Genomic DNA, 55,172 nt, shown 5'->3' on the forward strand with positions numbered 1-55,172 from the left:
TGTCGCCGTCGGACGTGACGGCGATCTGTCTGCTGGCCGGCTTCGTCGTGCTGGTCACGCTCGGCCTGCGCCGCCAGCTGTTCGCGGTCAGCCAGGACGAGGAGTTCGCGCGGGTGACCGGACTGCCCGTGCGCGCGCTGAACCTGCTGACCGCCGTCACGGCGGCGGTCACGGTGACGGTCGCGATGCGGGTGGTGGGCCTGCTGCTGGTCAGCGCGCTGATGGTGGTGCCCGTGGCCGCCGCCCAGCAGCTCAGCCGCAGTTTCGCGGCGACCTTCGCGATCGCCGTGGCGATCGGGGTGACGGTGACCATCGGCGGCACGGTCACCTCCTACTACCAGGACGTACCGCCCGGCGCGACGATCGTGCTGCTGACCATCGCGGCCTTCCTGCTGCTGACCGCGCTCGCCGCTCCCCTGGCCCGGCGGCGGGCCCGGGCTGCGGCGGCCGCGCGGCCCGTCGGGGAGCCCGCCGAGTGCGCGATCCCGGCCGCCCGGGAGGCCGTCGGCGAGGTCGGCGTCTGACCGCGCCCGGGCCGGGCTGGCACAATGGCCCGGCAGGCGTCGTGGACGCGAGCCGCAGAAGGAGGACCCGGTGACGACCGCTGGACCGCCCGTGAAGGGCCGCGCCACCCGGCAGCGTGCCGCCGTGGCGGCGGCCCTCGACGAGGTCGACGAGTTCCGCAGCGCGCAGGAGCTCCACGACATGCTCAAGCACAAGGGCGACTCGGTCGGTCTGACCACCGTGTACCGCACCCTGCAGTCCCTCGCCGACGCCGGCGAGGTCGACGTCCTGCGCACCTCCGAGGGCGAGTCCGTCTACCGCCGCTGCTCCTCCGGCGAGCACCACCACCATCTGGTCTGCCGGGTGTGCGGCAAGGCCGTCGAGGTCGAGGGACCCGCCGTGGAGAAGTGGGCGGAGGCGATCGCCGCCGAGCACGGGTACGTGAACGTGGCCCACACCGTGGAGATCTTCGGCACCTGCGCGGAGTGCGCCGCCGCCGGGAACTGACTCAGACGCGGGCCAGGTGGCGGTCGAGGATCGCACGCAGCCGGTCCGTGTCGGCGGGGGCGGCGAGGCCCCGCTTGGGCAGCACCGTGAAGCAGCTGGCGTTCTTGTCGTCGCTGTAGGTGAGGAACGCGTCCTTCGTCTCCCGATAGCGGGGCTGCGCCGCCCACTTCACCGACGTCGTGGTGTTGTCGGTCGCCATCGTCAGCCCGGCGTCCGTCACGGTCGCACGGTAAGTGCCGTTGCGGGCGGCGAGCTTGAGGAACGCGCGGGCCTGAAGTCTCGGGGTGAGAAGCAGCAGAACCAGCGTCAGGGGCATCCAGATCAGCAGAAACCAGTCGGACCTGTCCCGCCCCGCCGCGGAGAGCGCGGCGTTCAACACGAAGGCGAACGCCAGCAGGCCGACGGCCCAGGACCGCACCCATCCCCGCTTCCTGAGCCGGTTGCGCTCCCTCAGCGCCCCCACGAAATCCCCCATGACCGGCTGATACGTCAGCTCGACCACGCCCTGCTCGGCGTCCCGCCCCATGTCCATGACCATGAGGCGGGATGGTACCGGCGATCTTCGGCCGGGAGGCTACTCGGCGGGGTCGTTGCCCCGCATCGCGGCCTCCATGGCCAGCAGTTGCTCGTTCGGGACGGCGCCGCCGAAGCGGCGGTCGCGGGAGGCGAACTCGACGCAGGCCCGCCACAGGTCGCGGCGGTCGAAGTCGGGCCACAGCACGTCCTGGAAGACCATCTCGGCGTAGGCGCTCTGCCAGATCAGGTAGTTGGAGGTGCGCTGCTCGCCGCTGGGCCGCAGGAACAGGTCCACGTCCGGCATGTCCGGGTAGTACAGGTACTTGGCGAGGGTCTTCTCGTTGATCTTCGACGGGTCGAGCCGGCCGGCCTTCACGTCCTCGGCCATGGCCTGCGCGGCGTCGGCGATCTCGGCGCGGCCGCCGTAGTTCATGCAGAAGTACAGGGTCAGCCGGTCGTTGTCCTTGGTCTGCTCCTGGGCGATCTGGAGCTCCTTGGCGACCGACTTCCACAGCTTGGGCATCCGGCCCACCCACCGCACCCGGACGCCGAGTTGGTCGAGCGTGTCACGGCTCTTGCGGATGAAGTCGCGGTTGAAGTTCATCAGGAAGCGGACCTCGTCGGGCGAGCGCTTCCAGTTCTCGGTGGAGAAGGCGTAGAGGGAGATGCTGCCGACGCCCATCTCGATCGCGCCCTGCAGGACGTCCACCACCCGCTCGGCGCCGACCTTGTGGCCCTCCGTGCGGGGCAGTCCGCGCTCCTTCGCCCAGCGGCCGTTGCCGTCCATGACGATGGCCACATGGTTCGGGACCAGCTCGCCCGGGAGCTTCGGCGCGCGGGCGCCGGACGGGTGCGGCTCGGGTGCCTTGTACTCGCGGCGCCGGCTTCCCAGGATCCCGCGTACGACCATCTGCTTCTCGTCTCCTCTTACCGCTTACTTCTCTACGTAACGAAGCGAACGCAGCCCGCGTTCCATGTGCCAGTGCAGATAGGCGGACACCAGCCCGCTCCCCTCCCGCACGTACCGCGGCTCGCACGCGTCCGCGGTCTCCCAGTCTCCCGTAAGCAGCGCGGCGAGGAGTTCCAGGGTCTGCGGGGACGGTACGACGCTGCCGGCCACCCGGCAGTCCACGCACACCGAGCCGCCGGAGGCGACGGAGAAGAAGCGGTTCGGCCCCGGCATCCCGCACTTCGCGCAGTCGCTGAAGCTGGGGGCGTAGCCGTTGACGGCGAGGGAGCGCAGCAGGAAGGCGTCCAGCACGAGGTGCGGGGCGTGCTCGCCGCGGGCCAGGGTCCGCAGGGCACCGACGAGCAGCAGGTACTGCTGCACGGCCGGTTCGCCCTCGTGGTCGGTGAACCGCTCGGCGGTCTCCAGCATGACCGTACCGGCGGTGTAGCGGGCGTAGTCGGTCACGATCCCCCCGCCGTACGGGGCGATGGTCTCGCTCTGTGTGCACAGCGGCAGCCCGCGCCCCACCAGCTCGCTGCCCCGCGCGAAGAACTGCACGTCGACGTGGGAGAACGGTTCCAGACGCGCCCCGAACTTGGACTTGGTCCGCCGCACCCCCCGGGCCACGGCCCGCACCCGCCCGTGCCCGCGCGTGAGCAGCGTGATGATCCGGTCCGCCTCGCCCAGTTTCTGGGTGCGCAGGACGATGCCGTCGTCCCGGAAAAGACTCATCGCGTGCCCCTCATGGAGACCATTCTCCCGTACGGCGGCGGGTCAGCGTGCCCGGTCGGGGCGACTGATGGTGTCCCAGGGGGCCAGGTTCCAGGGGCTGGCGCGGTTCGCCGGGTCCAGGAGGGCGCGCAGGTGTGCGTCGGCGACGGTCTGCGGGGCGGGCGGGGAGGGGTCCCGGGCGGCCTCCAGCCCGTCCCGCCACACCTTGCGCCCCAGCAGGTAGTGGTCGGCGTACTCCTGCCAGGAGGAGTACGCCGACACCACCGACGGCACGATGTTCTTCAGCGCGGTCCAGGCCTCGGCCTCGGCGATCAGCCCGGCGGCGAAACCGCGCCGGGCGATGTCGACGTACAGCGCGGCGTCCCAGGCGAGCGGCGAGACGCCGAGCAGCCGCTGGGCGCGGGCCCGGTAGCCGCTGCGGGACAGCCCGTCGAGCCGGTCGACGAGTTCCTCCCGCGAGGTGATCTCCCACTGGTCGGCCAGCCAGCCGCGGGCGCCGTCGTCGTCGATGCGGGTGAAGGGGTACAGGGTCGTGCGGGAGGCGTCGTGGTCACGGCTCACCGGGGCGCTCAGCGACACCATCCACAGCTGGTGCGCGGTGAGCGGGGTGGGGTACCGCCTGCCGGTGCGCGGCTTCGGCTTCGTCCATCTCCGTATGTTCCACAGACCCATGGCCCCGCACCCTACTCACGTCAAGGGATCTCACCGCCGCTGCGGGCGTCGGCTTGGGCCGTCGCCGCGCCGAGCCGCTCGGCCCGGGTGGCCGCGCGCAGCGCCCCGGGCTCGGCGTCCCACTCCCGTCCTCCGCCGTACGGTCTGAGTTGGACGTACGGTCCTACATGCCCCATGACGATGCCGATTCTTCCGGTGCGGGTGTCCACGACATGAGTTCCGACGGGAGGTTTCATTTCCTCTCCTTAACGACCGTAGCAAAAACAGTTCACAATTCCGGGCGGCGGCATGTCGATTGCGCCTCAAGCGTGCTCCCCTTTCTTTTTGGGTTTCACGCTTTTCCGTAACCCGGCTGCCTGACACCCCTACACTCGGCAGGAGTCTGTGAACTGCGACCACGGCGCAGCGGAAGAGGTTTATGCTATTCGGATTATTTCACTCGGCGACCCGGCGCAGTCGGCGCGGCGCACGGCCCGGTTCCGCCTCGGGCTCCGGTTCCGGCTCCGTCGCCGCCCACAGCTCGTCGAACTGGCTGATGCGGTCCTCGACGTGCTCCCGCTTCATCCTCAGCATCGTCATGTCGGGCCTGACATGGTGATCGGGTCGCGTTTCGTAGCACAGTTCGCCGTCGAAGATGATGAAGTCCATCACCGTGCCGCCCGGATCGAGCTGTGACTGCACGCCGATCCGCGCGTCGATGCCGTGCCTGCGCTGACGCTGGCAGATCTGCCTCAGGGCCTCGGTGACCTCGTCCGGCTCGTCCACGAGAAACAGCCGCCGGACCTCCACGCCGCGGGTTTTGATGGCCTTCTCCTGTGCCACCAGATAGCGCTTCGCGGGTTCACTGGACCAGAAATCCCGGTCGACTGTCGTGCTGGTGGCGTAGAGCGTCTTCTTGACGCACAGGGCGAGGTCGATCAGCCATTCGTGGTTCTCGAAAGAGGAGTCCGCGCGGCCGCTGATGAGATCTTCCATGAGCTCGGCCAGACGCTTCAGCTCCTCCTCCGCGAAGCTCTTGACGATCCCCGGCGCCTCGTCGCCGACCTGCGTGTACGCCTTGACCAGCCGGGTCACCTCCTCGGAGCGCAGCACGGAGCCGTCGACCTTGCTGAACAGCTCCGTCGCCTCGTTGATCTTGGCGAAGCTCTGGTCGACGGCCGCCCGCATCTCCGCGTGGTGGTTGGCCAGGCTCTGCTTCATGTCGTCGATGTGCCGGCGCTGGCTCTTCTCGACCACCTCGAGGCGCTCGCCGAAGTCCACGAGGTACTGGACGATCAGTGTGGCGCTGCCGAGGACGATGGACGCCACCCACTGCCAGATGTTGTTGTCGTCCCCGTTCAGCAGGACGGTCAGCAGGAAGGCGCCGCCCGCCGCCGACGCTGTGATGAGGATCTTCCAGAACAGCTTGGGTATGCCCTGCCGCGGCGCTCCCGCCCCGTTGTCCCCTGTCGTTAACGACGCTCCGCTCATGTGTCTCCCCCGTCGGGTATGTGGTTGGTGCCGTCCTCAGTTCGTGCTCAGTGCCTGGTGGGGCAACGGGATCGCCTGGACGGCCAGTTGGTCCCGGATGCGCTGGACCAGGTTCTGCCACTGGCGGGTGAAGCCCGGTTCCCGCTCCAGTGCTTCCCACAGGTGGACCAGCGAGCGGTCCACCCGCGCGTGCGGCATCCACAGGTGCAGCAGATGGTCGACGGCCGGGCGCAGGGCCTGGACCGCCGCGGGCCCGTCCGCCGCGGCGAGCCGGCTGGTCTCCAGCATGTGCACCACGGTCGTCAAAAGCCAGTCGTGCAGCGCGAGGTCCTCGCACAGCCCGGCGGCCGCGGCCACCGGTGTGTTCTCCGGCAGCCTCAGTTCCACGGTCCGCAGGCCGTCCTCGGCCAGCGTGAACCGGGTCAGTTCCGCCCGCTCCCCCTCCGGGACCCGGCGGGCGACCCAACGCAGGTGCGTGCGCCGGGACTTGAAGGGGACCTTGCGGTCGAGCAGCGGGTGGCGCAGCAGCCGCGCCAGCAGCGCCTCGGCGATCGCCCCGAGGTCCAGCTCCCCGCGGCCCGCGCCCTGCAGCACGCCCTGCGCGGTGGACTGTTCGGGCAGCCTGCCGAACGGCTCGACGACTCCGGGCCGCACCAGGTAGTGCCCCCACGGGCGGCGTGTGTCGGGGCCCGCGGGCGGGGCGCTGAAGTAGGCGGTGGCCTGCAGCAGCCGGCCCTCGGTGAGTGCCGCGCGGGCGGCCACGGTGCCGACGGCACGGACCTTGGTGCCGTTGGCGGTGGGCAGCCGGCAGTCCACTCCGGTCAGCGTCTCGGGGGAAAGGGCGTACAGGTTGGGCCGCTCGGAGACCCGGACGTGTTCGTCGGCGCGCAGTCTGAGCAGCCCGGCGGCGGCCCGGCCGTCCAGTGCCTGGAAGGACGGCAGCAGACAGGTGCGCACCTCGCCGCAGGCCAGGGCCGGGGGCGCGGGCTGTCCGAAGGGCCTCGTCATGTCAGCGCCCACCGGAGGACGGGCCGGCCGCCGGGTCCTCGTAGAAGATGTACGTGGCCCGCTGGGCGACCGCGTCCGGTACCTCGACCTTTTCGGCCTTGGAGCGTTCGGTGACCTGGCGCAGGGCCTCGGCGTCGACCTGGGTCTGGTCGAGGATGAGCCGTACGGCGTCCTCGACGGCCAGGAAGCGGTTGGGCAGCAGGGTGCAGGTGCGGTAGGCGCTGAAGGCCGCGGCCCGCGGGTTGAGCTGGAGCAGGGCCGGCAGCCGGTCCCAGTCGTGCGGGAACTCCGCGCCGTCCCAGGGGCGCGGGACGAGCACCGGCTCGCCGAGGTGGCGTAACAGTCCGAGCCGGGCCAGCTGCCAGACGGCGGCCAGGAACGGGCAGGACCACAGCCGCCGGCCGTCCTGCTCGGACCACAGCTCGACGTCCATGAACACGGAGTGGTTGCGGGCCGCGGTCTCCTCCGGCGGCTGCCAGCTCCTGACCTCGCCCAGGGCGGCGCGCTCGGTGGTGGGGGTGCGCCGGCCGTTGGCGAGCCAGCCGGTCTGGCCCACGGGCGGGCGCGAGCCGTTGCTGCCCGGCGGCGGCGACTCGACCAGTCGGTGGGCTACGGATTCGGCGATGTCGATCCGGTCGGCCACCGCGCAGCCCGACTCACGGGCCAGGTAGTCGATGCCCAGGCCCGCCTTCTCGGCCTCCTTCAGCACCAGCGGGACGAGTTCGGCGGGTGTCGAGAAGCGGGTGAAGTAGTCGTCGATGAGGAAGCAGGTGCTGATGCGGGGCCGCTTGTCGCCGGTGCGGCGGGCGACGGAGGCGCGGACGGCCTCCACCCACAGCCGCACCTCGGCGAAGTGCTCGCGCAGCCGCTCCGGGCCCGCCTCGAAGTCCTCCATGTAGAGATGCCCCAACTCCAGGGAGAGGTGGGACAGTTGCACGGACCGGGTGCGGGGCTGCGCCGTGGTCTCCCGGAAGACGGCCTCGGTCACACCTGCTCCCAGTGCTTGTCGTCGGTGATCCGGGCGGCCAGCCGGCTGAGCGCCTGCCACGTCTCCATGTTGGCGATCTGGCTGTCGAGCACGTCCTCGTCGGTGATGAGCTGCTCGCGCCACTGCAGGACCGGTTCGAGGGGGATGGAGCCGAGGACCTGGCTGTAGCCGATGCCGTGGGCGGAGGCGAGCTGCTTGAGGTCGGCGTCGGCCTTGCGCAGCCACGCCGACTGGGTCGGCGAGACCTGGGACCACAGCGGCGACTCGGGGTCGGGTACGGCGGCCCGTACGAAGCGGATGGCGCCGCGCAGCGCCTCCTCGTCGTGGCCGCGGTCGACCCCCGCGGCGACGATGCCGCGCTCGCCCAGGACCAGGCTCGCGGCGGCGGCCACATGCTGGCGGGTCCAGCGGTGGAACACCAGCCAACGGGCGGTGACGTGGCTCATCTCCGGCCGTGCGGTGGCCTCCAGGACCATGTCGACGGCGTACGAGCGGCCGGCGCTCAGGTCCACGAAGACCAGGTCGAACTCGTAGGACAGTTTCATCAGCAGGTCGGCGCAGAGCCGCACGTGGTCGCCGGTGGTGGCGAACTCGCCGCCGCCGACGTCGCCGGGCATCAGAACGAGGCGTCCGCAGCCGGGCGGCGGGTCGCGCAGCACCTGGTGCTCGGTGACGGCCCAGACGTCTATGCGCTCGGGCTCGACGACCTGGCCGTCGAGGTAGGAGTGCAGGCCGCCGCCCTCGATGGCGAGGCGGGCGTCGGCGACGTCGAAGACGGCCGAGGCGGTGGGCGAGCCGAAGTCGAAGTCCAGGTAGCAGACGTCGTCCCCGGCCAGTGCCCGGTGGTAGGCGAGGTTGGCGCTGGTGACGGAGCGGCCCGTGCCCCCCTTGTCGGAGGCGGCGAAGATCAGCACGCCGTCACCGTCCCTGGGCCGCGGCCTCGCGGGCCCGGGTGAGCGCGTCGAGCTGGCCCAGCACGTCGAGCGCCAACGCGTAGGCGGTGCCGGGGCGTTGGTCGAGCAGGTCGCGGGCGCGGCGCAACTTGACCTCGATGTTCCGCAGTTGCATCCCGTGCCGTCCGTCGTCGGAAGGGGCGGCCTCCATCTGTTCGTTGCCCAGGAGGTGGGCGGCCTCGCTGAGCAACGCCCCGGCCAGTTCGGTCAGTTCGGAGCTGCGCACAGGGGGTTGCCGGTACATCTCGTGGACCTGGACCATCACCTCGGCGACCCGCTCGGTGATGTTCCACGACACCGGTACATGGCGGGTGACGATCTCCGCGCCGGGGTAGGCGGCGTGGACGTTGTCCCACAGGCCGGTGCCCTCGCCCTCCCGGATGCGGCGCCGCCACATGTGGCCGAAGGCGTCCTCGGCGAGGCTGAGCAGCCGGTCGTGCGAGGCGAGGTTGCGCGACAGGGTGCGCAGCTGGATGGTCCGCTTCAGCAGCTGCGCCGAGAAGTCGTGCAGCGACCAGGTCATGGGCGCGCCGAGCTGTTCGCCGCCCTGGAGGGGCAGTTTGACGCCCGCGTTGTGCAGTTCGAAGACCTTGGGGTCGTCGCGCGTCATCCGGCTGGTGATGCGGCCGCGTTCGGCGAGGCGCTCCATGACGGTGACGGTGCGGGCGAGGTCGTCGTCGGTGGCCCGGCGCCGCATCAGGTCGTGGACGAGGATGGCGGCCACGGAGAGGGAGAAGTACTCGGACTCCAGCTCCTGTCCCGTCGTACGCCAGGGGATGTCCTCCAGGGGCCAGCGGTCGGGGTCGAAGCGGGCGATGCCGGACCAGTACTGCTGGGTCAGCTCCCAGCGCAGCCGGAGCGCCTCGGCGAGCTTCTGCTGTTCGGCGTTGAGCAGGCCCAGGGTGAGGGTGCGCTCGGAGAACAGGTCCTGGATGCCGTCGAGGGCGACCACGGTGAAGTACAGGTACGGCACCGCGCGGGCGACGCCCTTGGGCTGCGGCCCGATGGCCTCGTCGGTCTCGACCTCGGGTGCGTCCTTGACGATGCTCCACGCCCAGCCGCACTCGAAGTACTGGTTCTCGTCCTTGAGGCCTTCCTCGACGTCGATGCCGAGGGACAGGCTCTCGACGATCGCGGCGCGCAGGGCGCGGAAGCGGCTCTGGTACATGGTCAGCACCTGGCGCTGCGACAGCCGTCCCTGGCCGAGGAGTTCGGTGAGGTTGCGGCCCTGGTCGGAGTCGGTGTCGAAGGCGTTGACGGTGAAGGAGCGCAGCAGGCCCACCATGGCGGCGGTGAGCCGGTTGCCGGTGGCCGCGCGCAGCTCGGCGATCGTCTCCTGGATGTCGGTGCGTCTGGTCCTGGTCTCGTAGATCTTCAGGAAGCCGAGGGTGGCCAGGCAGAGGGTGATGGACATGGAGAACGAGTCGACGACGTCGAGCCGGCGCTGTTCCTCGGTGAGTTCCTGGGACTTGTCCCCGGAGCCGAAGTAGTAACCCCCCGCGAAGGTGGGTCTCTTGTCCTCGCCGGTGTGCGTGCGCATGAACTCGGAGGCGGCCCTGACCAGGTTGGCCGGAAGGTCGAGCCGGCCGCCGCCCCGTTTCAGCGCCTGGTGGACGTCCGCCTGCGTGGTGTCGGGGTCGTCCAGCCGGAACTCGGGGATCTCCGTGGCCGGGTACAGCAGGCAGAGCAGCCGCTCGGCGTCGGCGACGCTGCTCTTCCCGCCCCACTCGCCCCAGGCCCACTGCCCTTGTTCGAAGGAGTGGCGGCCGATGGCCTGCCAGATGTCCAGCAGATGCTGGCGTGGCTTGATCTGCATCCCATGCCCCTCACACAGGCCGCACTGCCGTCACTTGAGGAATGTCCCTCTTCTGTTGTGAAGATCCGCAGTGTCGAACAACCACTGATCAGACGGCCGGAATTTCCGAGTCCGTATTCTTTCGCCAGCCGTGGGCCAGGATCATTCCCGAATATCCGTCGCGCACACCTGGCTCGGCCTTCAACCGCTGCACCTCGAAGGGCCCGGCGAATGGTTCGAGGCTCTCGCGGACCTCGGTTTCCCCGACGTCGCAGGCCGGGAAGAAATGCTCGCCGACGTGGTAGCCCTTCGAGTGCTCCATGAAGGCGGCGGCGAAGGGGGCGCCGGGGGCGAGGGCGCCCATGAAGCGCTCGACACCCAGGGTGAACTCCCGGGGGTCCGCGGTCATCGACTCGGCGACGAAGAACATGGTCCCGACCGACCAGCGGGCGCCGAAGCGCTCCAGCCCGAAGATGCTGCCCTGCTCGACCTCGGCCACCTTGCGGAAGCGCTCGCGGGGGTCGAAGTCGAGGGCGGCGTACGCCTCGTGCTCGCACAGGGCGCCCCAGAACGGGTCCCAGGCGTCGTCGTAGGAGTCGATCTGACTCTTGAGGTAGCGCACGTTCCCCGGCGAGTGCTCGAAGAGGGTGACCTCGTCGGCCCAGGGCATCATGGAGAACGCGGGATAGAGATTGGCGCCGGCGCCCACGTCGATGCCGTATACCGGGCCGAGGCCCTGCTTCCGGAAATGACCACCGAAATGTTCCCGAAGAATATTCAGGATCTCCGCGTCCTCTGCCTGTAAGTCGCGGTAGTTGTGATCAACGTAGGCGATCGGGTCGAATGAATCCCAGGGCGCGTCGGCATTATGCACCCGGACATCCCCCGACGATCTCAAGGTCATTTGACCACGGTACCAGTCCTGGGAATTACCGTCATGTCCTTCGGCCGGCCGGGGCGCACCGGGGGCGCATGGTGGCGAATGCATTCATGCCCTGATCCGGCCTTGAACGGCCGGATTGTCCCGCTCAAGATGGTCGGAACTCTGCCGAACACTCCGGAAAGACAGACAGACAGGCGTCTCGCCCGTACCACCCGTACGGGTGTCAACGTGACCTTGACTCCCATCCCGCAGGGGGGCGGCATGACGGCTCTTCCAGAGAAACGTTTTCCTTCCACAGCGAGCAGCGCGGATCGGCCCCTGACGCTCAGAGGCGTCGTCGAGGCCGACCTTCCCGAGCTCCACCGCCTCGACAAGGAAGCCTTCCCCGAAGAGCCGTACCACTACTTCGAACTGCGCCAGGCCTACGACGTCCACGCCGACCGCATCCTCGTCCTCGACGACGGCGAGAGCCTGCACGGCTACGTCCTGTTCGTCACCACCTCCGACGGCTACGTGAACTGGATCAAGAGCCTCGCCATCACCCACGACCAGCGCGGGCGCGGACTGGGGCGCCGTCTGATGCTGGAGGTGCTGCGCCGGTTGCGCGCGGAGGGCGTCCACCAGGTGCGGCTGACCGTGGAACCGACGAACGCGGCCGCGATCACGCTGTACCGCTCCCTCGGCTTCGACTTCGAAGGCGGCGTCCACAAGCACTACTTCGGACCCGGGGAGGACCGGCTGATCATGACGCTGGGACTGTGAGACGGGTGTGGTCGCGTGTCAGGGGGAGACCAGCCCCGCCTCGTACGCCATGATCACCAGCTGCACCCGGTCCCGGGCGTCCAGCTTGGCGAGGAGGCGGGTCAGGTAGGTCTTGGCGGTGGCGACGCTGATGCACAGCCGCGCGGCGATCTCCGCGTTGGACAGGCCGCTGCCGACGAGGGTGAGGACCTCGCGTTCGCGGTCGGTGATACCCGTCAACTCCCGCCGGTGGGACCGCTGTTCGGGACGGGCCGCGAAGTCGTGGATCAGGCGGCGGGTCACGCTCGGGGCGATCAGCGCGTCGCCGGCCGCCACCACCCGGACCGCGCCGATGATGTCGTCGAGGGCCATGTCCTTGACGAGGAAGCCGGACGCGCCGGCGCGCAGGGCGGCGTACACGTAGGCGTCGTCGTCGAAGGTCGTCAGGACGACCACGCGTACCTCGCCCTGCGTGCCGGTGATGCGGCGGGTTGCCTCGATGCCGTCCATGCCCGGCATCCGGATGTCCATCACCACGACGTCCGGGGCGAGTTCACCCGCCAGCTCCACCGCCTCCTCGCCGCCGGCCGCCTCGCCGACGACCTCCACGTCCGCCAGGTCGGCCATGACCATGCTCAGCGCGGTCCGGATGAGTTCCTGGTCGTCGACCAGGAGGACCCGGACGCGCGGTGCGGACGCCGGCGCCGTCATCGGACGGCCGCCGGCAGCGGAAGCCGGGCGGCCACGCGGAAGCCGCCCTCGGCGCGCGGCGCGGCCGTGAACTCGCCGTGCAGCAGGGCGACTCGCTCGCGCATGCCGACCAGGCCGAAGCCGGTGTCGGCCGAGCTGCCCCGCCCCAGGCCGTCGTCCGTGATCTCCACGGCGAGTTCCCGCTCGTCGCGGAAGTCGACGGTGACCCGGCACGCGCGGGTGCCGGCGTGCCGTACGACGTTGGTGACGGACTCCTGGATGATCCGGAACGCCGACAGGTCGATGTCGGGCGGCAGCGGACACGGCTCGCCCAGCCGGCGCACCTCCACCCGCACGCCCGCGGCGGTCGTCGTGGCCGCCAGCCGGTCGACGTCGGCCAGGCCCGCCGGGGCGGTGTCCGGGCCCTGTCCGGGGTCGGCGGCCCGCAGGGCGACCAGCATCCGGCGCAGTCCCGTGAGCGTCCGGCGTCCCTCGCTCTCCACCGCCCGCATCGCCGTCAGGGCGGCCTCGGGGTGCGCGGTCGCCACCCGGGCTGCCGCGCCCGCCTGGAGGGCGATGATGCCGATGCTGTGGGCGACCGTGTCGTGCATCTCCCGTGCTATGCGCAGGCGTTCGGCGGTGACCGCCTGGGCGGCCTGCTCGGCGCCGAGGCGCTGGGCGTGCGCGCGGGACTCGTGCGCGGAGTTGCCCAGCAGCCAGGCGATCACGGTGACCAGGGCGACGGCCAGTTCGGCGGAGGTGCCGGCGGGCCAGCCGCGCAGCATCCGTACGGCGAGGTAGAGGATGAGGGTGCCGACCGCCAGGGGCAGGGCTATGAGCCCGGTGCGCCGCGGATGGGCGGCCGCGACGAAGTACAGCGCCACCATGGTGGTGAGGTACTGGGCCATCGGCAGCTCGGCGACGCCCAGAGTGCTCGTCTCGAAGAGACCGGCGAGGATCGTCAGAGTGACGGCGAGCAGCGGCCTGCGGTGCAGCAGCCGGCCGCCCTGGAGGGCCAGCGCGGTCGACAGTGCCAGGAAGGTCAGCCCGTCCCAGCGGTAGAGCTGGGCCGCCGGCCACTGCGCGGGCTCCGTCTCGCCGGGCAGCCGGAAGGTCGTCAGCAGGGTGAACAGCGTGCTCGCGCACCACACGAGCGCGGTCCACGCGGCCGGTGAGACGCGTTTGACCAGGGGCGGCGGAGGCGGGGCTGCGGGCATGACGCGATCGTAGGGCGGGCGCGCGGGCCGGTCATCGGCCCGTGGACGTACAACCAGGGTCGACAGGCGGCCCGTCGCAGTGTCGGCTCCCGTCCGATGCCCGGCACCCGCCGTCCGCGGGACCGTGGTCGCATGATCGAAGTCGAGCAGCTCACCAAGCGCTACGGCCCCACGACCGCCGTACGCGAACTGTCCTTCACCGTCCGCCCCGGCCATGTCACCGGCTTCCTCGGCCCGAACGGCGCGGGCAAGACCACGACGCTGCGGATGCTGCTGGGACTCGTCGAGCCGACCGCCGGCACCGCGACCATCGGCGGTCACGTCTTCCGCCGCCACCCGCGCGGACTGCGCCACGTCGGCGCGCTCCTCGACGCGCACGACGTGCACGGCGGCCGCAGCGCGCGGGCGCATCTGCACGCGCTGGCCCGCGGCAACCGCATCCCGCGGCGGCGGGTGGAGGATGTGCTCGCCGAGGTCGGCCTGACCGGGGCGGCGGCCGGGCGCCGGATCGGCACCTACTCCCTCGGGATGAGGCAGCGGCTCGGCATCGCGGCCGCGTTGCTCGGCGACCCGCCGGTGCTGATGTTCGACGAGCCGCTCAACGGGCTCGATCCGGAGGGCGTGCTGTGGGTGCGGGGGCTGTTCCGCCGGCTCGCCCGCGAGGGGCGGACCGTGTTCGTCTCCAGTCACCTGATGTCCGAGATGGAGCACACCGCCGAGGAGCTCGTCGTCATCGGCCGGGGTGAGCTGATCGCCGCCGAGAGCCTGGCCGAGTTCGCCGCGCGCGGGACGGCGCCCACGGTGACGGTGCGCTCGCCGGACTCGGGCGCCCTGGCCGCCGTACTGGTGAAGGAAGGGGCGCAGGTGGACCGTCGCGACGACGACACCTTGCAGGTGCGGGGGGCCGGCGCGGTCCGGGTGGGTGAGCTGGCGCACGAACACCGTTTGCTGCTGTGGGAGTTGACGACGCAGGCCGCCTCGCTGGAGACGGCCTTCATGGAACTGACGGCCGACAGCGTCGAGTACGCGGCAGGAGAGACGCGATGACGACCGCCCTCACGCACCCGCCCGCGCGTTTCACCGACCTGCTGGCCGCCGAGTGGATCAAACTCCGTTCGCTGCGCTCCACTTACTGGGCCCTCGGCTCCAGCGCGCTGGCGCTGGTGGCCTTCAACGCGAACGCGGCCCGCGCCGACTACGCCAACTACCCGCACTACGACGGCCCCGTCCTGCGCGACTTCGTGTATTGGGCGCTGCGGGACGCCTTCACCCAGGGCGCCGCCCTGATGCTGGTGCTGGCGGCGGCGAGCATCGGCGCGATCGCGGTCGTCGGCGAGTACGCGACGGGCCTGATCCGTACGACGTTCACCGCCGTGCCCGACCGGCGGGCGCTGATGACGGCCAAGGTGGCCGTGGTGACGGCGGTGATGACGGTGTACGGCGCGGTCGTCGCCGGGGCCTCGTACGCGGTGACCCAGGCGATCCTCGACGACCGCGGCCAGGGCGTGCCGATCGGCCACCCGGGTGCCTGGCGGGTGGTCGCCGCGTCGGCGCTGCTGGCGCCGGTGAGCGCGCTGGTGGGGATGGGGCTGGGGGCGGTGGTCCGGCACAGTGCGACGACGATGGTGCTGACCACGTTCGTGCTGCTGCTCCTGCCGTCCTTCGTCACCGAGCGCTACCACTGGACGGCCTGCGTCCGGAACGCCCTTCCCTTCAACGCCTGGGTCCGCCTGGTGGACGTCGGGTACGGCACCCACCCCTTCACGCTCGTCCCGAGATACCCGACGACCGTGGGCGGCGCCTGGGTCGTGTTCGCGGTGTGGGCGGGGGTCTCGGCGGTGCTGACGGTGGTGGTCGTGGACCGCCGGGACGTGTGAGGAACCCGGGGGCGTGCTGAGGTGAACGCCCGACCTGTCAGTGAGCGCAGCGCGCGTAGCGGCGGGCCAGCGCGTGGAACGCCTCCTTCGACTCCCAGTGCCAGTCCGAACGGGGGTCGTCGGGGCGGTCCTTGATGGTCTTGGTGATGCTGTAACTGGCCATGTCGAGGTCCTTGCGCGGGTCGTCGGCGCGGTGCGGGGCGTCCGGGGTGACGAACTCGAAGGCCATCGCCGCGTACAGGCCCATGGCCTCGAATACGCCCAACAGGTCCGTCAGATAGGCGGCCTGGGTGTGTTCGCTGCGCACGAGGTGGCCCTTGATCTCGCCCTTGTCGTAGTCCACGACGTCCCAGCCCATGCCACCCGCCTGCGGCGCGCCGTCGTAGGTGCAGCACCCGAACTCGGTGATGGCGAGGGGCTTGCCCCAGCGGAGATGGCGCCGCAACTCCCGTACGTGGTCGGCGTGGTGGGGGATGGAGGAGTAGTAGTCGATGCCGACGACGTCGAAGAGCCGCCAGTCGACCTGGTCGTCCTGGGCGGCGGCGTAGCTCAGCCGGCCCCGGAACACGGACCGGCCGAGGGCCGCCGCCCGCGCGGTGAAGCGGTCGAGGCGGCGCTGCATCCGTACGGGGTCAACGTTGCCCTTCCGCAGGTTCTCGACCCGCTCCAGGACCGTCGCGCCGGGCACGATGCCCGGCACGAACAGCCAGAACTCGCAGCCCACGCTGAAGTCGACGCTCGCGCCCTGCCGCCGCAGCCGCTCCGCGAACCGGCCGCACTCGGCAAGGTGCTCCAGGATGTCCCACTCGGGGGCGTCGGCGAGCGTGGGCTGCAGCCACACGTGCAGTCCGCGTTCGGCGGCCTCGGCGGCGGTGGCGGTGAGGCGTTCGACGCCGTCGCCGGTGACGTCGACGGTGTCGGCGTGCAGTTCGTCGCGGACGGCGCGGATGTCCCGGCGCATCCGGGCGGCGCTCCATGCCGTGCCGGGCGTCTCACCCTCACCGACGGTGTAGACGACGCCCCGGTGGCGCAGGCCGTGACGTATGCCGGCCGCGGCCGGCCGGCTCGCGGCGGTGACCGAGACGGCCGCCGCAGCCGCCAGGAACCGCGCCCGGCTGATCCCGTTCGTCTTCTCCATGCCCCCACTGTGGCGAGGGCGGCCGCGCGCCGCCGTCCGCCGATGGTCTACGGCCGGGCAACCATGGGACGACCCACGGCGTCGCTCACTGAAGAGATCGTCGACGAGCCCCGAGCGAAGGAGAGCAAGATCCCCACCCGACGCAGCCTCCTCATGGCCGGCACCGCCACCGTCACCGCGCTCCTGACGAGCGCCCCCGCCCACGCCACCACAGGCCGACTGACCGAACTGGAGCGGGAACACGGCGCCCGCCTCGGTGTCTTCGCGCGCAACCTGCGCACCCGGCACACCGTCTCGCACCGCGCCGACGAGCGCTTCCCGATCTGTTCGGTGTTCAAGACCCTGGCCGCCGCGGCCGTCCTGCGCGACCTGGACCGGCACGGCGAGGTGCTCTCCCGGCGCATCCACTACACCCGGGACGACCTCGTGGACGGCGCCCCCGTCACCGGCACGGACGAGCATCTGGCGCACGGCATGACGATCGCCGAGCTGTGCGACGCGGCCGTCCGCTACAGCGACAACTCCGCCGGCAACTTCCTGCTGCGCGAGCTGGGCGGCCCCACCGCGATCACCCGCTTCGCCCGCTCGCTCGGCGACCCGGTCACCCGCCTGGACCGCTGGGAACCGGAGCTCAACTCGGCCGAACCGGGCCGCCGCACGGACACCACCAGCCCGCGCGCGATCGGCCGCACCAACGCCCGGCTGCTGCTGGGCGACGCCCTGAACCGCACCGACCGGGCGCTGCTCACGCACTGGCTGCTGAACAACACGACCGGCGGCGCGCGCATCCGCGCCGGGGTGCCCGGAACCTGGACGGTCGCCGAGAAGACGGGCTCCGGTGCGTACGGCACCACCAACGACGTGGGCGTGGCCCGGACGCCGGACGGCGCCCCGATCGTGCTGTCCGTCCTGTCCACCAGGACGGACCGGGACGCCGCGTGGGACAACACCCTCATCGCCTCGACGGCCGGCGTGGTGGCGGACGCCCTCAGCTAGCGAAGTGGCGTACGTACCGTTTCTGCCACGGCGTCTCCACCGCGCGCCGGTCGTAGTGAAGCCGTACGAAGCCCACGGCCTCCTCGGCCGGTACGCCGTCCAGCACCGCCAGGCAGGCCAGCGCCGTGCCGGTGCGTCCCCGGCCGCCTCCGCAGGCGACCTCGACGCGCTCCCGCGCTGCCCGCTCCCAGGCCTCGGCCAGGGCGGCGCGGGCGGCCTGGCGGTCGGCGGGAAGGCGGAAGTCGGGCCAGCGCAGCCAGGTGGACTCCCAGGGCACGGACGGCGGCCGGCGGCCGAGGAGGTAGAGGGCGTACGAGGGCGCGGGCGCCGCGGGGTCGAGGGGGTGCCGCAGGCCGCGGCCGCGGACCAGCCGGCCCGACGGCAGCCGCAGCACACCGGGGTCGGTGGGTCGCCAGGTGTCCGTCATCGGGTCAGGGTACGGGCCTCGATGCCCCGGAAGTGGTGCTCCATGGCCCGCTGGGCGCCCGCGGCGTCCCGCGCGCGCAGGGCCGTCACGATGTCCCGGTGCCGGCGGACCGTCACCTCGGGCCGGGGGTCGTCCGTCCAGCCGCGGGCCGCGGCCACCCTGCGGAAGACGGTCCAGAAGGCGCCGAGGAGCTGGGGAACGAGCGGGTTCCCGAGCGGAGCGTAGAGCAATTCGTGGAACTGGCGGTCGAGTTCGGGGAAGGGTCGGCCGGACCGGACCGCCTTCTCCATCCGGGCCACGACCGCCTCCAGCGCGTCCAGCTCCGCCTCGTCGGCCGAGCCGGCGATGCGCCGGATCAGCCCCTCCTCCAGCACCTCCCGCACCTGGAGGATCTCGGCGAGGGCGCCGGTGTCGTCGTCGTGCCGGGCGAGGGTGCGGAAGGTGAGCCCGTCGACGAGCGGGGTGAGGGAGGCCTCGCCGACGTAGGTGCCGTAGCCGTGTCTGATCTCGACGATGTCGAGGGCCTGCAGGGCCTTGAGGGCCTCGCGCACGGAGTTGCGGCTGACCCCGAGGTCCTCCATCAGCTCGGCCTCCGTGGGCAGCGGGGCGCCCGGCCGCAGCCTGCGGTCGAGGATGAGCTGGACGACCGCGCGCCGGATGCGGCTGTTGCCGGTCTCCGGGTTCCTGGGCTGCGCGGACATGCGCCGCATCGTACGCGCGCCGGACGTCCCACGTCCCATGTCCGCCGCCGAGGTGCGTCAACTCCCGCCATTTCACACCGCCATTGGTGCGACCTCTGACGGCTGCGCCATTCGTGTGCGCGCCCTTGACCACCCCTTGGGCCGCTCCTAGGGTCACGGCTGACGACCAGGACGTAGGACGTCGTATCTCCTCGCGACCGAGGGAACTCTTCGCGGGAACCCGCTGGAACTCTCCGCTGGAGGAACCGTGCATCGCCGGACCTTCCTGAAGCACACCGGCGCGCTGGGTGCGGCCGCCGCCGTCTCCGCATCGCTGTCGGCCTGCTCCTCCGGGCCCGAGTCCACCAACGACACCGGCGGTACGGGCGGCAAGGACCGCACGCTGACCGCCGTCATCGGCTACGGCAACGACGGCTCCTGGGACCCCACCCAGACCGCGTCCGCCTTCTGCATGGCCGCCAACAACCACATCTACGAAGGCCTCCTCGACACCGACCCCATCTCCCGCGAGCCGTACGCGGCGCTGGCGACCGAGATCCCGAAGGACGCGAACGCCACGTCGTGGAGGTTCACGCTGCGGGCCGGGGCGAAGTTCCACGACGGCAAGCCGGTCACCGCGGACGACGTCGTGTTCGTCTTCGACCGCATCCTCGACCCGAAGACGCAGACCCTCGCCAAGGGCTTCTTCGCGAGCTGGCTGAAGGAGGTCCGCAGGATCGACGGGCGGACCGTCGAGCTGGTGCTCAAGTTCCCCTTCCCCGACGGACTTTCCCGGCTGACTCTGGCGAAGGTCATGCCGAGGCACGTCTTCTCGAAGCCGGGTGCCTGGGACAAGGCGACCGCCGGGCTCGCGATCGGTTCGGGGCCGTACCGGCAGACCGCCCACCATCCGAAGTCCAACACCACCTTCGCCGCCTATCCGGACTACAACGGCCCGCGCAAACCGGCCTTCGCGAGGATGAACTGGCTGACGATCGTCGACGCGGCCCCGCGCGTCGCCCGGATCTCGGGTTCCAGCGCGGGAGCGCAGATCTCCGACAACATCCCCTACGCCAACATCGAGCAGCTCGAGAGCAACGGACTGACGGTCGCGGGCGGCGCCGGGATGAACAACCTGTTCCTGATGTTCAACACCGCGCACAAGCCCTTCGACGACGTGCGGGTGCGCCAGGCCCTGCACTACGCGATCGACACCGGCAAGATGATCGAGGTGGCGCTCAAGGGCCACGGCAAACCCTCGACGTCGTTCCTGAACGAGGGCAACCCCGCCCACCGGCGCGCGAAGACCGTCTACGAGCACGACCCGGAGAAGGCGAAGGCGCTTCTGAAGGCGGCCGGGGTGAGCGGGCTGAGGATCAACATCCTGGCGGTGAACGTCAGTTGGATCCTCGACTGCCTGCCCACGATCAAGGCGTCCTGGGACGCGATCGGCGTACGGACGACCCTGGACCCGCAGGAGACGACCGCCGTATTCACCAAGATGGACCAGAAGCAGGACTACCAGGTCGTCGCCGCCGCCTCGAACCCCAACCAGTTCGGCCTCGACGCCGACCTGATCATGCACTACAACTACGGCCCCACCAACCTCTGGATGAACTACACCCGTTGGGCCGACGACGCCGTCGCCAGGCAGCTCTTCCGGGACATGGACCGGGCCACGCGGGAGCCGGACCCGGCCAGGAAGAAGACGATGGTCCAGGACTACATCGACACCGTCGCCGAACAGGCCGTGCTCTACCCGGTCGTCCACAACGAGCTGATGACGGCCTGGGACCCGAGGAAGCTCACCGGCATAAGGGCACAGCCCTACCCGGGCATCAACCTCCTGCGGGCGAAATGGGCCTGACGGGATGATCGCCGTCCTGCGCATCCTGCTGCGCCGCGTCGCCCTCCTCGTGCCGCTGATGCTCGGCATCGTGCTCTTCGTCTTCCTGGTGATGCGCTTCTCGGACGTCGACCCGGCCAGCGCGTTCTTCCAGGGCGCCAACCCCACCCCGCGGCAACTGCACGACTTCCGCGAGCGCAACGGCCTGCTGGACCCGCTGCCCGTCCGCTACGTCCACTTCGTCGGCGACCTGCTCCACGGCGACCTGGGCACCAGCGCCCTGACCCGCGCCCCGGTCGTCGACCAGGTCACCACCGCGCTGCCCCTGACCCTCCAACTCACCTTCCTGGGCCTCGGCATCGCGGTCGTCCTGTCGCTGCTCGGCGGAGTGACGGCCGCGATCCACCGGGACCGGCTGCCCGACCAGATCATCCGCGTCGTCTCCCTCACCGGCGTCGCGGCCCCCGGCTTCTGGCTGGCGCTGCTGATGATCCAGTACCTGGCGGTCGACCAGGGCTGGTTCCCGACCGGCGGCTACATCAACCCGGCCGACTCGCTCACCGGCTGGCTGAAGACGATGACCCTGCCGGCGCTGGCGCTGTCCCTGCCGGTGGCGGCCCAGCTCACCCGGGTCGTACGGACGTCGGTGGTCGAGGAACTCGACAAGGACTACGTCCGCACGGCGATCGGCAGCGGACTGCCGCCGCGGGTCGTCGTGGGCCGCAACGTCCTGCGCAACGCCCTCATCAACCCGCTGACCGTGCTCGGCCTGCGGGTCGGCTACCTGCTCGGCGGCGCGGTCGTCATCGAGACGATCTTCTCGCTGCCCGGCATGGGCAAGCTGATGATCGACGCCGTGAAGAACGGCGACCCGGCCGTCGTCCAGGGCGTCGTCCTGACCACCGCGACCGGCTTCGTCGTCGTCAACCTCGTCATCGACGTGCTGTACCTGCTGGTCAACCCGCGACTGAGGGAAGCCACCTGATGTTCACGCGCGCACGGCTCACCGAGGTCCTCGCCCGCCCCGGCATCCGCCTGCGCGGCCTGCGCCGGCTGACCCCGCCGTCGAAGGCCGCCGTGTGCTTCCTGACGGTGGTGGTACTGGTGGCGGTGCTCGCCCCGCTGATCGCGCCGGACGACCCCCTCGACCAGCAGGTGCCCGCCGGCGGCACCGGGCACCCCTCCGCCGGGCACTGGATGGGCCAGGACAGCCTCGGCCGGGACATCCTCAGCCGGCTCATGTACGGGGCCCGCTGGTCGCTGGCGATCGGCCTCGGGGCGACGGCCCTCGCGCTGGTCGTCGGCGCGCTGATCGGCGCCGTGGCGGCGACCTCCCGCAAGGCCGTCGACGAGACGCTGATGCGCTGCCTGGACGTGGTGATGGCGTTCCCGGGCATCGCGCTGGCCGCCGTGCTGGTGGCCGTGTTCGGCGGCGGCATCACCGTGCTGATCTGCGCGATCGCGTTCCTGTTCACCCCACCCGTGGCGCGCGTAGTGCGGGCCAACGTCCTCGACCAGTACGGCGAGGACTACGTGACGGCGGAACGGGTCATCGGCGCGCGCACCCCGCACATCGTGCTCAGGCACGTGGCCGTCAACTGTGCCGCTCCGGTCCTGGTGTTCTGCACCGTGCAGGTCGCCGAGGCCATCGTCTTCGAGGCGTCGCTGTCCTTCATCGGGGCGGGGGTGCGGCCGCCCGACCCGTCGTGGGGCAGCGTCATCGCCGACGGCAAGAACATGGTGCTGACCGGGGGGTGGTGGGCCACGGTCTTTCCGGGGCTGCTGATGCTGGTGACCGTGTTGTCGCTGAACATCCTCTCCGAGGGGGTGTCGGACGCGTGGGCCTCGCCGGCCGGGCGGCAAGTGGGGTTGGCATCCGACGAGGACCGCTGGGAGGCGCCGGAGGCGGGGAGCGGGGAGGTGTTGGCGCTGCCGGGGCTGGTGGAGGCGGCGGCGAGGTTGCGGGGGCGGCGCGCGGGAGAGGGTGCCATGGGGGGTGGTTCGGCGGGTGCGGCGTCGTCCGGGCCGGTCGCGCAGTTCCCCGCGCCCCTACGGGGCCCTGCCCCACCGTCGGTCTTGAGCGTGGAGAGCCTTGCCATCGGGTTTGAGGGGCGCCACGGCGGTGTTGACATCGTCGACGGGATCTCCTTCGACGTGCGTCCCGGGGAGGTTCTCGGGCTGGTGGGTGAGTCGGGGTGTGGGAAGTCGCTCACCGCGCTGACGGTCATGGGGCTGCAGCCCCGCGGTGCTCGCGTCGGCGGTCATGTGCGGTTCCAGGGGCGGGAGTTGCTCTCCCTGTCCCCCCGCGTACGCCGCCGTCTCCTCGGGCACGAGATGGCGATGGTCTACCAGGACGCGCTGTCCTCGCTCAACCCCGCGATGACCGTCCGCGCGCAGCTCAAGCAGGTCGTACGGCGTGGTGGTCGCCGTAGCCCCGCGGAGTTGCTGACGATGGTCGGGCTCGACCCGGCCCGGACCCTGCGGAGTTATCCGCACGAGCTGTCCGGCGGGCAGCGGCAGCGTGTGCTGATCGCCATGGCGCTGTCCCGGGATCCGAAGCTGATCGTCGCCGACGAGCCGACGACCGCGCTGGACGTCACCGTCCAGGCGCAGGTGATGGAGCTGCTGCTGCGCCTGCGCGGGGAGTTGGGCTTCGCGCTGGTCCTCGTCTCGCACGACCTGGCGCTGGTGGCCGACGTCACCGACCGGGTGGCGGTGATGTACGGCGGGCAGATCGTGGAGACGGGCGTGACCGCCGATCTGGTGGAGGCGCCGGCCCACCACTACACCCGCGGCCTGCTCGGCAGTGTGCTGTCGCTGGAGTCGGCGGCCGCCCGCATGACGCAGATCAGGGGCGTCGTCCCCTCCCCCGCCGACTTCCCGGCGGGCTGCCGCTTCGCCGACCGCTGTCCGCGGGCGACGGAGGTGTGCCGCGCGACGGCGCCCGCCCTGCTGGGCACCCCCACCCATGCGGCGGCCTGTCACCACCCGGCGGTCGAACTCGTGGCGTCGGAGCCGGAGGCCGTGCAGTGAACGCGATCGTCGAACTGTCCGACGCCCACGTCGTGCACAGGGCGCGCAGCGGCCGCCTGTTCACCCGGGACCGGGTGTACGCCCTGACCGGCGCCGACCTCGTCGTCGCCCCGGGTGAGACGGTGGGCGTAGTGGGCGAGTCCGGCTGCGGCAAGTCGACCCTGGCGAGGGTGCTGGTGGGCATCCAGCGCCCGACCGCCGGCACGGTGTCCTTCCAGGGCCGTGACCTGTGGTCGATGCCCGCCGCCGAGCGCCGCACGGCCGTTGGCGGCGCCACCGGGATGATCTTCCAGGACCCGTCGACGGCCCTGAACCGCCGTCTGCCGGTGCGGCAGATCCTGCGCGACCCGCTCGACGTCCACGGTCGCGGCACCAGAACGCAACGCGAGGAACAGGTACGGGAGTTGATGTCCCTCGTCGGGCTGCCCCGCGCCCTGGCCGACGCGCTGCCCGGGCAGCTGTCCGGCGGGCAGCGGCAACGGGTCGCGATCGCACGGGCGTTGGCGCTGGATCCCGCCCTGGTCGTGGCGGACGAGCCGACGAGCGCCCTGGACGTGTCGGTGCGCGCCCAGATCCTGAACCTGCTGCTGGATCTGAAGGAACGCCTGGGCCTGGCCCTGGTGTTCGTCTCGCACGACATCCAGACGGTACGGCGGATGAGCGACCGGGTGATCACCATGTATCTGGGCCGGATCGTCGAGGAGTCCCCGGCCGCCGAGGTCACCGGCCGGGCCCGGCACCCGTACACCCGGGCCCTGTTCTCGGCGACGCCCGGCCTGCTGAACCCCGTCGAACCCATCCCGCTGACCGGTCCGGTCCCGTCGGCGACGCACCCGCCGAGCGGCTGCCCGTTCCGTACCCGCTGCTGGAAGGCCGACGACGTGTGCGCGTCCCGGATGCCGGACTTCTCGGCCGCGTCGGCGCCGGGGCACCGCTTCCGCTGCCACCATCCTGTGCGGGAGGACGCCTCGACCGCGACCTCGTACGGCAGAACCGTCCCAGGGAGCCCTGAATGACCTTTCCCGCCCCGCTCACCGGTGTCGTCCCGCCCGTCTGCACGCCCCTGACACCGGATCGCGAGGTGGACGTCCCCTCCCTGCTCAGGCTGGTCGACCACCTGGTCGGCGCCGGGGTGGACGGGTTGTTCGTGCTGGGCTCGACGTCGGAGGTGGCGTATTTGCGCGACGCGCAGCGCAGGCTGGTGGTGGAGTCGGTGACCGGGCACGTGGGGGGCCGGCTGCCGGTGCTGGCCGGGGTGGTCGACATGACGACGCCGAGGGTGCTGGACCATGTGGCGGCGGTGACGGCGGCCGGCGCGGACGCGGTGGTGGTGACGGCGCCCTTCTACGCGCGGACGCACCCGGCCGAGATCGCCCGCCACTTCCGCCTGGTCGCGGCCGCGTCCCCGGTCCCGGTGATCGCCTACGACATCCCGGTGGCCGTCCACACCAAGCTTCCCGCGGACGTGGTCCTGGACCTGGCCACCGAGGGCGTCCTGGCGGGTCTGAAGGACTCCAGCGGTGATCTGGCCGCCTTTCGCGAGGTCGTCACCGGTGCCCGCGTCCGCCCCGGCATCACCGGCTTCAGTGTGCTGACCGGCTCCGAACTGCTCGTCGACGCGGCCCTCGCGCTCGGCGCGGACGGCGCCGTCCCCGGCCTCGCCAACGTCGACCCGGACGGCTACGTCCGCCTCCACCGCCTGTGGCGCGCGGGCGACCCGGAAGGGGCGCGGGCCGAACAGGAGCGGCTGTGCGCCCTGTTCGGCCTGGTGTCCGTCGGGGACCCGGCGCGGATGGGCGGCGGCTCGTCGGCGCTGGGGGCCTTCAAGGCGGCGCTGCACCTGCGCGGGGTGATCGACTGCCCGGCGACCGCGGACCCGCAGATCCCGCTGTCGCCGCAGGAGGTGCGGCGGGTCGGAAGGTACCTCGCGGCGGCCGGCCTGCTCTAGAGGTTGTCGGCGTGCAGCCGGCGGAACTCGATCGTCTCGTAGGGGCCGGATACGCCCGTCTCGTACAGGACGCCCACCGTCCCGCGGTCCACCGGCACCAGGTCGGAATAGGCGGCGGGCTGCGGGGAGAGCGTGACCGCCCTGGTGAAGGTCGCCCCGGCGTCCGTACTGCGCCACACCACCATCGCCCGCCGGGCCGTCGGTGACGAGGGTGACGAGGAGGGTGCGGCTCAGGAGGATCACGGCCCCATGGTTCCCGGAGTGACCAGTCCCGACTCGTAGGCCACGATCACCAGTTGGGCCCGGTCCCGGGCCCCCAGCTTGCCCATGATGCGGCTGACGTGCGTCTTCGCGGTCAGCGGACTCAAGCCGAGGGATTCACCCACCTCGGTGTTGTTCAGTCCCCGGGCGACGAGCGTGAGCACCTCCCGCTCCCGCTCCGACAGGCACTCCGGTCCGCCCGCGGCCGGCACGGACGGGCTGCGCAGGAAGCGTTCGATCAGCCGCGCCGTCGGCCCCGGCGACAGCAGGGCCTCCCCCGCCGCCACCGTGCGGATGGCGTCCAGCAGTTCGGCCGGTCGGGTGTCCTTCACCAGGAACCCGGAGGCCCCGGCCCGCAGCGCCTCCACGATGTTCTCGTCGGTGTCGTAGGTGGTGAGGACCAGCACCTTCACCGCGGCGAGGTCCTCGTCGGCCGCGATCAGCCGGGTCGCCTCGATGCCGTCCAGGTCGGGCATGCGGACGTCCATCACCACCAGGTCGGGGCGCTCGCCGCGGGCCAGCTCCACGGCCTCCCGGCCGGTGCCCGCCTGGCCCACGACCGCCATGTCCCGCGCCGACTCGACGAGCATCGCGAACGCGGCCCGTACGAGGGTCTGGTCGTCGGCGAGCAGTACGCGGATGGTCATCCGTTCTCTTCCCCCGTCGTCGTCAGTGGCAGTACGGCCCTCACCTCGAAGCCGCCCGCCTCGCGTGGCCCGGCGTCGAGTGTGCCACCGACGCTGCGGGCTCTCTCCCGCATGCCGACCAGCCCGAAGCCGGGCGCGGTGCCGGGGGTGGGCCCGGTGCCGTCGTCGGTGACGGTCAGCCGCAGGGCGCCGTCCGCCTCGTTCAGCTCGACCCGTACGGCCGGTTCGGGGCCGGCGTGCCGGACGGCGTTCGTCAGCGCCTCCTGCACGATCCGGTAGGCGGCCGCGCCCACGGCGGGCGGGGCCTGCTCCACCCGTACCGTCGGCTCCACCCGGGCGCCCGCGAGCCGGGCGGCCTCCACCAGGTCGGGCAGGCCGTCCAGGCCGGGCAGCGGGCCGCGGCCGTCGGGGCAGTCGGCCTCGCGAAGCACCTCCAGCGTGCCCCGCAGTTCGCCGCGCGCCGTCCGGCACGTCTCCGCGATGTCGTCCAGGGCCTTCGCGACCGTCTCCCGGTCCAGCCGCTCGGGGTCGGCGGCCAGGACATGTGCGGCGACGGAGGTCTGGACGCCGATGAGGGTGATGCTGTGGGCCAGCAGGTCGTGCAGGTCGCGGGCGATGCGCAGGCGTTCCTCGGCGACGCGGCGGCGGGCCTCCTCCTCACGAGTGCGTTCGGCGCGCTCGGCGCGTTCGACGATCGCGGCCACGTACTGGCGGTAGTAGCGGACGTCCATGCCGCAGAAGAGGACCGCGATGACCCAGCCGGAGATCCGCAGGATCTCCACCGCGCCGGCCGGGTTGCTGAAGAGGTTGACCAGCACCGAGGCGCTCAGGACGGTGGCGCCGACGCCGAGGGTGCGGCGTACCGTGCCGGTCGCCGCGACCGTGTAGAGCGCCACCACGGTCGCCGGCGTCGGGGCCATGTGGTTGTTGTCGAGGGCGTGGTAGGCGGCCAGCAGCGTCAGGACCGCCGTGGCGACGAGCAGTGGACGGCGCCGCCGCCACACCAGCGGTACGTGGGCGGCGAGCAGCAGCGTCCAGCCGAGCGCGTCCGGGCGGCGGGCCGGGTCGGTGGTCAGCGCCAGGCACACGGCCACCGCGGCGAGCACAGACGCGAGGATCGCGTCGTTGCGGGTGCCGTGCGGGGCCGTGCGCGGGTCGCGGTTGATCACCGCCATGACGCGCTCGGCCCTGCGCTGCCGTGTCACCGTCGTCCCTTCCACAGCGTTCAGCTTCACACGGTCTCGGGCTGTCGCCGCACCGGCAGCGGTTCCGGTTCCCGTGACAGCCGTCCCGGCCACCACACCCGCCGCTCCAGCAGCACGCTCGCGGTCGTGACCAGGTAGGTGCGCACCAGGAAGGTGTCCAGCAGCACGCCGACCGCGATCACGAAGCCGAGCTCGACCAGCGCCACCAGCGGCAGCGTGGTCAGCACGGCGAAGGTCGCGGCGAGCACGACGCCCGCCGAGGCGATCACCCCACCGGTGGTGCGCAGCGCGGTCAGCGCGGCGGCCCGCGGCTCGGCGCCGGCGATCGACTCCTCGCGCATGCGGTGCATGAGGAAGATGCCGTAGTCGACGCCGAGGGCCACCAGGAAGACGAAGGACAGCAGGCCGAGGCCCGAGTCCGTGCCGTGGAAGCCGAGCACGGGTCCGAACGCCAGGCCGCCGATCCCGAGCGCGGCGCCCCACACCGCCACGACGGCGACGAGCAGCATCAGCGGCGCGACGAGGCTGCGCAGCAGTCCCACGAGGATCACGAACACGGCGGCCAGGACGAGCGGCACGACGACCTCGCGGTCGCGGACCTGGCTGTCGGCCAGGTCGAGCTGCTGGGCGCTGGGTCCGCCGACGTAGGTGCCGTAGGTGTCGTCGAGTCCGGCGCGCAGGGCCTCGATGGTGCGGGTCTCGCCGGCCGACTCGGGTGCCGCGGTGGCGTAGACGGAGATCTCGGTCCAGCCGGAGCCGCTGCGTCCGGCGGTCGCCTGGGCCACCCCGTCCGTGGTCCGGGCCTCGGCCAGGACGGCGTCCGTCCGGCCGGTGGGGGCGATGACGGTGATGGGCTGGCTGCTGCGGCCGGGGTAGGCGCGGGTGAGGGTCTGGGCGGCGGCGATCGACTCGGGCCGCTTGGTGAAGGAGTCCTCCTGCTTGAGGGTGCCCGGGAGGTTGAGGGCGCCCAGCGCCAGCGCGCCGAGCAGTACGGCGCCGCCGGCGAGGACGGCGGCCGGCCGGCGCGCGGCGGAGTCGCCCATCGCCGAGAACAGCGACCGGCGTGCCTTCGGTTCGCTGCCGAAGGCGGGGATCAGCGGCCAGAAGACGCGGCGGCCGAGGACGACCAGGAGGGCGGGCAGCAGGGTCGTCATGGCGACCAGTGCGGCGAGCACCCCCACCGTGCCGACGGGGCCCATGCCGCTGCTGCTGTTGAGGTCGGCGGCGAGCAGGCACAGCAGCCCGGCCGCGACCGTGCCCGAGGAGGCGAGGATCGCCGGTCCGCAGCCGCGCAGCGCGGCCCGCATGGCGTCGTACGGGCGCTCGTGGCGCCGTAGCTCCTCGCGGTAGCGGGAGATGAGCAGCAGCGCGTAGTCGGTGCCCGCGCCCAGCACCAGGACCGTCATGACGCCGCCGCTCTGGCCGGTGACGGTGACGCCGAACGCCTCGTGCAGGCCGTATCCGGCGGCCATCGCCATGCCGGCCGCGACGCCGGCGACGCTGAGCGGCACCAGCCACAGGAAGGGGCTGCGGTAGATGAGGATCAGCAGGGCGGTGACGACGCCGAGGGTGGCGTAGAGCAGGGTGCCGTCGATGCTGCCGAAGACCTTGCCCATGTCGGCGTTGAGGGCGCCGGGGCCGCCGACCTGGACGGTGAGCCCGGCGCCGCCGTCGGCGACCTCGCGCACGCCGTCGACGAAGGCGTCGCGCTTGTCGTCGTCCTGGCCGGGGCCGGTGCTGGAGACGGGGTACATGACGGTCGTGCCGTCGCGGGAGGGGACCGCGTGCGGGCGCCCGGTGATCTCGTACCTGCCGGTGATCTCGGCGATCTGCCGCGCGGCCTTGTTCCGGTCGGCGGCGGTGAGGCCGCCGTCGCGGTGGTAGACGAGCACCAGGTCGGTGGACTCGCCGCCGGGCAGCCGGTCCTGGACGCGGGCCACCTGGGTGGAGTCGGCGCTGTCGGGCAGGTAGTCGACGGAGCGGTTCTGCTGGATGCCGGAGAACTTCCCGGCGAGCGGCCCGGCCAGCACCAGGGCGGCCAGCCACAGCGCGAGCACCGCCCAGGGCACGGCCCGTCGACGCCGTGCGCCTGGCCGTGCGCTTGTCCTTACGGCCCCCATGGACGGGCCTCCCTCCGGTCGGGTGTCTGGGTCGGTTCCAGACTCCCGGCGGACGGGGGCGGGTTCGTCGGGCGTGCGGGCGAGTTCGGGGTTACTGCCGGTGGAGGCTCCGGGCGGGCGTTACTCCCCGGGGAGTATCAGGACGGCGTCCGGGCCGCCGCCAGCAGCCGGGTCACGTCGTCGGCGCAGATGGTGAGGGCGGCGCCGACCGTGCTGAGGACGTCGCGTTCGGCCGGGGTGTAGGGGCCGTCGGCCAGGGCGATGCGGGCGCCCTGCAGCAGGATCGATTCGCGGCCGACGGGGGCGAGGTGCGGGGCGAGCGGGTCGAGGGCCTCGTGGAGCTCGATGGCCAGGCCCGCGCCGCAGGACGGGCCGTAGACCCGGCCGGTGTCGGCGGCCAGGGCGTCGACCAGGGCCTGAAGCTGTTCCTCCGTGCAGTCGTCGAACCCGGCCGCGCGGACCGCGCTCGCGGCGGTCTCCAGGGAGGTGCGCGAGCAGGTGCCGCCCGCGGCAAGCACCGCGAGGGCGACGGTGTGCACGGCGTCGCGGAGCATCGCGGAGAAGCGGGTGGTGGTGGGGTGGTCCAGGGCGTCGGTGCCGAAGTGGCGGTGGCAGGCGGCGCACTCGACGACCGGGCCGGTCTCGCCGCGCGGCAGCACCGGGACGCCGAGGAGGGTGAAGCGGCGGCGGCCGGTGAGGCGCTGGTAGTTGCGGTCGCCTCCGCAGCCCGGGCAGAAGAACTCGCCGTCCCCTACGGGCGTCCACGCGGTGCGGGTGCCCAGGAGGCGCGCAGGCCTGGCGGCTCGGCCGTTTCGTCCCCGTACTGGCAGCACGTCGCACCTCCGTAACGGCACGGCAACATCGCCGTGCTGGCGTGATGTTAGCCACATCGGCCAGGCGTAGTCAGCACCCCGGACGAGACCTTTCCGTGACCTCCACGTAAGGGTGGCCGAAAAGGGACGGGGCCCTGATCGCCGTATCCGATGATCAGGGCCCCGAAACTGCCGGTCAGAGGGGCTATCGAGCCGCGCGGTTGACCGCCGAGACGACCGCCTTCAGGGACGCACGCGTCGTGTTCGCGTCGATGCCGATTCCCCACAGGACCTTGTCGTCGATCGCGCATTCGATGTAGGAGGCGGCCTGCGCGGAGGCGCCCTCGCTCATCGTGTGCTCCTGGTAGTCCAGCAGCCGGGCGTCGATGCCGACCTTCGCCAGCGCGTCGAAGAAGGCCGAGATCGGACCGTTGCCCGAGCCGGTCAGGACGGTGTCCTCGCCGTCGACGGTGGCCTCGACGCGCAGGGTGTCCACGCCGTCGGTGTCGGTGGTCGACTGGCCGTTCTTGACCTGGATGCGGCCCCACGGGTTCGCGGGGTTCGGCAGGTATTCGTCCTGGAAGACCGCCCAGATGTCGGAGCCGGTGACCTCGCCGCCCTCGGCGTCCGTCTTCGCCTGGATGAGCTTCGAGAACTCGATCTGCATACGGCGGGGCAGGTCCAGCTTGTGGTCGTTCTTCAGGACGTACGCGATACCGCCCTTGCCGGACTGCGAGTTGACGCGGATGACGGCCTCGTAGGAACGGCCGACGTCCTTGGGGTCGATCGGCAGGTACGGCACGGCCCACTCGATGTCGTCGACGGTGACGCCCTTGGCGGCCGCGTCGGCCTCCATCGCGTCGAAGCCCTTCTTGATGGCGTCCTGGTGGGAGCCGGAGAAGGACGTGTAGACCAGGTCGCCCACGTACGGGTGGCGCGGGTGGACCTCCATCTGGTTGCAGTACTCCCACGTACGACGGATCTCGTCGATGTCGGAGAAGTCGATCTGCGGGTCGACGCCCTGCGAGAACAGGTTCATGCCCAGGGTGACCAGGTCGACGTTGCCGGTGCGCTCGCCCTGGCCGAACAGGCAGCCCTCGATGCGGTCGGCGCCGGCCATCAGGGCCAGCTCCGCGGCGGCGACGGCGGTGCCGCGGTCGTTGTGCGGGTGGACCGACAGGCAGACGTACTCGCGGCGGGAGAGGTTGCGGCCCATCCACTCGAAGCGGTCGGCGTGCGTGGACGGCGTCGAACGCTCCACGGTGGCGGGCAGGTTCAGGATGATCTCGCGGCCCGGGCCGGGCTGGTAGACGTCCATGACCGCCTCGCAGACCTCCAGCGCGAAGTCCAGCTCGGTGTCGGTGAAGATCTCGGGGCTGTACTGGTAGCCGAACTCGGTCTCCGGGCCCAGCAGCTTCTCCGCGTACTCCATCACCAGGCGGGTGCCGTCGACGGCGATCTGCTTGATGTCGTCCTTGGAGCCGCGGAAGACCACGCGCCGGAAGACCGGCGCGGTGGCGTTGTACAGGTGGACGGTGGCCCGCTTGGCGCCCTTCAGGGACTCCACGGTCCGCTCGATCAGGTCCTCGCGGGCCTGGGTCAGTACGGAGATGGTCACGTCGTCGGGGATCGCCCCGGGCTCTTCGATGATCGACCGCACGAAGTCGAAGTCCGTCTGGCCCGACGCCGGGAAACCGACCTCGATCTCCTTGTAGCCCATCTTGACCAGCTGGTCGAACATCCGGCGCTTGCGCTCGGGCGACATCGGGTCGATCAGCGCCTGGTTGCCGTCGCGCAGGTCGGTCGACAGCCACCGCGGGGCCTGGGTGATCCGCTTCTCGGGCCAGGTGCGGTCCGGGATGTCGACCTGCTCGTAGCGGCCGTACTTGTGGATCGGCATGCTGCTGGGCTGCTGGCGGTTCGCCATGATTGCGGGGCTCCTCTTGGTGTCCGGAAGGACGGCCGACGACGCAACGCGAAGCTCCGCGGGGAGGGAGTCGACCTGGCTTACAGGCCCTCGCCGCGGCAGCTAAGAAGAAGCAGCCCGAAACGCATGATGCGAAGCATGCTAGCCGAGCCGGTCCGAGAAGGCGGTCCCGTATCAATATGCGGGACCGCAGCGCCCCTGAAAGGGCGCGGAGAACTGCGCGAGCAACCACAGCGAGCCCGCACGGCATAACACAGAGCAACCACCCACGGCGGGAGCATCCCCATATTTCACCAATCATAGTCGCACCTAGTGACATACAGCTAACACAGTGCAATGGTGCCGGGCATGACGAAGACCAACGGGGGCTCAGAGCCCGTCTTCTGCACCGTCGTACCGCCCCACGTCCTCGACAAGCTGGCCCAGCACGAGGACCCCGCGCTGGCGAACCCCGCGCGCAAGACACTCGAGCGCGACGCCTACGAGCGCACCCACCGCCGGCTGACCACCGTCCTCGGCGCCCCGACCGTCGCGGCGCCGCCCGGAGCCGCGCCCGACCAGCCGCACCGCACGATCTACGACGCCAGGCACGGCACCGACCTGCCCGGCCGCAAGGTCCGCGGCGAGGGCGAGGACCCCGGCAAGGACGCCACCGCCAACCGCGCCTACGCGGGCCTCGGCGCCACCTTCGAGCTGTACCTGAAGGCGTACGAGCGCCACTCGATCGACGACAACGGGCTGCCGCTCGACGCGTCGGTCCACTTCGACCGGGACTACAACAACGCCTTCTGGAACGGCGAGCAGATGGTGTTCGGCGACGGGGACGGGGAGATCTTCCTCGACTTCACCATCCCGATCGACGTCATCGGCCACGAACTCACCCACGGCGTCACGCAGTACACGGCCAACCTCACCTACTTCGGCCAGCCCGGCGCGCTCAACGAGTCGCTGTCGGATGTCTTCGGCACCCTCATCAAGCAGTACACGCTGGGCCAGACCGCCGCCGAGGCCGACTGGCTGATCGGCGCCGGGCTGCTCGCGCCGCGCGTCACGGGCAAGGCGCTGCGCTCGATGAAGGCCCCGGGCACGGCGTACGACGACGACGTCCTCGGCAAGGACCCGCAGCCCGCGACCATGGACGACTTCGTCCGCACCGGCCGCGACAACGGCGGCGTCCACATCAACTCCGGCATCCCCAACCACGCCTTCTACCTGGCGGCCACGGCGCTCGGCGGCCACGCCTGGGAGAAGGCGGGCCAGATCTGGTACGACGTCCTGACCGGCGGCGAGCTGAAGAAGGACGCGCTGTTCACGGACTTCGCCTCGCTGACCGTGAAGGCGGCCAGGGCCCGCTTCAGCGACGGTGAGGAACTGCAGGCCGTGCTGAAGGCCTGGGAGCAGGTCGGGGTGCGCACGACGTAGTTCCGTACTAGACACGGACCCATGCGTATTCGAGTGAGGCGCACGGGTGGATTCGCGGGCATCGAGCGCAGCGCCGAGGTGGACACCTCGGGGCGGCCCGACGCGAGCGAGTGGCAGGCCCTGGCCGAGAAGGCGATGTCCGCCGGCCGGGGCCGGCCGTCCGTCGGGGTTCCCGACGGTTTCAACTACGAGATCACCGTGGACGGCAGGACGGTGTACGCGGCCGATCCGCGGCTGAGCGAGGAACAGCGGCAGCTGATCTCCAGAGTGCTGAAGGAAGGGGCGTGATCCCGTAACAGGTCCTTCATGCGCGGGCGTTGACTTCCGTTACCGCCGGTAAGGATGATCCGCGCATGACGAACCCGATACCTCAGTTCCCGGCCGGCTTCCTCTGGGGCGTGTCGACCTCGGCCCATCAGATCGAGGGGGCCGTCGACGAGCGCGAGCAGTCCGTGTGGGACGCGTTCACGGCCGAGCCGGGACGGGTGAAGGACGGCTCGACGGCGGCGGTCGCCTGCGACCACTACCACCGTCACCGCGAGGACGTGGCGCTCCTCGCCGACCTGGGCGTGGACGCCTACCGCTTCTCGGTGTCCTGGCCGCGTGTGCGCTCGCCCAAGGGCCTGGACTTCTACGACCGCCTCGTCGACGAACTGTGCGCGGCGGGCGTGCGCCCCGTCCCGACGCTCTTCCACTGGGACCTGCCCCTCGCGCTGGACTGGCTGGAGCGGGAAACGGCCGAGCGCTTCGCCGAGCACGTGTCGGTGGTCGCCGAGCGGCTGGGCGACCGGGTGACGAAGTGGATCACCCTCAACGAGCCCGCCGAGCACACCCTGCTGGGGCACGCCCTGGGCGCGCACGCGCCGGGCCGGGAGCTGATGTTCGACGCGCTTCCGGTGGCCCACCACCAGTTGCTGGCCCACGGCCTGGCGGTACGGGCCCTGCGCGCGGCCGGCGCCGCCGACGTCGGGATCGCCAACTCCCACGGGCCGACCTGGCCCGCGTCCGAGGAGCCGGCCGACGTGGAGGCGGCCGGCTTCTACGACCTGCTGCTCAACCGCCTCTTCGCCGACCCGCTGATCATGGGCGAATACCCGGAGGGGATGGGCGAGTTGATGCCGGGAGACGTCGAGACGGACCTCAAGGTCATCGCCGAGCCGATCGACTTCTACGGCGTCAACTACTACGCGCCGACCCGGGTGGGCGCCCCGCAGGGCGCGGACATCGAGTTCGGCGGGCTGACCATACCGGCCGAACTCCCCTTCTCCGTACGGCAGATCGAGGGCGTCCCGGTGACGGACTTCGGCTGGCCGGTCGTCCCGTCGGGGCTGACGGAACTGCTCACCGGGTTCCGCGAGCGCTACGGCGAGCGGCTGCCGCCGGTCGTCGTCACCGAGAACGGGTGCAGTTACCCGGGCCTCGACGACCGGGACCGGATCGCCTACCTGGACGGGCACGTCCGGGCCCTGCACGACGCGGTCGCGGCGGGCGTGGACGTGCGCGGGTACTTCGTGTGGTCGCTGCTGGACAACTTCGAGTGGGCGGAAGGCTACGAGCGGCGGTTCGGGCTGGTGCACGTCGACTTCGAGACGCAGGTGCGCACTCCGAAGTCCTCGTACGGCTGGTACCGGCAGCTGCTGCGGGCACAGAGATGACGGCCCCGCCGCGGGACCGGGACGGCGACCGGGAGCAGGACCCCCCGGCGGCCCTCACCGAGCCCGTCCTGCGGGTCGGCCGCGCCTGGACGGCGTCCCTCTCCCTGGCCAACGGGGCGATCTGGGTCGGCTGGTTCGGCCCCCTGCAGATCCTGCTGGCCTCGCAGGCGAAGGACTTCGCGCCCGGCACCGGCATGTCGAAGGAGACGATGCTGGCGTGGGTGACCGGGATCGGCGCCGCGGTGTCCCTGGTCGCCAACCCGCTCTTCGGCGCGCTGTCGGACCGGACGACGTCCCGCCGTGGCCGCCGTACGCCGTGGATCGTGGCCGGAGCCGCGGGCGGGGCGCTGTCGTTGCTGCTGCTCGCGGGGGCGGGCGGCCTGTGGACGATGACGCTCGGCTGGTGCCTGGTCCAGCTGACCCTGAACGCGGCCTTCGCGGCGGTCACGGCGGCCGTCCCGGACCAGGTGCCCCGGCTCCAGCGCGGCTCGGTCGGCGGCTGGCTGGGCGCGGCGCAGATCCTCGGCGTGGTCGGCGGCACGGGGCTGGCGACCGTCGCGGGCGGGACCGGCGCCGGGTACGCGGCGTGCGCGGTGTTCACGCTGGCGGGCGTGCTGCCGTACGTGCTCGGCCACCCCGATGTGCGGCTGGGGGCGGCGGACCGGCCGGCCTGGTCCTGGCGGTCGTTCCTCGCCGGGTTCTGGCTGAGCCCGCGCCGGTATCCGGACCTGGGCTGGGCCTGGCTGACCCGCTTCCTGATCAACCTGAGCAACGCGCTGGTGCTGCTGTACCTGCTGTACTACCTGCGCGACCGTCTGCACCACCACGACCCCGAGCAGGGCGTGCTGGTGCTGACCGCGGTGAACGGCCTCACCCTGCTCGCCACCGTCGTCGTCGGCGGGGTGTGGTCGGACCGGGTCGGGCGGCGCAAGCCCTTCGTGATCTGGTCCGGTGTGCTGATGGCGGTCGCGACGGGCGCGCTGGCCGGCTGGCAGACCTGGCCGGGCGCGGTCGTCGCCGCTGCCGTCCTCGGGGTCGGCTTCGGCGTCTTCACCTCGGTCGACTTCGCGCTGATGACGGACGTCCTGCCCGCGGCCCTGGACCGCGGCAAGGACCTGGGCGTGATCAACGTGGCCAACGCCCTGCCCCAGGTGGCGGCCCCCGCCCTCGCCGCGCCGATCGTCACCTACCTCGGCGGATACCGGGTGCTGTATGTCGTGGCCGCGGTCATCGGGCTGGCGGGGGCGGTGCTGGTGGGCCGGATCAAGGGCGTCGACTGACCTACAGGGCGCCGGCGTCCCGGGCCGCGTACACCGACGGGTACCGGGGCCGGTATCCCAGCTCGCGGCGGATGCGGTCGGTGGACATGATCACCAGCCAGGGGTCGGGGTCGGTGCGCTCGTGCAGTTCGGCGGGCACCTCGGCCCCGTTGAGCTGGTGCAGCTCGACCGCCGTGACCGGGGCGTCGTCGGCGATGTTGTAGATCCGGCCGGCGATGCCGGGGGCGTGCAGGACGCGCAGCAGGCCCTGGGCGACGTCGGCGTGGTGGCCCATGTGCAGGCGCTGGGTCGCCGCCCACTGCCCGGCCCAGCGCAGCGACTGGGCGAGGTGCGGGTCGCCCTCGCCGTAGACGAACGGCAGCCGGGCGATCCGCACGTCCAGGCCGTCCATCGCCAGCAGTGCCCGTTCGGCCTCCGCCTTCGACGCGGGGTAGGCGCCCCACATCGCGCCGCCGGGGCGGCTCTCGTCCTCCTCCGTCACCGGACGGCCCCGCCCGGTGCCGTACACCAGGCCGGTGCTGACCTGCACGAAGCGCCCGACGCCGGAGGCGCGTGCGGCCCGGCCCAGCTCCACCGCCGCGTCCCGGTTGACGGCCCGTGCCTCCTCGTCGGGGACCCCGCGGAAGGCGGCGGCGACGTTCACCACGGCGTCCGCCCCGGCCACCGCCTTGCCGAGCGCCTCCGCGTCCCGCAGATCCCCGACCACGACCTCGGCGCCCAGTTCCGCGAACGGCTCCCCGCGCGCCGCGTCCCGTACCAGGACCCGTACGGTCTCCCCCGGGCGCCGCTGCGCCAGCAGCCTCGGCACGAAACGCCGTCCGACCTGCCCTGTCGTACCCGTCACCAATGTCAGCACGTTGTGCTCCTCTCGTCCCCACCCACCTTTCAGCGGGACGCCCGCCACCGGGAGAGACCTTCCGATCAGGGGATCGACAGTCCCTGGATAAGCAGGGCGGCCTCCCGCACGCTGGAGAGGTGAACCGAGCCGAACTCGCCGACTTCCTGCGCCGCGGCCGCGCCCGCCTGGAGCCCTCCGACGTGGGCCTCGCGCCCGGCGCCCGCCGCCGCACCCCGGGCCTGCGCCGTGAGGAGGTGGCCCAACTGGCCGGCATGTCGGTCGACTACTACACGCGCCTGGAGCAGTCCCGGGGTCCGCGCCCTTCCCGTCAGATGCTGTCGGCGATGGCGCGGGCGCTCAGGCTGACGGCCGCCGAGCACGACCATCTGTTCCATCTGGCCGGGGAGGAGCCGCCGCGACGCGAGACGGCGTCGGCGCACGTCCGGCCGGGGCTGCTGCTGATCCTGGACCGGCTGTACGACACCCCGGCGCAGCTGGTGAACGACTGCGGCGAGGTGCTGGCGCAGAACGCGATGGCGAAGGCGCTGGTCGGCGATGTCATGTCCCGGCCGCGGCGGGAGCGGAACCTGGTCCGGCGCTTCTTCCTGGACCCGGCGGCCCGCTCGCTCTTCCTCGACGAGGACCACGCGCCGCACGCCCGCTCGCACGTGGCCAACCTCCGCGCGGTGACCGCGGCCCGCCCCGACGACCCGGAACCGGCCGCCCTGGTCGCCGAACTGCGTTCCTCCAGCGAGGAGTTCGCACGGCTGTGGGACGAACACGAGGTGTCCCTGCGCAACCGCGCCACCAAGCGGTTCCAGCACCCCCTGGTGGGCCTGCTGGAGCTCGACTGCGAGGTCATGCTCAGCCACGAGCACCACCACCTGCTGATCGTCCACACGGCCCGCCCGGGCACGGAGTCCTACGAGCGGCTGCAGTTGCTGCGGGTGGTCGGACTGCAGGACCTGACCCCGTCAGAAGCCGAGGCGCCGTAGCTGCTTGGGATCCCGCTGCCAGTCCTTCGCGACCTTCACATGGAGGTCCAGGAACACCGGCGTCCCCAGCAGCGCCTCGATCTGCTTGCGGCTCTTGATGCCGACGTCCTTCAGGCGCTTGCCCTTGGGGCCGATGATGATGCCCTTCTGGCTGGGGCGCTCGATGTAGAGGTTGGCGTGGATGTCGAGCAGGGGCTTGTCGGCCGGGCGGTCCTCACGGGGGAGCATCTCCTCGACGACGACCGCGATGGAGTGCGGCAGTTCGTCGCGGACGCCCTCCAGGGCGGCCTCGCGGATCAGCTCGGCGATCATGACCTGCTCGGGCTCGTCGGTGAGGTCGCCCTCGGGGTAGAGCGCCGGGCCCTCGGGCAGGAGCGGGACGAGGAGGTCGGCGAGCAGGTTCACCTGCTTGTCCCCGACCGCGGACACCGGCACGATCTGCGCCCACTCGAAGCCGAGCTCCTTGCCGAGCTGGTCGATGGCGATCAGCTGCTCGGCGAGGGTCTTGGAGTCGACGAGGTCGGTCTTGGTGACGATCGCGATCTTGGGCGTCTTGCGGATCCCCGCAAGCTCCTTTGCGATGAAACGGTCACCGGGGCCGATCTTCTCGTTCGCGGGGAGGCAGAAGCCGATCACGTCGACCTCGGCCCACGTCGTGCGCACGACGTCGTTGAGCCGCTCCCCGAGCAGCGTGCGCGGCTTGTGCAGCCCGGGGGTGTCGACCAGGATGAGCTGGGCGTCCTCCCGGTGCACGATCCCGCGCACGGTGTGCCGCGTGGTCTGCGGCTGGTTCGCGGTGATCGCCACCTTCTGCCCGACCAGAGCGTTCGTGAGGGTGGACTTGCCCGCGTTGGGGCGGCCCACGAAGCAGGCGAAGCCGGCGCGGTGGACGGTCTCGCCCGACTCTTCGGATGACTGGGTACGAACACTCATGGCGTTCATTGTCCCTGATCCACGGAGCGCCGCCGCACCGTGAGATTCCGGTAACCCGAACGCAACGAAACGTCACGGAAACATCCCCGTACGCGTCCGGAAACGCGGGCCGGTGACCCTCTGACGAGCCCCCACCCCGTTGGAGACGACCGTGACGACCTTCGCCGCCGCGCACGCGGACACCGGTGACACCGCCTGGCTGCTCGCCGCCACCGCCCTCGTCCTGCTGATGACCCCGGGTCTGGCCCTCTTCTACGGCGGCATGGTCCGCACGAAGAGCGTCCTCAACATGCTGATGATGAGCTTCGTGTCGATCGCGCTCGTCACGGTGGTCTGGCTGTTCTGCGGCTACTCCCTCTCCTTCGGCGACGACGCCGGCGGCGGGCTGATCGGCGGGCTGAAGCACGCCGGGATGGCCGGCCTCGGCCCGGACAGCGTGCAGGGCACCGTCCCGACCCTGCTGTTCGCCACCTTCCAGCTGACCTTCGCGATCATCACGGCGGCGCTGGTCAGCGGTGCCATCGCGGACCGGGCGAAGTTCTCGGCCTGGCTGGTCTTCGTGCCGGTCTGGACCCTGCTCGTATACGTTCCCGTCTCCCACTGGGTGTGGGGCCCGGGCGGCTGGATCGCGCATCACCTCGGCGCCCTCGACTTCGCGGGCGGTCTGCCCGTCGAGATCACCTCCGGCGCCTCCGGTCTGGCCCTGTGCCTGGTCCTCGGCCCGCGGCTCGGGTTCAAGAAGGACGCGATGCGGCCGCACAACCTGCCCATGGTGATGCTGGGCGCGGGTCTGCTGTGGTTCGGCTGGTTCGGCTTCAACGCGGGCTCTGCCCTCGGCGCGAACGGCCTCGCGGCCGCCGCCTTCCTCAACACCCTCGCCGCCGGCTGCACCGGCCTGCTGGGCTGGCTGTTCGTCGAGCAGAAGCGCGACGGCCATCCGACCACGCTGGGCGCGGCGTCCGGCGCGGTCGCCGGCCTGGTCGCGATCACCCCTTCCTGCGGGTCGGTCTCCCTGCTGGGCGCCCTGGTGGTGGGCCTCGCCGCCGGTGCCCTCTGCTCGTACGCGGTGAGCTGGAAGTTCAAGCTGAACTACGACGACTCGCTCGACGTCGTCGGCGTCCACCTGGTCGGCGGGATCGTCGGCACGCTCCTCATCGGCGTCTTCGCCGAGAAGGCGATGACCGGCGGCACGCAGGGGCTCCTCTACGGCGGCGGGCTCGCCCAGCTCGGCAGGCAGGCGGTGGCCGTGGTCGTCGTCGCCGCGTACACCTTCGGTGTCACCTACGCGATCGGCAAGCTGCTCGACAAGGTCATGGGCTTCCGGGCGTCCGAGGAGCAGGAGCACACCGGCCTGGACCTTACGGTGCACGCCGAGACGGCATACGATCACGGCGTCCTGGGGCACGGCGCCCCGGTCAGCTCCTCCGTCGTCCCCTCCGCGCAGAAGGTCCAGAGCCAGGCATGAAGCTCATCACCGCGATCGTCAAGCCCTACCGCCTCGACGAGGTGAAGACCGCCCTGCAGGAGCTCGGTGTACACGGCCTGACCGTGACCGAGGCCAGCGGGTACGGACGGCAGCGCGGCCACACCGAGGTGTACCGCGGCGCCGAGTACCAGGTCGACCTCGTACCCAAGGTCCGCATCGAGGTCGTCGTCGAGGACGCCGTCTCGGACGCCGTGATCGACGCGATCGTCAAGGCCGCGCAGACGGGGAAGATCGGGGACGGAAAGGTGTGGGCACTGCCCGTCGAGACGGTCGTACGGGTGCGGACGGGCGAGCGCGGCCCCGACGCGCTCTGAGCACCAGCACCGTTCCCACGGCCGCCACCGCCGCGAGCACCAGCGCCGCGACCCACGGCAGGGCGAGGAAGGACGCGCTCGCCGACTCCCGGGTGTCCTTCGCGCTCGCCGTCAACTCCACCTTGCCCCAGTCGAGTTGGGGTGCGCCGCGCCAGGGTTCGGTGAGCCGGACGCGCTGGCCGGGCAGCAGCTCGGAGGGGACGCGGGACAGGTCGCGGACGAGGAGTGTGCGGCCGAACAGGCCCTTCGCGCGCAGTTCCACCTTGGGGTCCAGGGTGACGTTGCCGGTGTTGCGGAGGGTGTAGGAGACGGTCGCCGTGCTGTCGCCGAGGCCCGGGACGAGGGGCTGGTGGTGGACGAGGTGGACGTTCTCCACGGCGATCGCGGGAACGGCCGGACCGCCGACGCGGAGGTAGACGCGGGCGGCCACGGCGCGCCGCACGCCGAGCACGAGTGAACCCGCGCCCTTGTCGATCCGCTCGTCGAGCGCCACCAACGCGCCCGCGTGGTCGCCCGGTTCGGCGCCCTCGGGCACGCTCAGGGTGAAGGGGACGGTGACCCGGCCGTGCGCCGGTACGGTCACCCGGGACCTCGCGGGCCGCGCCCAGGCACCCACTCCCCGCTGCCGCTCCTGCGCCGTCCGCACCGCGAACCCGCCGTCGCGCGGGGTGTTGTAGGCGTCGGCCGCGTAGAGCCGGAAGGTCAGGGGTCCGCCGGTCTTGTTGGCGACGACGACCTTGTCCGCGATCGTCGCCCCGGGGTCGGCGGAGAGGTAGAAGTACGGGCGCGCGGCGATCTCGGAGGAGACGGGGTACACGGACCAGCTGCCGTTGTCGGCGGCGTGCGCGGGCGCGGTCAGGCCGGTCAGGCCGGTCAGGCCGGTCAGGAAGAGCGTCAGGAGCAGGGCGTACAGCTTGCGCATGGGCGCGGACCCCCACGTGGACGAGGTGATGGACGGGCGGGTGCGGACGCCCGTACGGTCAGCTGAGCGTGAGGGTGAGGACGCCGGAGTAGGAACCGGGAGGCGTGAACGCCGGTACGTCCAGGGAGAGCTGGGCGTCCGCGGTGAACTCGCCGCCGGTGAGCGTGCCGTTGGCGGTGGAGGCGAGTGTCGCCCCCGAGGCGCCGACGGTGCCCGCCGAACCGGCCTTGCAGGTGCTGGGGCTGCCCGCCTTGGTGGCGCAGGCGGGGGTCCAGCTCAGCTTCCCGGCATCGATCTTGGCGCCGGGTCCGGTGAAGTCGGTGACCTTGCCGGTGAGTGACCAGCCGGCCGGTCCGCCGCGGAAGTCCTTGACGGTGACCGTCTGCAGCGCGCCGGTCGAGGCCCCGCCCTTGCCGAAGTCGACCGCCGAGAGCGCGACGGAGTCCCCGGCCTGGGACATGGAGAGGGTCCCGGCCTTCACGGTGGTCGTCAGCTTCTGGCTGCCGGCCGGGACGGGGGTGTTGTCGGTGACGGTGTAGACGGCGGGCCCGGCGCCCAGGGCGTCGCTCCATGCGCTGCCCTCGTACGCCACGATCCCGGTCGTCGTCTTGTCGTTGACGGTGAGGGCGCCGCTGATCTTCCCGTCGCTGCCGGCGGTGACGGTGGCCTTGTCCGCGGTCTGGCTGCTCCCGGAGCGTCCGGCGAGGGTCACCGCGGCGCCGGCGGTGAAGCCGCTGCCGCTGACGGTGACGCTGTCACCGGGCGCGCCGGAGGCCTTGTCGAGCTGGATGGCCCGGTTGTTGACCGGGGTGGAGTCCGTGGCCGTGATCGTCGCGGACGTCGGCGCGGGCGGGTTGGTCACCGTGCACGGGGTGTCCAGCTCCAGGATGTAGCTGGTGTGGATGTTGTAGTCGCCGGGCGAGAGGGTGATGGAACCGGCGCTGGTGACCTTGAAGGTGCCGGTCATGGAGAACGACGGGAAGGCGCCGTTGCCCGGTACCGGATCGTTCTTCTTCGGACCCGCGACCGTGACGGCGCCCGTCTGCGCGCCCCCGAGGGTGACCTTGCCGGTGGGCGTCATGATGTCGGCCGGCAGGGCGATGGCGGTGGGGTTGCTGGCGGCGGGCTTGACGACCGTGTAGGTCACGGTGACCGTGTCGCCGACCTTCGGGCTGGGGTTGTCCACCGCGATGGCGGCCGTGGTGGTGCCGTCGATCGGCGGGATGCCCGCGACCGCGGGCGGGATGCAGTGCGTGGCGAAGTCCACGTTCGTGGCGGCGCCGGCCGGACAGGCCAGCGCGCCGCCCGCGGTGACCGCGAGCGCGGTCGCCCCGAGCAGAGACGCCCAGCGGCGTCTTCGGGTGATCGGACCCATGGGAGTGCCCCCTTCTCTGTGCGCTCACTGGGGGCATTGATGTGTGGATCGCGTGAGAAGTCAATGGAGACGCCGAAATGAACTGATGAACCGTCAATTCCTGTGTGGCTCCCAGGAACTGACGGCCCATCGGTTGTGTGCGACGGCGACCGTCAGTCGAAGACGAAGGGCCCCGGGGACTGCGGACCGGTCGCGGTGCAGGTGATGGTGATGCCGAAGACGGTCATCTGCAACGAGCCGCCGTAGGCGTCCAGACTGTCACCGGAGGCGACGGTGCCCGAGAGGGGCCCGACGGTGACCGGGTCGCCGGCCGCCATGGCCGGGTTCTGTGTGCCGGTGAACGTGTCGGTGCCGCCGGTGGCGCTGTTCGCCATGGTGAGGGTGGAGGTGATCGAGTTCTCCGACAGGGCGATCGGAGCGGTGATCGCGGACGACGTGAGGGTGAGGGTGGCCGAGGTGCCGTCCTGGGTGGCCGTGAGCGTGGCCGCCCCGCCGCCGAAGGCGCCGCAGTCGGCGGTGATGGTCGCCGTGTCGGGGGTGACGGCGAGGGCGCTGGGCGCGAACGCGAGCGACGCGGCCGCGAGGGCCCCCGCCGCCATGGCCGCACCTGTTGTCAGTCGTTTGACTCTCATGGGGATCCGGCTCCCTTACTGCCATGTGGGGATGGATGGGGAGAGGTCCGCGGCCGTCAGGGGCGGCGTGGTGCGGTACGCCGCGTGGGGGGTGGATCTGACGGTCCGTCGGAACTACCGGTTCCATTGATGCCGGTGGGGCGAGCAGACGACAAGGACGAATTCCGGACGGTTCTGAAACGGCCGGTATTCAACCCGCGACGAGGCTGGTCCGGACCGTTCCGTCGGGCCCGGCCAGCAGTACCGGCGTCCCGGCCCCGCCCAGCTCCGCCACCGCCGCCCGGTCCGCGTCCTGCACCGACTCGGCCTCGGTCACCACGGCCGCCGCCTCCAGCGACTTCGCCCCCGAGGCCACCGCCATCGCTACCGCGGTGCGCAGGGCACTCAGTTTCAGTGACGGAAGGTCGACGGTCCCGGCGACGTACGTACGGCCGGTCTCGTCCCGTACGGCCGCCCCCTCGGGCACGCCGTTGCGGGCCCGCGCGGAACGGGCCAGGGTGACGATCTTGCGGTCCTCGGGGTCGAGCGCGCTGCTGTCGGTCATGAGCCGAGCATACGTAGCGCGTGCGCCGGGGGTGCGCTCAGGGACGGTCCAGCCGCAGCCGCTCGGCCCGCGGCAGACCGGCCACCACCAGGTCGTACGAGTCCTCGACGAGCTCGCGCACCAGCCGGTCCGGGAGATCGCCGTCGACCGTGACGGTGTTCCAGTGCCGCTTGTTCATGTGGTACCCGGGGATGATCAGGCCGGGATGGTCGGCGCGCAGCCGGACCGCGTCCTCGGGGTCGCACTTGAGGTTGACGGTCAGGGGGCTCGCGCCGAGGTTGCTGAGCGCGAACATCTTGCCCAGCACCTTGAAGACCGAGGTCTCCGGATTGAAGGGGAAGTCCTCCACCACCGCGTTGAAGGACAGGCAGAGGTCGCGCAGCTCCTCGGGGGTCATTCGTCCTTCTCCTCCTCGGGCCCTTCCGCCGGCGCCACCGGCTCCACCAGCACGGTCACGATCTTGTTCCGGCGGCCGGCCGCCGCCTCGGCCGTCAGGCGCAGTTCGCGGCCGTCCGGGAGTCCGACCGCGCTGGAGGCGCCCGCGATGGGCACCCGGCCCAGGGCCTTCGCCAGCAGGCCGCCGACGGTCTCCACGTCCTCGTCGTCGTACTCGTCGAGGCCGTACAGCTCGCCGAGGTCGGTGATGTCGAGCCGGGCGGTGACCCGGTAGCGGTCGTCGCCGAGGTCCTCGACCGGGGGCAGTTCGCGGTCGTACTCGTCGGTGATCTCGCCGACGATCTCCTCCAGGATGTCCTCGATGGTGACGATGCCGGCCGTGCCGCCGTACTCGTCGATGACGACGGCGACGTGGTTGCGCTCCTGCTGCATCTCGCGCAGCAGGTCACCGGCGTTCTTGGTGTCCGGGACGAAGGCGGCCGGGCGCATCGCCGTCGAGACCAGTTCGGACTCGGCGTCGCGGCTGATGTGCGTCTTGCGGACCAGGTCCTTCAGGTACACGATGCCGACGATGTCGTCCTCGCTCTCGCCGGTGACCGGGATGCGGGAGAAGCCGGACCGCAGGGCGAGGGTCAGGGCCTGGCGGATCGTCTTGTAGCGCTCAATGACGATCAGGTCGGTGCGCGGGACCATGACCTCCCGCACGAGCGTGTCGCCGAGCTCGAAGACCGAGTGCACCATGCGGCGCTCCTCGTCCTCGATCAGCGACTCCTTCTCCGCGAGGTCGACCAGCGCGCGCAGTTCGGCCTCGGAGGCGAAGGGGCCGCGGCGGAAGCCCTTGCCGGGGGTCAGCGCGTTGCCGATGAGGATCAGCAGGTTCGGGATCGGACCCATGATCCTGGCCAGCGGCAGCAGTACGTACGCCGCCGCCGTCGCCGTGTTCAGCGGATGCTGGCGGCCGATGGTGCGCGGCGAGACACCGACGGCGACGTACGACACCAGGACCATGACGCCGATCGCGGCGAGCAGGGCGCGCGTGGTGCCGTTCACGGACTGCAGACAGGCGTACGTCACCAGGGCCGCGGCCGCCATCTCGCAGGCGACGCGGACCAGGAGGGCGACGTTCAGATAGCGGGTGGGGTCGGCCGCCACCTGCGCGAGCTTGGCGCTGCCGCGGCGGCCGGAGCGGACCGCCTCCTCGGCGCGGAAGCTGGAGACGCGGGCGAGGCCCGCCTCCGCACAGGCGGCGAGCCACGCGACGACGACCAGGGCGACGGCGCCCGCGACGATCTGCCCACTCATGAGACGGTCGGGGCCGGGGACGGGCCGGTCAGGCCCTTCTCCGCGCGCCAGCCGTCCACGATGGCCGCCTGCAGGCCGAACATCTCGGCCTTCTCGTCCGGTTCCTCGTGGTCGTAGCCGAGCAGGTGCAGCACGCCGTGGACGGTGAGCAACTGGAGCTCCTCGTCCATGGAGTGCTGCGTCGGCGCTTCCTCGCCCTGCTTCTTGGCGACCTCGGGGCACAGCACGATGTCGCCGAGGAGGCCCTGCGGGGGCTCGTCGTCGTCCTTCGACGGCGGACGCAGTTCGTCCATCGGGAAGGACATGACGTCCGTCGGCCCCGGCAGGTCCATCCACTGGATGTGCAACTGCTCCATGGCGTCGGCGTCCACCACGATCACCGAGAGCTCGGAGAGCGGGTGGATGCGCATCCGCGCGAGTGCGTAGCGGGCGATGTCGAGGATCGCCTGCTCGTCGACCTCGGTTCCGGACTCGTTGTTGACGTCGATCGACATGGCGCTGTGGTCTTCTACTTCCCCTTGTGCCCGGACTGCCTGCCCCGGCCGCCCTTGTGGGAGCCGTTCTCGGTGCCGTGCTTGCTGTCGTACTTCTCGTACGCGTCGACGATACGGCCGACGAGCTTGTGCCGTACGACGTCGTGGGACGTCAGCCGGGAGAAGTGGACGTCGTCGAGGCCCTCGAGGATGTCCTGGACCTGGCGCAGACCGGACTTGGTGCCGTTGGGCAGGTCGACCTGCGTCACGTCACCGGTGATCACGATCTTCGAGTCGAAGCCGAGGCGGGTGAGGAACATCTTCATCTGCTCGGGCGAGGTGTTCTGGGCCTCGTCGAGGATGATGAAGGCGTCGTTGAGCGTGCGGCCGCGCATGTACGCCAGCGGCGCGACCTCTATCGTCCCGGCCGCCATCAGCCGCGGGATCGAGTCCGGGTCGAGCATGTCGTGCAGCGCGTCGTACAGCGGGCGCAGGTACGGGTCGATCTTCTCGTAGAGCGTGCCGGGCAGGAAGCCCAGGCGCTCGCCGGCCTCGACCGCGGGTCGGGTCAGGATGATGCGGTTGACCTGCTTGGACTGCAGGGCCTGCACCGCCTTCGCCATGGCGAGGTAGGTCTTGCCGGTACCGGCGGGGCCGATGCCGAAGACGATCGTGTGCTTGTCGATCGCGTCGACGTACCGCTTCTGGTTGAGGGTCTTGGGGCGGATGGTGCGGCCGCGGGAGGACAGGATGTTCTGCGTCAGTACCTCGGCCGGGGTCTCCTGGCCGTCGCTCGTCCCGTTCTCGCTCGCCTTCAGCATGGCGATCGAGCGTTCCACTGCGTCCTCCGTCATCGGCTGCCCGGTGCGGAGCACCAGCATCATCTCTTCGAAAACGCGCGAGACGAGGGCCACCTCGACCGGGTCGCCGACCGCGCTGATCTCATTGCCCCGGACGTGGATGTCGGCCCCCGGGAAGGCCTTCTCGATCACGCGCAGGAGGGAGTCGCCGGACCCCAGGACGGTCACCATGGGGTGTTGGGCGGGGACGGTGAACTGCGCTCTCGCCTGCTCCTGCGCGGGGGTGTGAGCTGTGGGTGTCTGAGTCATGGGCCGGCTCTGTAGGCCTTGCTCGTCCTCCTAAGTACGGCACGCACGCCACACGGGCGGCCTGGCGGTTTCCAGGGTACGCCGGTGAACTGGCAACGCCGTAGGACTTTTCGGCGGCCCGCGTTCCGCGGCCGGGCGCGGTGTTCAGGCCGGCCGGAACCCGATGGTCGGCACCGCACGCCGCAGCGGCCACGGGCGGGCCGCCTCCTCCGGGATCAGGCGCTCCAGGAAGGCGTACCGGCGCAGGGCGGCGGGGTCCTGTCCCTCCACCGACTGCACCCTGCGCCACCAGGCCGCGATCTCCGACCAGCCCGGCGCCGACAGCGACCCGCCGAACTCCTGCACCGACAGGGCCGCGGTGAGGCCCGCGAAGGCCAGCCGGTCGGCGAGCGGCCAGCCCGCGAGGGTACCGGTGACGAAGCCGGCGACGAACACGTCCCCCGCGCCGGTGGGGTCCATGGCCTCCACGTCGATGGCGGGCACCTCGGCGCTCTCGCCGGTGCGCCGGTCGACGGCGTAGGCGCCCTCCGCGCCGAGGGTGACGACGGCGAGCGGCACGTGTTCGGTGAGGGCGTGGGCGGCGGCCCGGGGGCAGCCGGCGCCCGTGTACCGCATGGCCTCCTCGGCGTTCGGCAGGAAGGCCTCGCAGTGCTCCAGGTCGGCCAGTCCCGCCAGGTCCCAGGCGCCGGTGTCGTCCCAGCCGACGTCGCCGAAGACCCGGGTGCCGTGCGCGGCGGCCTGGGCGATCCAGGGCGCCCGCAGGCCCGGCGTGAGCGAGGCGACGGCGGCACGCGCGCGGGGCGGGCAGTCGGGTGCGGGCTCCTCGGGGGGCGGCTCGTGGCCGTGGGAGACCATAGTGCGCTCGCCCTCGTACGCCATGGAGACGGTGACCGGGGAGTGCCAGCCGGGGACGGTGCGGGAGGGCGAGAGGTCGATGCCCTCGCCCTGCTCCAGCGCGTCCCAGCAGTACTCGCCGTAGTGGTCGTCGCCGAAGGTGGCCGCGAGGGAGGTCCGCAGGCCGAGGCGGGCCAGCGCGGTGGCCATGTTGGCGACACCGCCGGGGCTCGACCCCATGCCGCGGGCCCAGGACTCGGTCCCGCGCACCGGGGCGGAGTCGAGCCCGGTGAAGATGATGTCCAGGAAGACCGTGCCGGTCAGATACACGTCCCACGGCGGTTCGTCCGGCGCGCGCAGGGCGGCCAGGGGATCGACCCGGGCCTGGCACTGCGGTCCCTCGGTGACGGGCGACGGTCCCTTTCCGTTGGGCGCGATCACGGGCACTCCCCTGGCATGGTGCGGTTCAGGCCAAGTGTGCACCACATCACCCGTGACCGGCCGCCGCTCCCGCCCCGTCCGTCGCGTCCCGCCGGGGTCGGCCTACCAGCGCGGTACGGCCGGTGTCCGCCACCCGGGGTCGGCGACCCGCATCGCCGCCGCGTCGTCCCGGTCCCTCAGCGAACCGTCGTCGTCCAGCCACCGCCGGTGCAGGAACCGCAGCTTGTCGGGGTCGACCTCGACGCCGAGACCGGGGGCGTCGGAGACCCGCACGGCGCCGCCGTCGAACGTGAGGCGCTCGGTGAGCACGTCCTCCGACTGCCAGGGGTAGTGGGAGTCGCAGGCGTGGTGGAGGTTCGGGACGGTGGTGGCCACGTGGGTCATCGCGGCCAGGCTGATACCCAGGTGGGTGTTGGAGTGCATGGAGACGCCGACGCCGAACGTCCGGCAGATCGCGGCGAGTTGCTGGGTGTTGCGCAGGCCGCCCCAGTAGTGGTGGTCGGAGAGGACGACCTGGACGGCGTCCTTGGTGAACGCCTCCCGGATCTCGGCGAACGTCGTCACGCACATGTTGGTGGCGAGCGGCACGTCGGTGCCCGCGGAGACCTCGGCCATGGCGGCGGTGCCGAGCGCCGGGTCCTCCAGGTACTCCAGGACGTCCCCCAGTTCCTTCGCCACCTTCAGCGAAGTCTCCACCGACCAGGCTCCGTTGGGGTCCAGACGCAGGGGGTGGCCGGGGAAGGCCTCGGCCAGCGCGCGGACGGCGGCGATCTCCTCGTCCGGCGGGAAGACGCCGCCCTTGAGCTTGAACGAGGTGAACCCGTACCGCTCCGTGAACCGCCGCGCCTGCTCCACGACTCCGGCCGGATCGACGGCGGCCCCCCAGTCGTCCTGCTCGCAGGCCACGCCCTCGGGATGGCCGGCCCACTTGTAGAACAGGTAGGCGCTGTACTCGACGGCGTCCCGCACCTTGCCGCCGAGCAGGGCGTGCACGGGCAGTCCGAGCGCCTTGCCGAGGGCGTCCAGGCAGGCGACCTCGAAGCCGGAGACGACGGACAGCCGCAGCTTGTCGGCGCTCTGCACACCGCGCAGCCCGCCGACGTCGACCTGCCCGGAGACCCGGGCGTCGTCCACGGCGACCTCGTCGGCGACGGTGAACAGGCCGTTCAGGTCGCTGACCGGCCGGCCCACGAGTCGCTCCGCGAAGGGCCGCGCCAACTCCAGGTACTTGGTGTCGCCGTAGGTCTCGCCGACCCCGGTGACCCCGTCCGCCGTGACCACCTCCACGATCAGCCGCGGGGTGTACGGCTGGTGCACGCCCTGGGTGTTGAGCAGCGGCGGGTCGGCGACCAGGATCGGGGTCAGCCGTACGTCGGTGATCGTGAGGTTCACAGGGTCGCTCCTACGAGGTCGAGTCCGGAGGCGAGCAGGGTCTTCAGGTCGGCGAGGTCGGCGGGTGAGGGGTCGGTGAGCGGGGCGCGGACGGGGCCGACGGGACGGCCGCGGAGCCGGGCCGCCGCCTTGATCAGGGACACGGCGTATCCCGGTACGCGGTCACGGAGTTCGACGAGCGGGACGTAGAAGTCGCGAAGCAGCCGCTCCACGCCCTTGTCGTCGCCGGCGCGCAGGGCGGTGAAGAAGGCGTTCGCGATCTCGGGGGCGAAGGCGTGGACGGCGGAGGAGTAGGCGGGGACGCCGACGGTGGCGTAGGCGCGAGCCTGCATCTCGGCGGTGGCGGCGCCGTTGAAGAACAGGAAGCCCTCGGGGGCGGCCAGGGTGAGGCGCTGGAGGCGGTCGAGGTCGCCGTGGCCGTCCTTGAGGCCGATGACGTTCGGGATGTCCGCGATCCGCCGCAACGCGGCCGGCGTGTAGGTCACCTGGCCGCGCTGGTAGGCGATGAGCGGGAGCCGGGTGCGGGCGGCGAGCGACTCCAGCTGCGCGACGAGGCCGTCCTGCGGGGCGGCGACGAGGTAGTGCGGGAGCACCAGCAGCGCGTCCGCGCCGGCCTCCTCGGCGATGCGGGCGAAGCGGGCGGCCTGCGCCCAGCCGTAGCCGACCCCGGCGACGACGGGCACGTTCCCGTCCGCCTCCTCGACGGCGACGGTCACGACCTGCCGGTACTCCTCCTCGTCCAGCGAGAAGAACTCGCCGGTGCCGCAGGCGGGGAAGACGGCGCCGGGCGCGGTGGCGAGCTGGGCCGCGAGATGGGCGCGGAAGCCGTCGGGGTCGAGGGAGCCGTCGTCGTGGAAGGAGGTGAGGGGGAAGGAGAGCACCCCGCTCCCCATGCCGTGCCGCAGCCTCCGCGCAGTCGTTTCCGTCTCGCCCGCCACGCTGTCTCCCCATATAGATGACATCCACGTATGGAGACAGAGCCTAGATATGCGAACCGTCCTCGTCAACGGGCGTGCACCGGCCGACTACCATCGCCCCATGTCGGAGACAGGCGGCGGCGTACGCGAGGTGAAGTCCGCGGCGCGGACGGTCGACCTGCTGGAACTCCTCGCCGCGCGCGGCGACCGGCCCGCGCGGCTGCAGGAGTTGGCCGAGGCGCTCCAGGTGCCGCGCAGCTCGATGTACGCCCTGCTGCAGACGCTGATCGGCCGCGGCTGGGTGCGCACGGACGTCACCGGCTCCCTCTACGGCATCGGCATCCACGCCCTGCTCACCGGCACCAGTTATCTGGACTCCGACCCGCGCGTGCGGGCCGTGCGGCCCTACCTGGACGAGGCGTCGGAGGCGCTGGGCGAGACGATCCACCTGGGGCGCCTGGACGGCCGGGACGTGGCCTATCTGGCCACCCGCGAGTCGCACGAGTACCTGCGCACGATCAGCCGGGTCGGCCGCCGCCTGCCGGCCCACGTGGGCGCACTGGGCAAGGCGCTGCTGGCCGAACGCCCCGACGAGGACCTGCCCGAGGGCCCCTACGAGGCCCTCACCCCCAACACCCTTACCACCCGGCGGTCGCTGGCCGCCGATCTCGCCGAGGTGCGCGCCCGCGGCTACGCCATCGACCGCGAGGAGGGCGTCCTCGGCATCGTCGGCTTCGGCTTCGCGCTGCGCTACGAGACACCGGCGCAGGACGCGGTCAGCTGCTCGGTGCCGGTGGCCCGGCTGACACCCGCGCACGAGGAGCGGATCGTGGCGGTGATGCGGGAGATCAGGGCCAAGATCGAGGCGACCGCACCGGGCGCCGGAGGCTCGGCGCACTGGCGATGAGGCGCTGAGCGAGGGCAGTTTCTACCCCGCCTCCCACACCCCAAACACAACGTGCGCCACATCACACCCCCGCCCCTTCTTCCGCAACCGCGTGCTTGATACAACTTGCTCGCGCGTTCCTGTCCGTCGACGGCCTGCGCCCAACCCCCTTCTCGCACCGCTCCTTTCGCATGCCCTGGGAACGCCCGTGTTCGCCCCCCGCACCATCGCCTGGCCCCTCGTCGCCCTTTTCACGGCCGGGTACCTCGCTCCCTACCTGCTGCCCACCACCGTGGGCCGCCTGGACTCGGGACTGCCGCTGACCACCACCCAGGCGGGCGCGCTCGGCAGCGCGCTGCTGCTGAGCTCGGCGTCGGCCGGGTTCGTCCTGGCCTCGCGTGTGGAACGGATCGGCGCCCGCACCCTGGCCCGTATCGGCCTGACCCTGGCCGTCCTCGGCTACGGCACCGCCGCGCTGACCGGCAGCGTCCCGGCGGTCGTCGTCGGCGCCCTGATCGGCGGCATCGGCTCCGGCACGGCCACGACGGTCGCCGCGACGGGGATCGCCGCTCAGCTTGACCCCCACCGCACGACCACCCTCGGCCTGCTCGGCGTCTCCGCGCTCGCCGGCGCCGTCTATCTGACGGTCCCCCAGCTCGGCCCCGGCCACGGGCAGCCGCTGGCCGCGATCGCCCTCACCGCCCTGGCCGTCTGGCCGCTCACCGGCCGCCTCCCCGTCCGTACGGCGGCCGCGCACAGCCCCCTGGCCGGCACCCGCCTCCCCCACCGCCGCTCCGGAACGGTCCTCGCCGCCGCCATGCTCTGCTGGTCCCTCGCCCAGAACGCCCTGTGGGGCGTCAGCGGCCGGATCGGCCTGGCCCAGGCCCATCTGACGGAGGCCACCGTCGGCGCGGTCTTCGCGGTGGCGCTCGGCGCCGGGCTGCTGGGCGTGCTGTCATATGTCATCGGCCTCGCCGCGTCTTTGGACCCACGGGGGCGCTGGGCGGTGCTGGTGGGGTCGGCGTCCTCGCTGGGCACGGCGGCCGGCCCCCTGACGGGGAGTGTGCTGGCCGAGCGGGCCGGGTTCCCGGCGATGGGCGCGGTGCTGGCGGTCGGGCTGCTGGCGATCACCGTCCCGATGACGCTGGTCGCGCTGGGTGCCGGACGACGCTCGCTGCCGGTCGTGGAGATCCCCGTGGAGACCGTGCGCGCCTACGACACCACTGCCGCCGCCTAGAACTCGTACGCCTCCACCTCGGCGAGGTACCGGGCCCGGCGCTCCTCGTCGTCCTCCAGGAAGGAGGCGAGGAAGGAGTTGCGGGCCAGCTCGCGCAGCCGGTCCCGGGACAGACCCAGAGCACGGTGCACGGCATCGAAGTTGTCGCCCGCGTAGCCGCCGAAGTAGGCCGGGTCGTCGGAGTTGACCGTGCACATCAGGCCCGCGCCCAGCATGGCCGGGAGCGGGTGGTCGGCGAGGGTGTCGACCGTGCGGAGGCGGACGTTGGACAGCGGGCACAGGGTGAGCGGTATCCGCTCCCGCACCAGCCGGGCGACCAGCGCCGGGTCCTCCATGCAGCGCAGGCCGTGGTCGACGCGCTCGACGCCGAGCACGTCCAGCGCCTCGGTGATGTACTGCGGCGGCCCCTCCTCGCCCGCGTGCGCGACGCGCCGCAGCCCGAGCGCGGCGGCGGCCTCGTACACCTCGCGGAACTTCACCGGCGGGTGGCCGACCTCGGCCGAGTCCAGACCGACCCCGGTGATCCGGTCCAGGTACGGCTCGGCGGCCCGCAGGGTCTCCAGGGCCGACTCGGCGGACTCGTCGCGCAGGAAGCAGAGGATGAGCCGGGTCGATATGCCGTGCCTCGCCTCGCTGTTCCCCAGCGCCCGCCACAGCCCCTCCACCACCGTGCCCATGGCCACGCCCCGCGCCAGGTGGGCCTGCGGGTCGAAGAAGATCTCCGCGTGCCGCACGCCCTGCACGGCGGCCCGGGCGAGGTAGGCGTTCGCCAGGTCCTCGAAGTCCCGCTCGGTGCGCAGGACGGCCATGAGCTCGTAGTACAGGTTCAGGAAGGACTGGAGGTCGTCGAAGTCGTACGCCTTGCGCAGCGCGTCCGTGTCGGCGTACGGCAGCTCGACGCCGTTGCGGCCGGCCAGCTCGAAGGCCAGCTCAGGTTCCAGGGTGCCTTCGATGTGGAGGTGCAGTTCAGCTTTGGGGAGGGGCATCGCAGTATCGTACGAGTGTTTTACCGACGTTTCGGAACCGGTACCCGGAGAAGATCGTGCGCCACGGTCAGCTCCCCCTCGAAGCCGGCCGCCCTCGCCTGCCGCTCGAACTCCTCGGGGTCGGTGTAGCGCTGGCTGAAGTGCGTCAGCACCAGATGCCGTACGCCCGCGTCCCGGGCCACCGTCGCCGCCTGGCCGGCGGTCAGATGACCGTGCTCCACCGCGAGGTCGGTGTCCTCGTCGAGGAAGGTCGACTCGATG

56 protein-coding genes and 1 pseudogene (2 of these 57 running past the window's edge) are annotated in these 55,172 nt (G+C 71.6%); 20 read left to right on the forward strand and 37 right to left on the reverse strand.

Annotation, left to right across the window (positions count from 1 at the left end; genetic code table 11):
• Positions 1-524, forward strand: the 3' portion of a protein-coding gene (locus FBY22_RS34180; RefSeq protein WP_142151842.1) for a metal ABC transporter permease. Its footprint begins 379 nt before the window's first position; only the last 524 of its 903 coding nucleotides appear in the window; the start codon falls outside the window, past its left edge; it ends in the stop codon at positions 522-524.
• Positions 525-594: 70 nt separating this feature from the next.
• A complete protein-coding gene (locus tag FBY22_RS34185) occupies positions 595-1,011 on the forward strand; it encodes a Fur family transcriptional regulator (RefSeq protein ID WP_058925414.1) in 417 nt (138 codons plus the stop codon).
• A gap of 1 nt (position 1,012) precedes the next feature.
• On the opposite strand, the gene FBY22_RS44045 is transcribed toward FBY22_RS34185, so the two are convergent.
• The 11 genes from FBY22_RS44045 to FBY22_RS34240 form a co-directional block, all read right to left on the reverse strand.
• A complete protein-coding gene (locus FBY22_RS44045) occupies positions 1,013-1,549 on the reverse strand; it encodes a YcxB family protein (RefSeq protein ID WP_174267330.1) in 537 nt (178 codons plus the stop codon).
• Between the two features lie 36 nt (positions 1,550-1,585).
• Positions 1,586-2,437 (reverse strand): isoprenyl transferase, encoded by an 852-nt coding sequence (locus tag FBY22_RS34195; RefSeq protein WP_142151843.1) that lies wholly within the window; start codon positions 2,435-2,437, stop codon positions 1,586-1,588.
• A 24-nt stretch (positions 2,438-2,461) separates the two neighbouring features.
• Positions 2,462-3,208, reverse strand: coding sequence for a DNA repair protein RecO (recO, locus tag FBY22_RS34200; RefSeq protein WP_142151844.1), 747 nt, complete (start codon positions 3,206-3,208; stop codon positions 2,462-2,464).
• A 42-nt stretch (positions 3,209-3,250) separates the two neighbouring features.
• Positions 3,251-3,880, reverse strand: a complete 630-nt coding sequence (locus tag FBY22_RS34205) for a DUF1266 domain-containing protein (protein ID WP_142151845.1) — start codon at positions 3,878-3,880, stop codon at positions 3,251-3,253.
• A gap of 20 nt (positions 3,881-3,900) precedes the next feature.
• Positions 3,901-4,116, reverse strand: a complete 216-nt coding sequence (locus FBY22_RS34210; RefSeq protein ID WP_142151846.1) for a hypothetical protein — start codon at positions 4,114-4,116, stop codon at positions 3,901-3,903.
• A 199-nt stretch (positions 4,117-4,315) separates the two neighbouring features.
• Positions 4,316-5,350 (reverse strand): DUF6879 family protein, encoded by a 1,035-nt coding sequence (locus tag FBY22_RS34215; RefSeq protein ID WP_142151847.1) that lies wholly within the window; start codon positions 5,348-5,350, stop codon positions 4,316-4,318.
• A 36-nt stretch (positions 5,351-5,386) separates the two neighbouring features.
• The gene (locus FBY22_RS34220; RefSeq protein WP_142151848.1) at positions 5,387-6,358 is read right to left on the reverse strand and encodes an SCO2521 family protein; all 972 of its coding nucleotides are present in this window, start codon (positions 6,356-6,358) and stop codon (positions 5,387-5,389) included.
• Between the two features lies 1 nt (position 6,359).
• A complete protein-coding gene (locus tag FBY22_RS34225) occupies positions 6,360-7,346 on the reverse strand; it encodes an SCO2522 family protein (protein ID WP_142151849.1) in 987 nt (328 codons plus the stop codon).
• On the reverse strand, positions 7,343-8,260 hold the full coding sequence (locus FBY22_RS34230) for an SCO2523 family variant P-loop protein (protein WP_142151850.1): 918 nt from the start codon (positions 8,258-8,260) through the stop codon (positions 7,343-7,345). Before FBY22_RS34230 ends, FBY22_RS34225 begins: the two co-directional genes overlap by 4 nt.
• A gap of 4 nt (positions 8,261-8,264) precedes the next feature.
• Positions 8,265-10,115, reverse strand: coding sequence for an SCO2524 family protein (locus FBY22_RS34235; RefSeq protein WP_142151851.1), 1,851 nt, complete (start codon positions 10,113-10,115; stop codon positions 8,265-8,267).
• An 88-nt stretch (positions 10,116-10,203) separates the two neighbouring features.
• Positions 10,204-10,998, reverse strand: a complete 795-nt coding sequence (locus FBY22_RS34240) for an SCO2525 family SAM-dependent methyltransferase (protein ID WP_142151852.1) — start codon at positions 10,996-10,998, stop codon at positions 10,204-10,206.
• 240 nt (positions 10,999-11,238) lie between these two features.
• Here FBY22_RS34240 and FBY22_RS34245 point away from each other — a divergent pair, with 240 nt between their 5' ends.
• Positions 11,239-11,739: a GNAT family N-acetyltransferase gene (locus tag FBY22_RS34245; protein ID WP_142151853.1), complete on the forward strand. Its 501-nt coding sequence runs from the start codon at positions 11,239-11,241 to the stop codon at positions 11,737-11,739.
• Between the two features lie 18 nt (positions 11,740-11,757).
• Here the strand turns inward: FBY22_RS34245 and FBY22_RS34250 are convergent, their stop codons facing one another.
• Complete coding sequence (locus tag FBY22_RS34250; protein ID WP_142151854.1) at positions 11,758-12,429, reverse strand: response regulator transcription factor; 672 nt, start codon at positions 12,427-12,429, stop codon at positions 11,758-11,760.
• Complete coding sequence (locus FBY22_RS34255; protein WP_142151855.1) at positions 12,426-13,625, reverse strand: sensor histidine kinase; 1,200 nt, start codon at positions 13,623-13,625, stop codon at positions 12,426-12,428. The genes FBY22_RS34250 and FBY22_RS34255 overlap by 4 nt, the downstream gene beginning before the upstream one ends.
• A gap of 132 nt (positions 13,626-13,757) precedes the next feature.
• Here FBY22_RS34255 and FBY22_RS34260 point away from each other — a divergent pair, with 132 nt between their 5' ends.
• Both FBY22_RS34260 and FBY22_RS34265 read left to right on the forward strand, forming a co-directional pair.
• Positions 13,758-14,672, forward strand: coding sequence for an ABC transporter ATP-binding protein (locus FBY22_RS34260; RefSeq protein ID WP_142151856.1), 915 nt, complete (start codon positions 13,758-13,760; stop codon positions 14,670-14,672).
• Entirely contained in the window at positions 14,669-15,502 is an 834-nt protein-coding gene (locus FBY22_RS34265; protein WP_142151857.1) for an ABC transporter permease, read from the forward strand. Before FBY22_RS34260 ends, FBY22_RS34265 begins: the two co-directional genes overlap by 4 nt.
• A 37-nt stretch (positions 15,503-15,539) precedes the next feature.
• Here FBY22_RS34265 and FBY22_RS34270 read toward each other — a convergent pair whose 3' ends face one another.
• Positions 15,540-16,640 (reverse strand): abortive phage infection protein, encoded by a 1,101-nt coding sequence (locus FBY22_RS34270; protein WP_142151858.1) that lies wholly within the window; start codon positions 16,638-16,640, stop codon positions 15,540-15,542.
• Between the two features lie 153 nt (positions 16,641-16,793).
• Here FBY22_RS34270 and bla point away from each other — a divergent pair, with 153 nt between their 5' ends.
• Complete coding sequence (gene bla, locus FBY22_RS34275) at positions 16,794-17,636, forward strand: class A beta-lactamase (protein WP_260845332.1); 843 nt, start codon at positions 16,794-16,796, stop codon at positions 17,634-17,636.
• Here the strand turns inward: bla and FBY22_RS34280 are convergent.
• Both FBY22_RS34280 and FBY22_RS34285 read right to left on the reverse strand, forming a co-directional pair.
• The gene (locus tag FBY22_RS34280) at positions 17,629-18,063 is read right to left on the reverse strand and encodes a protein-tyrosine phosphatase family protein (protein WP_142151860.1); all 435 of its coding nucleotides are present in this window, start codon (positions 18,061-18,063) and stop codon (positions 17,629-17,631) included. The two genes, bla and FBY22_RS34280, sit on opposite strands and share 8 nt — an antisense overlap.
• Entirely contained in the window at positions 18,060-18,773 is a 714-nt protein-coding gene (locus FBY22_RS34285) for a FadR/GntR family transcriptional regulator (RefSeq protein WP_142152611.1), read from the reverse strand. Before FBY22_RS34285 ends, FBY22_RS34280 begins: the two co-directional genes overlap by 4 nt.
• A gap of 238 nt (positions 18,774-19,011) precedes the next feature.
• Here FBY22_RS34285 and FBY22_RS34290 point away from each other — a divergent pair, with 238 nt between their 5' ends.
• From FBY22_RS34290 to FBY22_RS34310, 5 genes are read left to right on the forward strand one after another with little or no spacing between them, the layout of a single operon-like run.
• Positions 19,012-20,610: an ABC transporter substrate-binding protein gene (locus FBY22_RS34290; protein WP_174267331.1), complete on the forward strand. Its 1,599-nt coding sequence runs from the start codon at positions 19,012-19,014 to the stop codon at positions 20,608-20,610.
• A 4-nt stretch (positions 20,611-20,614) separates the two neighbouring features.
• On the forward strand, positions 20,615-21,574 hold the full coding sequence (locus FBY22_RS34295) for an ABC transporter permease (RefSeq protein ID WP_142151862.1): 960 nt from the start codon (positions 20,615-20,617) through the stop codon (positions 21,572-21,574).
• Positions 21,574-23,622, forward strand: a complete 2,049-nt coding sequence (locus FBY22_RS34300; protein WP_142151863.1) for a dipeptide/oligopeptide/nickel ABC transporter permease/ATP-binding protein — start codon at positions 21,574-21,576, stop codon at positions 23,620-23,622. Before FBY22_RS34295 ends, FBY22_RS34300 begins: the two co-directional genes overlap by 1 nt.
• Positions 23,619-24,638, forward strand: coding sequence for an ABC transporter ATP-binding protein (locus tag FBY22_RS34305; RefSeq protein WP_142151864.1), 1,020 nt, complete (start codon positions 23,619-23,621; stop codon positions 24,636-24,638). Before FBY22_RS34300 ends, FBY22_RS34305 begins: the two co-directional genes overlap by 4 nt.
• Positions 24,635-25,570 (forward strand): dihydrodipicolinate synthase family protein, encoded by a 936-nt coding sequence (locus FBY22_RS34310; protein WP_142151865.1) that lies wholly within the window; start codon positions 24,635-24,637, stop codon positions 25,568-25,570. Before FBY22_RS34305 ends, FBY22_RS34310 begins: the two co-directional genes overlap by 4 nt.
• Here FBY22_RS34310 and FBY22_RS34315 read toward each other — a convergent pair.
• The 6 genes and pseudogenes from FBY22_RS34315 to leuA form a co-directional block, all read right to left on the reverse strand.
• Positions 25,567-25,788: pseudogene (locus FBY22_RS34315) on the reverse strand (exo-alpha-sialidase); the annotation flags it as partial. The gene FBY22_RS34310 and the pseudogene FBY22_RS34315 overlap by 4 nt on opposite strands.
• A gap of 21 nt (positions 25,789-25,809) precedes the next feature.
• Positions 25,810-26,478 (reverse strand): response regulator transcription factor, encoded by a 669-nt coding sequence (locus FBY22_RS34320; protein WP_142151866.1) that lies wholly within the window; start codon positions 26,476-26,478, stop codon positions 25,810-25,812.
• Positions 26,475-27,653 (reverse strand): sensor histidine kinase, encoded by a 1,179-nt coding sequence (locus tag FBY22_RS34325; protein ID WP_142152612.1) that lies wholly within the window; start codon positions 27,651-27,653, stop codon positions 26,475-26,477. Before FBY22_RS34325 ends, FBY22_RS34320 begins: the two co-directional genes overlap by 4 nt.
• Positions 27,654-27,709: 56 nt before the next feature.
• Positions 27,710-29,803, reverse strand: coding sequence for an MMPL family transporter (locus FBY22_RS34330; RefSeq protein ID WP_142151867.1), 2,094 nt, complete (start codon positions 29,801-29,803; stop codon positions 27,710-27,712).
• 137 nt (positions 29,804-29,940) lie between these two features.
• Positions 29,941-30,636 (reverse strand): TerB family tellurite resistance protein, encoded by a 696-nt coding sequence (locus FBY22_RS34335; RefSeq protein WP_142151868.1) that lies wholly within the window; start codon positions 30,634-30,636, stop codon positions 29,941-29,943.
• A gap of 184 nt (positions 30,637-30,820) precedes the next feature.
• Positions 30,821-32,542, reverse strand: a complete 1,722-nt coding sequence (gene leuA / locus FBY22_RS34340) for a 2-isopropylmalate synthase (RefSeq protein WP_142151869.1) — start codon at positions 32,540-32,542, stop codon at positions 30,821-30,823.
• A gap of 348 nt (positions 32,543-32,890) precedes the next feature.
• Between leuA and FBY22_RS34350 the strand changes: the two genes are divergently transcribed.
• The 4 genes from FBY22_RS34350 to FBY22_RS34365 all read left to right on the forward strand — a co-directional run bounded on the left by FBY22_RS34350 (position 32,891) and on the right by FBY22_RS34365 (position 36,899).
• Positions 32,891-33,964, forward strand: coding sequence for a M4 family metallopeptidase (locus FBY22_RS34350; protein WP_142151870.1), 1,074 nt, complete (start codon positions 32,891-32,893; stop codon positions 33,962-33,964).
• Between the two features lie 21 nt (positions 33,965-33,985).
• Positions 33,986-34,252 carry a protealysin inhibitor emfourin gene (locus tag FBY22_RS34355; RefSeq protein ID WP_142151871.1) on the forward strand — a complete coding sequence of 89 codons (267 nt, stop codon included), beginning with the start codon at positions 33,986-33,988 and terminating at the stop codon, positions 34,250-34,252.
• 65 nt (positions 34,253-34,317) lie between these two features.
• Complete coding sequence (locus FBY22_RS34360; RefSeq protein WP_142151872.1) at positions 34,318-35,619, forward strand: GH1 family beta-glucosidase; 1,302 nt, start codon at positions 34,318-34,320, stop codon at positions 35,617-35,619.
• Complete coding sequence (locus FBY22_RS34365; protein ID WP_142151873.1) at positions 35,616-36,899, forward strand: MFS transporter; 1,284 nt, start codon at positions 35,616-35,618, stop codon at positions 36,897-36,899. Before FBY22_RS34360 ends, FBY22_RS34365 begins: the two co-directional genes overlap by 4 nt.
• 1 nt (position 36,900) lies before the next feature.
• On the opposite strand, the gene FBY22_RS34370 is transcribed toward FBY22_RS34365, so the two are convergent.
• The gene (locus FBY22_RS34370) at positions 36,901-37,755 is read right to left on the reverse strand and encodes an NAD(P)-dependent oxidoreductase (RefSeq protein WP_142151874.1); all 855 of its coding nucleotides are present in this window, start codon (positions 37,753-37,755) and stop codon (positions 36,901-36,903) included.
• Between the two features lie 119 nt (positions 37,756-37,874).
• Here FBY22_RS34370 and FBY22_RS34375 point away from each other — a divergent pair, with 119 nt between their 5' ends.
• The gene (locus tag FBY22_RS34375; RefSeq protein ID WP_142151875.1) at positions 37,875-38,732 is read left to right on the forward strand and encodes a helix-turn-helix transcriptional regulator; all 858 of its coding nucleotides are present in this window, start codon (positions 37,875-37,877) and stop codon (positions 38,730-38,732) included.
• On the opposite strand, the gene era is transcribed toward FBY22_RS34375, so the two are convergent.
• Positions 38,712-39,665, reverse strand: coding sequence for a GTPase Era (gene era / locus FBY22_RS34380; RefSeq protein ID WP_142151876.1), 954 nt, complete (start codon positions 39,663-39,665; stop codon positions 38,712-38,714). The genes FBY22_RS34375 and era overlap by 21 nt on opposite strands.
• Before the next feature lie 139 nt (positions 39,666-39,804).
• On the opposite strand from era, the gene FBY22_RS34385 reads away from it, so the two are divergent.
• Both FBY22_RS34385 and FBY22_RS34390 read left to right on the forward strand, forming a co-directional pair.
• Positions 39,805-41,130, forward strand: a complete 1,326-nt coding sequence (locus FBY22_RS34385) for an ammonium transporter (protein WP_142151877.1) — start codon at positions 39,805-39,807, stop codon at positions 41,128-41,130.
• Positions 41,127-41,465, forward strand: coding sequence for a P-II family nitrogen regulator (locus FBY22_RS34390; RefSeq protein WP_142151878.1), 339 nt, complete (start codon positions 41,127-41,129; stop codon positions 41,463-41,465). The genes FBY22_RS34385 and FBY22_RS34390 overlap by 4 nt, the downstream gene beginning before the upstream one ends.
• Here FBY22_RS34390 and FBY22_RS34395 read toward each other — a convergent pair.
• The 11 genes from FBY22_RS34395 to FBY22_RS34445 all read right to left on the reverse strand — a co-directional run bounded on the left by FBY22_RS34395 (position 41,359) and on the right by FBY22_RS34445 (position 51,778).
• A complete protein-coding gene (locus FBY22_RS34395) occupies positions 41,359-42,387 on the reverse strand; it encodes a WxL protein peptidoglycan domain-containing protein (RefSeq protein WP_142151879.1) in 1,029 nt (342 codons plus the stop codon). The genes FBY22_RS34390 and FBY22_RS34395 overlap by 107 nt on opposite strands.
• 58 nt (positions 42,388-42,445) lie before the next feature.
• On the reverse strand, positions 42,446-43,762 hold the full coding sequence (locus tag FBY22_RS34400; protein ID WP_142151880.1) for a beta-xylosidase: 1,317 nt from the start codon (positions 43,760-43,762) through the stop codon (positions 42,446-42,448).
• Between the two features lie 152 nt (positions 43,763-43,914).
• Positions 43,915-44,394: a hypothetical protein gene (locus FBY22_RS34405; protein WP_142151881.1), complete on the reverse strand. Its 480-nt coding sequence runs from the start codon at positions 44,392-44,394 to the stop codon at positions 43,915-43,917.
• 190 nt (positions 44,395-44,584) lie between these two features.
• Positions 44,585-44,938 (reverse strand): cytidine deaminase, encoded by a 354-nt coding sequence (locus FBY22_RS34410; RefSeq protein WP_058925378.1) that lies wholly within the window; start codon positions 44,936-44,938, stop codon positions 44,585-44,587.
• Positions 44,939-44,975: 37 nt separating this feature from the next.
• Positions 44,976-45,335 carry an MmcQ/YjbR family DNA-binding protein gene (locus FBY22_RS34415; protein WP_142151882.1) on the reverse strand — a complete coding sequence of 120 codons (360 nt, stop codon included), beginning with the start codon at positions 45,333-45,335 and terminating at the stop codon, positions 44,976-44,978.
• On the reverse strand, positions 45,332-46,636 hold the full coding sequence (locus tag FBY22_RS34420; protein WP_142151883.1) for a hemolysin family protein: 1,305 nt from the start codon (positions 46,634-46,636) through the stop codon (positions 45,332-45,334). The genes FBY22_RS34415 and FBY22_RS34420 overlap by 4 nt, the downstream gene beginning before the upstream one ends.
• Positions 46,633-47,130, reverse strand: coding sequence for an rRNA maturation RNase YbeY (gene ybeY / locus FBY22_RS34425; RefSeq protein WP_142151884.1), 498 nt, complete (start codon positions 47,128-47,130; stop codon positions 46,633-46,635). The genes FBY22_RS34420 and ybeY overlap by 4 nt, the downstream gene beginning before the upstream one ends.
• 14 nt (positions 47,131-47,144) lie before the next feature.
• A complete protein-coding gene (locus FBY22_RS34430) occupies positions 47,145-48,218 on the reverse strand; it encodes a PhoH family protein (RefSeq protein ID WP_142151885.1) in 1,074 nt (357 codons plus the stop codon).
• A gap of 144 nt (positions 48,219-48,362) precedes the next feature.
• Positions 48,363-49,493, reverse strand: coding sequence for a carbohydrate kinase family protein (locus FBY22_RS34435; protein WP_142151886.1), 1,131 nt, complete (start codon positions 49,491-49,493; stop codon positions 48,363-48,365).
• A gap of 102 nt (positions 49,494-49,595) precedes the next feature.
• Positions 49,596-50,885 carry a glucarate dehydratase family protein gene (locus FBY22_RS34440; RefSeq protein WP_142151887.1) on the reverse strand — a complete coding sequence of 430 codons (1,290 nt, stop codon included), beginning with the start codon at positions 50,883-50,885 and terminating at the stop codon, positions 49,596-49,598.
• Positions 50,882-51,778 carry a 5-dehydro-4-deoxyglucarate dehydratase gene (locus FBY22_RS34445; protein ID WP_399212581.1) on the reverse strand — a complete coding sequence of 299 codons (897 nt, stop codon included), beginning with the start codon at positions 51,776-51,778 and terminating at the stop codon, positions 50,882-50,884. Before FBY22_RS34445 ends, FBY22_RS34440 begins: the two co-directional genes overlap by 4 nt.
• A 145-nt stretch (positions 51,779-51,923) precedes the next feature.
• Between FBY22_RS34445 and FBY22_RS34450 the strand changes: the two genes are divergently transcribed.
• Entirely contained in the window at positions 51,924-52,709 is a 786-nt protein-coding gene (locus FBY22_RS34450; protein ID WP_142151889.1) for an IclR family transcriptional regulator, read from the forward strand.
• 187 nt (positions 52,710-52,896) lie between these two features.
• A complete protein-coding gene (locus FBY22_RS34455) occupies positions 52,897-53,925 on the forward strand; it encodes an MFS transporter (RefSeq protein ID WP_142151890.1) in 1,029 nt (342 codons plus the stop codon).
• Here FBY22_RS34455 and FBY22_RS34460 read toward each other — a convergent pair.
• Together FBY22_RS34460 and FBY22_RS34465 are read right to left on the reverse strand one after the other, a co-directional pair.
• Positions 53,922-54,911: an adenosine deaminase gene (locus tag FBY22_RS34460; RefSeq protein WP_142151891.1), complete on the reverse strand. Its 990-nt coding sequence runs from the start codon at positions 54,909-54,911 to the stop codon at positions 53,922-53,924. The genes FBY22_RS34455 and FBY22_RS34460 overlap by 4 nt on opposite strands.
• 20 nt (positions 54,912-54,931) lie before the next feature.
• A protein-coding gene (locus FBY22_RS34465) for a ribonuclease Z (RefSeq protein ID WP_142151892.1) crosses the window boundary here: on the reverse strand, positions 54,932-55,172 show its 3' end. It continues 665 nt past the right edge of the window; only the last 241 of its 906 coding nucleotides appear in the window; its start codon lies beyond the right edge, outside the window — the gene reads right to left on this strand; the stop codon is at positions 54,932-54,934.

The organism is Streptomyces sp. SLBN-31 (genome assembly GCF_006715395.1).
GTDB lineage: Bacteria > Actinomycetota > Actinomycetes > Streptomycetales > Streptomycetaceae > Streptomyces.

Excerpts from the sequence above, each read along its gene's own strand:
- FBY22_RS34365 (WP_142151873.1), top strand. The coding sequence starts at position 35,616 with ATGACGGCCCCGCCGCGGGACCGGGACGGCGACCGGGAGCAGGACCCC.
- FBY22_RS34360 (WP_142151872.1), top strand. The coding sequence starts at position 34,318 with ATGACGAACCCGATACCTCAGTTCCCGGCCGGCTTCCTCTGGGGCGTG.
- FBY22_RS34260 (WP_142151856.1), top strand. The coding sequence starts at position 13,758 with ATGATCGAAGTCGAGCAGCTCACCAAGCGCTACGGCCCCACGACCGCC.
- FBY22_RS34390 (WP_142151878.1), top strand. The coding sequence starts at position 41,127 with ATGAAGCTCATCACCGCGATCGTCAAGCCCTACCGCCTCGACGAGGTG.
- FBY22_RS44045 (WP_174267330.1), bottom strand. The coding sequence starts at position 1,549 with ATGGTCATGGACATGGGGCGGGACGCCGAGCAGGGCGTGGTCGAGCTG.
- FBY22_RS34205 (WP_142151845.1), bottom strand. The coding sequence starts at position 3,880 with ATGGGTCTGTGGAACATACGGAGATGGACGAAGCCGAAGCCGCGCACC.
- FBY22_RS34245 (WP_142151853.1), top strand. The coding sequence starts at position 11,239 with ATGACGGCTCTTCCAGAGAAACGTTTTCCTTCCACAGCGAGCAGCGCG.
- FBY22_RS34330 (WP_142151867.1), bottom strand. The coding sequence starts at position 29,803 with ATGGGGGCCGTAAGGACAAGCGCACGGCCAGGCGCACGGCGTCGACGG.
- FBY22_RS34325 (WP_142152612.1), bottom strand. The coding sequence starts at position 27,653 with ATGGCGGTGATCAACCGCGACCCGCGCACGGCCCCGCACGGCACCCGC.
- FBY22_RS34295 (WP_142151862.1), top strand. The coding sequence starts at position 20,615 with ATGATCGCCGTCCTGCGCATCCTGCTGCGCCGCGTCGCCCTCCTCGTG.
- recO (WP_142151844.1), bottom strand. The coding sequence starts at position 3,208 with ATGAGTCTTTTCCGGGACGACGGCATCGTCCTGCGCACCCAGAAACTG.
- FBY22_RS34250 (WP_142151854.1), bottom strand. The coding sequence starts at position 12,429 with ATGACGGCGCCGGCGTCCGCACCGCGCGTCCGGGTCCTCCTGGTCGAC.
- FBY22_RS34220 (WP_142151848.1), bottom strand. The coding sequence starts at position 6,358 with ATGACGAGGCCCTTCGGACAGCCCGCGCCCCCGGCCCTGGCCTGCGGC.
- FBY22_RS34320 (WP_142151866.1), bottom strand. The coding sequence starts at position 26,478 with ATGACCATCCGCGTACTGCTCGCCGACGACCAGACCCTCGTACGGGCC.
- FBY22_RS34280 (WP_142151860.1), bottom strand. The coding sequence starts at position 18,063 with ATGACGGACACCTGGCGACCCACCGACCCCGGTGTGCTGCGGCTGCCG.
- FBY22_RS34395 (WP_142151879.1), bottom strand. The coding sequence starts at position 42,387 with ATGCGCAAGCTGTACGCCCTGCTCCTGACGCTCTTCCTGACCGGCCTG.
- FBY22_RS34240 (WP_142151852.1), bottom strand. The coding sequence starts at position 10,998 with ATGACCTTGAGATCGTCGGGGGATGTCCGGGTGCATAATGCCGACGCG.
- FBY22_RS34215 (WP_142151847.1), bottom strand. The coding sequence starts at position 5,350 with ATGAGCGGAGCGTCGTTAACGACAGGGGACAACGGGGCGGGAGCGCCG.
- FBY22_RS34300 (WP_142151863.1), top strand. The coding sequence starts at position 21,574 with ATGTTCACGCGCGCACGGCTCACCGAGGTCCTCGCCCGCCCCGGCATC.
- bla (WP_260845332.1), top strand. The coding sequence starts at position 16,794 with ATGGCCGGCACCGCCACCGTCACCGCGCTCCTGACGAGCGCCCCCGCC.
- FBY22_RS34265 (WP_142151857.1), top strand. The coding sequence starts at position 14,669 with ATGACGACCGCCCTCACGCACCCGCCCGCGCGTTTCACCGACCTGCTG.
- FBY22_RS34460 (WP_142151891.1), bottom strand. The coding sequence starts at position 54,911 with ATGCCCCTCCCCAAAGCTGAACTGCACCTCCACATCGAAGGCACCCTG.
- ybeY (WP_142151884.1), bottom strand. The coding sequence starts at position 47,130 with ATGTCGATCGACGTCAACAACGAGTCCGGAACCGAGGTCGACGAGCAG.
- FBY22_RS34270 (WP_142151858.1), bottom strand. The coding sequence starts at position 16,640 with ATGGAGAAGACGAACGGGATCAGCCGGGCGCGGTTCCTGGCGGCTGCG.
- FBY22_RS34445 (WP_399212581.1), bottom strand. The coding sequence starts at position 51,778 with ATGGGGAGCGGGGTGCTCTCCTTCCCCCTCACCTCCTTCCACGACGAC.
- FBY22_RS34255 (WP_142151855.1), bottom strand. The coding sequence starts at position 13,625 with ATGCCCGCAGCCCCGCCTCCGCCGCCCCTGGTCAAACGCGTCTCACCG.
- FBY22_RS34400 (WP_142151880.1), bottom strand. The coding sequence starts at position 43,762 with ATGGGTCCGATCACCCGAAGACGCCGCTGGGCGTCTCTGCTCGGGGCG.
- FBY22_RS34410 (WP_058925378.1), bottom strand. The coding sequence starts at position 44,938 with ATGACCGACAGCAGCGCGCTCGACCCCGAGGACCGCAAGATCGTCACC.
- FBY22_RS34405 (WP_142151881.1), bottom strand. The coding sequence starts at position 44,394 with ATGAGAGTCAAACGACTGACAACAGGTGCGGCCATGGCGGCGGGGGCC.
- FBY22_RS34450 (WP_142151889.1), top strand. The coding sequence starts at position 51,924 with ATGTCGGAGACAGGCGGCGGCGTACGCGAGGTGAAGTCCGCGGCGCGG.
- FBY22_RS34210 (WP_142151846.1), bottom strand. The coding sequence starts at position 4,116 with ATGAAACCTCCCGTCGGAACTCATGTCGTGGACACCCGCACCGGAAGA.
- FBY22_RS34285 (WP_142152611.1), bottom strand. The coding sequence starts at position 18,773 with ATGCGGCGCATGTCCGCGCAGCCCAGGAACCCGGAGACCGGCAACAGC.
- FBY22_RS34430 (WP_142151885.1), bottom strand. The coding sequence starts at position 48,218 with ATGACTCAGACACCCACAGCTCACACCCCCGCGCAGGAGCAGGCGAGA.
- FBY22_RS34235 (WP_142151851.1), bottom strand. The coding sequence starts at position 10,115 with ATGCAGATCAAGCCACGCCAGCATCTGCTGGACATCTGGCAGGCCATC.
- FBY22_RS34415 (WP_142151882.1), bottom strand. The coding sequence starts at position 45,335 with ATGACCCCCGAGGAGCTGCGCGACCTCTGCCTGTCCTTCAACGCGGTG.
- FBY22_RS34195 (WP_142151843.1), bottom strand. The coding sequence starts at position 2,437 with ATGGTCGTACGCGGGATCCTGGGAAGCCGGCGCCGCGAGTACAAGGCA.
- FBY22_RS34355 (WP_142151871.1), top strand. The coding sequence starts at position 33,986 with ATGCGTATTCGAGTGAGGCGCACGGGTGGATTCGCGGGCATCGAGCGC.
- FBY22_RS34310 (WP_142151865.1), top strand. The coding sequence starts at position 24,635 with ATGACCTTTCCCGCCCCGCTCACCGGTGTCGTCCCGCCCGTCTGCACG.
- FBY22_RS34420 (WP_142151883.1), bottom strand. The coding sequence starts at position 46,636 with ATGAGTGGGCAGATCGTCGCGGGCGCCGTCGCCCTGGTCGTCGTCGCG.
- FBY22_RS34350 (WP_142151870.1), top strand. The coding sequence starts at position 32,891 with ATGACGAAGACCAACGGGGGCTCAGAGCCCGTCTTCTGCACCGTCGTA.
- era (WP_142151876.1), bottom strand. The coding sequence starts at position 39,665 with ATGAGTGTTCGTACCCAGTCATCCGAAGAGTCGGGCGAGACCGTCCAC.
- leuA (WP_142151869.1), bottom strand. The coding sequence starts at position 32,542 with ATGGCGAACCGCCAGCAGCCCAGCAGCATGCCGATCCACAAGTACGGC.